This window comes from Actinoplanes xinjiangensis (assembly GCF_003148685.1).
GTDB classification, from domain to species: domain Bacteria; phylum Actinomycetota; class Actinomycetes; order Mycobacteriales; family Micromonosporaceae; genus Actinoplanes; species Actinoplanes xinjiangensis.
This window is the reverse complement of sequence record NZ_QGGR01000017.1, coordinates 56874-113379: the sequence shown is the minus strand read 5'-3', so window position 1 is coordinate 113379 and position 56506 is coordinate 56874. Positions and strand designations below refer to the sequence as shown.

The following is a 56506-nucleotide window of genomic DNA, read 5'->3' as shown; positions in this document are numbered from 1 at the left end:
GACCGGCCGGTCAATTGCACCGTCACGCCCATGGTGGGGGACCTTCGGCTGCATCTTGACATGTACTTCGCGGCGGGCGTCGTGTCGCCGCCCGAGGCGGAGGCTGCCGCGTGGCTGGCCGGGCGGCTGGGCACGCTCGTCGCGTATCAGTCGGTGCCGTCGTGGCCGAGTGCCTACTGGCTGGCGGGGCCGGACGGGCAGCGGACCCGGGCCCGGCTCGACAGCGACGAGTATGACGAGCATGAGCGGGTGATCTGCCGGGTCGATGCCGTGGAGGCTCCGGTGCCGCTGCTTCCGGCGGTTCGGGTGGCGGCGATTCCCGAGGTGATCCGCGAATATCGGATGCCTACCCCGCTCAGCGGCGCACTGGACGCGGTGATGCGGCCGGAGCCGAAGACGGGGAGCGCGGCCTGGTATGCCGCCAACCGGCTCGGCGCGTGGGAGGGCATGGTCTCCCGGCTCACCGCCGGCTGGCATCCGGACGGCTGGTATCCGGCTGGCCACTACCGGGGGGATCTGGAGATCAGGGACGCGCTGGTCAGTGCCGCCGACGTGCTGCCCGAGGTGTTCCGAGCCCAGTTCACGGCGGCCCTGGACACCATCGACCGCAGGTTCCTCGATGCGACCGTCGATGACGGGGGTGAGGCGCTTGCGGCCGCCACCGGGACGGTGCCGGATCGGTGGTGGTGGCGGCGGATCACCCATCCCCTTCCCTGGCATGGCATGCCTGATGGACGTTGAAGGGCCGAAGCGCAGAGCGGCGGCGGCCGTCAGCCGGCGGGGCGGCGACCGGCGATCTTGAGGTCGGCCTCGATGGCGGCGGTGGCGGCGAGCAACGGCGGCAGGATGCGCTCACGGATGTCGTCGACGGTGGCGCGGGCGGCGTGGATGGAGACGTTGACGGCACCGGTGACGGCGCCGGAACGGTTCCGGATGGGTGCCGCGATCGCGCGGAGGCCCTCTTCGAGTTCCTGGTCGACGATCGAGTGTCCCTGCCGGCGGACCCGGGCGAGTTCGGCGCGCAGTTCGGCCGGGGTGCGGATGGTCCGGTCGGTGAGGGGTTCGAGTCGGGCGCGGTCCAGGTAGGCGTCGAGGTCCGGTTCGGGGAGGTCGGCGAGGATGACCCGGCCCATCGAGGTGGCGTACGCCGGGAATCTGGTTCCGACGTTGATCGCGACCCGCATGATCCTACTTGTCGGGACACGGGCGACATACACGATGTCGTCACCGTCGAGCACGGCGATCGACGATGATTCGCGGACCTCGGCGACGAGACGTTCCAGGTGGGGTTCGGCGACGTCGGGCAGCGAGATGCTGGAGAGGTACGAGTACCCGAGTTCGAGGACCCGCGGGGCCAGCGAGAACAGCCGGCCGTCGGTGCGGACGTACCCGAGGTCGGTGAGGGTGAGCAGGAACCGGCGGGCGGCGGCGCGGGTGAGACCGCAGACGCGGGCGACGTCACTGAGGGTGAGTTCGGAGTGTTGTGCGTCGAACGCGCGGATCACCGCGAGACCCCGCTCCAGCGACTGCACGTAGTACGGTTCGCGCGGCATCAGATGATCGAACCCCGTCGTTGACGTGACACGGGGCACATCATAGCGTTCTTCATGAGAACTCACGTTCGTCATGCGCACAGATTTCGAAGGAGTAAATATGCGGCGTCTTCTCGCGGGGGTCGCGGCGTTCGCGCTCGCCGGTTCCCTGGTGGCCTGCGGTTCCGACTCGGGCAGCGGGTCGACCGAGAAGGACGGCGTCGACCAGGTCAAGGTCGGCGTCATCCCGATCGTCGACGTGGCCCCCATCTACCTGGGGCAGCAGAAGGGCTTCTTCAAGAACCGGAACATCGAGCTCACCCTCGAGGCCGGTCAGGGCGGCGCCGCGATCGTGCCGGGTGTGGTCAACAACCAGACCCAGTTCGGCTTCAGCAACCTGACCTCCCTGTTGATCGCCCAGACCAAGGGTCTGCCGATCAAGACGGTCGCCGCCGGCGCCTCGTCGACCGGCGAGGCGGGCAAGGACTTCGGCGCCGTGGTCGTGAAGGCGGACAGCCCGATCAGGACCGCCAAGGACCTGGCCGGCAAGAAGGTCTCGGTGAACACGCTGAAGAACATCGGCGACACCGTCACCCGCGAGTCGGTCCGCAAGGCCGGCGGTGACGCGACGACGCTGAACTTCGTCGAGATGGCGTTCCCCACCATGCCGGCCGCCCTGGAGAAGGGTGAGGTCGACGCGGCCTGGGTGGTCGAGCCGCAGTTGTCCACGATCAAGGCGGCCGGTGGCCGGGAGATCGCCTCGACCTTCGTCGACGCCGCTCCGAACCTGACCGTGGCCGCGTACTTCACCTCGGAGAAGCTGATCGCCGCGGACGCCGACCTGGTCAAGCGCTTCACCGAGGCGATCAACGAGTCGATGACGTACGCCGACTCGCACCCGGACGAGGTCCGCGCGATCCTGGCCAGCTACACGAAGATCGACGAGAAGCTGCGCGCGTCGCTGGTGCTGCCGAAGTGGCCGACCCAGATCAACGAGGCGTCGGTGCAGACCCTCGCCGGCCTGGGCGAGAAGGACGGCATCTTCACCGGCACCCCGGACCTGGCGAAGCTGCTGCCGTGACGACGGCAGGCCGTGCCAACCCGGTCCGGTCCGGCAACCCCGCTCTGCTCGGGGTCGCCGGACTGGCCGGGTTGCTCCTCGTCATCGAACTGGCGCCCCGGATCGGGCTGGTCGACGAGCGGTTCCTGCCGCCGGCCAGCACGATCGCCGGCGCCCTTGCCGACGAAGCGTCCGACGCCGCGTTCTGGACGGCACTGTCCGACACCATCGTCGCGTGGGCGATCGGCCTGGCCATCGCGGTCGCCGCCGGTGTGCTGGCCGGCCTGGTGATCGGGTCGGTGCCGGTCCTGCGGGCGCTGACCGCGTCGACGGTCGAGTTCCTGCGGCCGATCCCGTCGGTGGCGCTCATCCCGCTCGCCGTGCTGATGTACGGCACCGACCTGGCCTCCACCCTGCTGCTGGTCTGTTACGCCTCGTTCTGGCAGGTGCTGGTCCAGGTCCTGTACGGGGTGGCGGACGTCGACCCGGTCGCCTTCGAGACCGCGAAGAGTTTCCGGTTCTCGGCGTGGGCCCGGATCCGGCACGTGCTGTGGCCGACCGCGCTGCCGTACGTGTTCACCGGTGTCCGCCTGGCCGCCTCGGTGGCGCTGGTCCTGGCGATCACGGCCGAGCTGGTGATCGGCTCACCCGGCCTGGGCAAGGAGATCGCCGTCGCGCAGGCGTCGGACGCGGTGCCCACGATGTACGCCCTGGTGGTCGTCACCGGCATCCTCGGTGTCGTGATCAACCTGCTGGCTCGTACCGGCGAGCGCCGCCTGCTCGCCTGGCACCAGTCGGTGCGCGGAGAGGTGGCCCTCTGATGGTCGGCATTCTCAAGAGGACCGGGCTGGCGGTCGCGTTGCCGCTGGTCCTGTTCGTGGGCTGGTATGTGCTCAGTGCCGGCAGCACGAACTTCTACGCCCCGCCGCTGAGCAGGATCCTGACCGCGTTCGGGGACACCTGGCAGGCCGACCGGCTCCAGGCCGACGTGGCGCCGAGCCTGTTGCGCCTGTTCGCCGGATATCTGCTGGCCGCGCTGATCGGCATCGGCCTGGGTGTGGCGATCGGCCTGAACCGCCGGCTGCGGGCCACGGTGGAGCCGGTGCTGGAGTTCTTCCGGGCCATTCCGCCGCCGGTGCTGGTGCCGGTGATCATGCTGTTCGCCGGGATCGGGAACGGTATGAAGGTCACCGTCATCGTCTTCGGGTGCATCTGGCCGATCCTGCTCAACACGGTGGAGGGTGTCCGCGCGGTGGACAGCGTGGTCCTCGACACCGCACGCTCGTACGGGGTGAACGGCCCGGCCCGGCTCACCCGCGTGGTGCTGCCGTCGGCCGCCCCGCAGATCGCGGCCGGACTGCGCCAGGCGCTGTCCATCGCGATCATCCTGATGGTGATCAGCGAGATGTTCGCGGCGAGCAACGGTCTCGGCTTCACCATCGTCCAGTTCCAGCGCAGCTTCGCGATCCCCGAGATGTGGAGCGGGATCATCCTGCTCGGCCTGCTCGGTTTCGTGCTGTCGCTGTTGTTCCGGCTCGCCGAACGGCGGGCGTTGCGGTGGTACGAGGGCCTGCGCGCGGCGCAGCGTGCCGGCTAGGGGGCGACGATGCTCGAAGTGAAGGGCCTGCGGAAGGTCTACCGGTCCGGGAGCCGCGAGGTCGAGGCGCTCCGCGATCTGACGTTCACCGTGGAGAACGGCGAGCTGGTGTGCCTGGTCGGCCCGTCCGGCTGCGGCAAGACGACGCTGCTGCGCTGCGTCTCCGGCCTGCTCGATCCGACGGCCGGGGACGTGCGCGTCAACGGTCAGGCGGTCGACGGGCCGCCGAAGGGCATGGCGGTGGTCTTCCAGGAGTACGGGCGGAGCCTGTTCCCCTGGATGACGGTGCGCGACAACGTGGAGTTGCCGCTCAAGCAGAAGAAGGTGGACAAGAAACGACGTGCCGAGCTGGTGGCGGAGTCGCTGGACGCCGTCGGCCTGTCCGGTTCCGAGTCGGCGTACCCCTGGCAGCTCTCCGGCGGCATGCAGCAGCGGGTCGCGATCGCGCGGGCGGTGGCGTACGAGCCGCAGACCCTGCTCATGGACGAGCCGTTCGCGGCGGTCGACGCACAGACCCGCGCCGACCTGGAGGACCTGGTCCGCCAGCTGTGGAAGCGGCTCGGCGTGACCATCCTGTTCGTCACCCACGATATCGACGAGTCGGTGTACCTGGGACAGCGGGTGGTGATGCTGTCGTCCTCGCCGACCGTGGTGCAGGACGAGCTGATCATCGATCTGCCGGCCGAGCGGGACCAGCTGACGACCCGGGCCGCCCCGCGGTTCATCGAGCTGCGCACCCGCGTCTACGAGCAGATCCAGGCGGCGAAGAAGAACACCGGAAAATAGGGACGACAGAGAGGAGCCCGGTCATCCGTACGAGATGACCGGGCTCTTTCTCTTGACTCAGCGAACGCCGATCGCGTCGCGGACCTCGGCCCGCGCATCGTCGGCGATCTTGGCCGAGAAGGCCGTCGCGGCGGCCGGATCCGGCTGCGGAACCGGGTCGCACCGCTTGTCGGAGCGGTTGCCGCGGACCCGGTCCGGCAGTTCACCGGTGGCCAGGTAGGCGGCGATGGTGTCGTCGGTGCAGGCGATCCCGCTCAGCGAGCCCGAGTGGGTGGTGCCGCCGACGCCCTCGATGAGGACCGAGCGCGGGAAGCGCTTACGGACCTCGATGGCCCCCGAGTACGGCGTGGCCGCGTCGTTGGTCTCGGAGATCAGCAGGATCGGCGGAACCTTCTTGCCGTTGATCGGGACCGGCTTGCCGGCCTTGGCGCCCCAGTTGATGCAGGGCGCGTTGTACCAGGCGTTGTTCCAGGTGATGAACGGGTGCCTGGCGTGGACCGACCAGTTGTCCCGCCGCCACTGGGACCAGTTCTGCGGCCACTGCACGTCGGTGCACTGGACGCCCAGGTAGACGGCGTAACCGTTGTCGGAGCCGGGTGCGCCGGGCTCGGCGTACAGGTTGAGCAGCGGCGCCGGGTCCTTCTCGTTGACCCACGCGGCGAACGCCTCGGCCACCTCCTGCCACCCGAAGACGTAGTAGCCGGCGGAGACGAAGACGTCGTTCCACTCGTCCGGGCCGATCTTGCCGGCGGCCGGGTTCCTGATCAGCGAGTACAGCGTGGAGTAGTACTTCTGCTTCACCGCCTTGGCCGTCTTGCCCAGGTGGTAGGTCGCGTCGTTCTTCGCGATCCAGCCGAAGTAGACGTCCATGTTCTTGTCGAACTGGATGTCCTGGTCGAGGTTGGCGGCATACCAGACCCGCTCGGGGTTGACCACGCCGTCGAAGACGAACCGGCGGACCCGCTCCGGGTGCAGCGTCGCGTAGACCTGGCCCAGGTAGGTGCCGTACGAGAAGCCGTAGTAGTTGATCTTCGACACGCCGAGGGCCTTGCGCAGGCTCTCCATGTCGGCGACCGTGTCGGTGGTCTTCAGGTGGTCGAGCAGGGCTCCGCCGGCCGCGTCGCACGCCTTCGCGTACCCCTTGGCCTTGGCCCGCCAGGTGTTCTCCAGCTGGCGGGTGACCGGGACGTAGAACGGCCGGTTGTAGCCGGCGTAGTTCGGGTCGCAGGTCAGCGACGGGACGCTCGACCCGACGCCGCGCGGGTCGAAGCCGATCCAGTCGTAGAACTCGCCGGCGCCGTTCGGCACGTACTCGCCGAGGACCGGCAGGCCGAGACCCGAGCCGCCGGGGCCGCCCGGGTTGGTGAGCATGACGCCCTGGTAGGCGGCGTCACTGGACTTGTGCTTGATCCGCGAGACCGCGATCTTGATCTTGGTGCCGTTCGGCTTGCGGTAGTCCAGCGGGACCACGAGGAACCCGCACTGCGCGCCACGGGCCTGGAGACTGGGGCGCGTACACGTACCCCAGTCGATGGCTGGTGGCGTGTAACCGGGAGCCGTGGCCGCCGCTGCGACCGGAACGGTACCGGCGCCGATCAGGAGACCGACGGAGGCGGCGATGGTGGCCGCCAGGATTTTTCGCATCCGTTGCCTTCCGTTGTCGAGCCGCCCGCCCGGCCGATCCGGCCCGGGGCGGTTCCCGCAGCCTAACCATCCAGGCATGGGCATGCCTCCACATAGAGACCTGGGCATGAGTTCATGTCACGGTAGGTATCGATTGATATGAAAGCGCAAGGGCTTTCCGGTGCGATGCTTCGGCTCGACCGTTCCCCTCAGTACACGGAGGACCACCCCGTGCGAGCATTCTCCTTCGTTGGCGTGGCCGGGCTGATCGCCGCGGGCCTCGCCGTCGCCACCCCGGCACAGGCCGCCGCGGCGCCGGACATCCCGGTGGCCAACGTCAAGGCCCACCTCACCCAGCTCCAGAGCATCGCCACCGCCAACGGCGGCAACCGCGCCCACGGCCGGCCCGGCTACCTGGCCTCGGTCACCTACGTGAAGAACCTGCTCGACGCGGCCGGGTTCGCCACCACCCAGCAGTCGTTCACCTACAACGGGGTCACCGGCTACAACCTCATCGCCGACTGGCCGGGCGGCGACACGTCCGACACCCTGATGATCGGCGGGCACCTGGACAGCGTCACCGCGGGCCCCGGCATCAACGACAACGGGTCCGGCTCGGCGGGCATCCTCGAGGTGGCCCTCCAGGTCTCCCGGTCCGGCTTCCAGCCCGACCGGCACCTGCGTTTCGGCTGGTGGGGCGCGGAGGAGCTGGGGCTGCGAGGATCGACGGCGTACGTCAACTCGCTGACCTCGGCCCAGAAGGCGGCCATCACGGGGTACCTGAACTTCGACATGATCGGCTCGCCGAACCCCGGGTACTTCCTCTACGACGGTGACAACTCCGACGGCACCGGCAGCGGTCCCGGCCCGGCCGGCTCGGCACAGATCGAGTCCACCCTGGCCGCGTACTTCACCTCGATCGGCGTGCCGACCCGGGGCACCGACTTCGACGGCCGCAGCGACTACGGCCCGTTCATCGCCAACGGCATCCCGGCGGGCGGCATCTTCACCGGCGCCGAGGGCACCAAGACGTCCGCGCAGGTCAGCCTCTGGGGCGGCACCACCGGCCGCTTCGACCCCTGTTACCACGCGTCGTGCGACACCACGGCGAACATCAACGACACCGCGCTGGACCGCAACAGCGACGCCATCGCGTACGCGGTGTGGACGCTCGCCGACGGCGGCACCACCACGCCGCCCGGCACCACGGTCTGGTCCGACGGCCTGGAGACCGCCACCGGCTGGACCCAGGGCACGACCGACGCCGCCACGGCCGGCCGGCTGGAGCGCGGCAACCCGGCGGCGACCACCAGCTCCGGCGTCGCCACCCAGCTCGACGCCGCGGCCGGTGGCAGCTTCGCCCTGATCACCGGCGCCACCGCGGGGGCCAGTGCGGGTGCCAACGACCTCGACGGTGGGATCACCACGATCACCTCCCCGGCGATCACCCTGCCGACCGGCACGCTGACCCTCAACCTGTCCTGGTACCTGGCGTACCTGAACAACGCCACCAGCGCCGACTACCTGCGGATCCGGGTGGTGTCCGGGACGACCACGACGACCCTGCTCACCCAGACCGCGGCGGCGGCCAACAAGGCGGCGACCTGGACGACTGCCACGGCCAACCTCTCGGCGTACGCCGGGCAGACGATCCGCATCCAGGTCGAGGCGGCCGACGCCGGCACCGCTTCGCTGGTCGAGGCGGCCGTGGACAACCTGGTGATCACCGCCTCCTGACCCGGTCCGGTCACGCGGTCTCCGCCCTTCCGGTCACCGCCGCCCTTTTCGGGTCGCGGTGACCGGATCCTGTCTGATCACCGCCGTCTCGGCCGCTCCGGTTGTGGCGGCCTGAGTCGCTGATTCCGCTCGCCGGGCCGTCCGGCGGGCGGAATCCTCAGTTCCGGGTGCTCCCGGCCGATCAGGGACCTCAGTCCCTGCCCCGGCTCGAGAAGGAGCACCGCCCATGACGCAGCCCGCCGGATGGTATGCCGATCCGAGCGGCCTGCCGGCGCAACGCTGGTGGGACGGCCGGCAGTGGACCGATCACGTCCAGCCCGGAGGCACACCGACCCCGCCGCCGAACGGATACTTCCCGCCGGTTCCGCCGAGCGGGCCGGCCGCACCCGGCGCACACACGGTCGCCCCGGAAGACCCCGAGCAGACACCGCTGTACGCGACCCAGCCGGCCGGATTCCAGCACGGCGGCCTGCCGACCGTGTCCGAGTCCCGGAGCGCCGCTCCCCCGCCGCATCCGGAGGTGCCGACCGCGCCGTACACGATGCCGCCGGTCGACGCGGTCGGCGAGCGGCGCCGCTCCGTCCGGGCGAGGGTCGCCACGCCCGAGCCGTCCCCGGCCGGGTGGCGGCGGATCGCCGGACCGGTCGCGCTCGCGGTGATCGCCGTGATCGTGCTGGCCTTGGTCGCCTTCATCCTGCTGGCCTGAGCACCCCACCTTGCCGGCCGAAGAACCTGAACACTGCCGCCCCGCCGGCCGAACAGCCTGAACCCTGTCGGTCGGCCGCCTGACAACGGCCGACAACCTCATCACTCCCAGCCGGCGGCCGGACAGCCTGATCGCTCCCGGTCGGCGGCTGGGAGGAGTCCGAGAGCGTTTCGAGAGCGCCGTCATCGATGCTGAGTGCACGCCGGGCGGGGTTCACGCCCCAAGCTGCAGCCCCGTCCGGCCCGAAAGGCATCCGGCTGGTTCCCACCGCTGTCCCAGCGGCGCTGAGACAGCGGTGAGGACCAGCCAACGTCGATCTTGACCGAACGCGCCCCTCACCGCCGACCCAGCGGCGCTGAGGCGGCAGGCAGCCGGTGCTGAGACGGCGGCGGTGGCGGCGGGCCGTCAGTCGCCGGACAGGTCGCGGTGGATGGCCCATACCGCTATCGGGATCGCCGCGGTCGTCCAGGCCAGCAGCACCAGCAGTGCCTTGACGTTGCCGCCGGAGGCGAGTGAGAACGCGGCGAAGGGCAGTCCGTTCGCCATCCGGTTGATCAGCACCTCGGCGAACAGCAGCCAGGCGAAGACGCCTCCCAGCAGCCACATCGGGTGCGGGACCACGATCGTGCACAGCGTGCCGAACACCGCCATCACCGGCGCCACCAGCACCGTCGAGCGGTAGTGGGCGGCGCTTTCGTCGAGTAGTACCGCGACTCCGCTGACCGCGGCCACCATCGTCCCGAGCACCGCCGCCGACAGGCACTGGGCGATCAGGACGCGCCAGCGGTGCGGGTGGTTGAGGAACACCAGGACGCCGGTGCGGTGCTGGTAGTGCTGCGCTGTCACGGTCACCGCGATGCCGAAGGCGCCGAGTCCGGCGAACAGCGACCAGAGTTCCTTGCTGAACCAGCCGAACAGGGCGGCCATGAAGGCGAACCCGACCAGCGACAGCCACGACGACCGGATACTCACGCTGCGGTACAGCTCGCTGCGAACCACGGCGATCATCGGGCCTCCGCCACGCTCATGAAGATGTCCTCCAGGTGCCGGGACTCGGCCACCAGTTCGTAGACCGGGACGTGGGCGGCGAGCGCGATGTCGCCGGTCTGCTCGGGGCTCAGCCCGGACACGAACAGCACCGGCCCGTCCGGCACGACCGTCGCGCCGTGCTGTTCGAAGGCCTCCGCCAGGCGTACCGGATCGCCGCCGCGCACCCGCAGCCGCGCCGTTCCGGCCAGTTCGGCCGGCGTTCCCGACGCCAGGATCCGGCCCTCGCCGATGATCACCACGTCGTCGACGAAGTGTTCCAGTTCGGCGAGCAGATGACTGGAGATCAGCACCGTGCCCCCGCCGGCCGTGTGCGCGAGCAGCAACTCCCGCAGCCAGGCCATGCCGGGCGGGTCCAGGCCGTTCGCCGGTTCGTCGAGCACCAGCACCGACGGTTCGCCGAGCAGCGCCGTCGCCACGGCCAGCCGCTGGCGCATGCCGAGCGAGTAGTCGCCGGTCCGTTTCGTCGCCGCGTCCTCCAGGCCCACGTACTCCAGTAGCCGGCCGACCCGGTCGCGCGGGAAACCGCCGAGCATCGCCTGGGTGACCAGGTGCGCGTACCCGGACTGGCCCGGATGGCTCAGGCCCTGCTCGATGACGGAGCCGACGTGCCGCACCGGATGGTCCAGGTCGCGGTAGCGGCTGCCGTTGATGAGTGCCGTGCCCTTCGTCGGCCGGGTCAGTCCGAGCAGGATCCGCAACGTGGTGCTCTTGCCGGAGCCGTTGAGCCCGAGCAGGCCGGTGACCCGCCCGGGCTCGGCGGTGAACGTCACGTCACGGACCGCGTCCACCTTCCCGTAGGTCTTCGTCAGCTCCCGGATCTCGATCATGCGGGGAATTCTCCCGGTGGCTGTCAAGCCCCCGGACGGTAACTGTTCGATCACTGTCGCCGGCTTCCGGTGTGGACACCCATCGAGGGATGGCCGGCGGTCCGAAGTGACCGATCACGGATAGACAGGTGCGCCCGGGGTACCAGACGGCTAGCGTGGCCCACCAACGCGGTTCGGTCAGTCCCAGCCCTTCGGCGGAAGGACCACATGTCCGGAAACGGCTCCCCCGCGCACCGCGCCGGGGGATCGGCGCAGCGCAACCGGCTGATCGCGGTCGGCGCCGGACTCCTGCTGGCGCTGATCCTGCTCTTCTCGCTGCTGGCCTTCTGCACGAACCCGGACGAGCCGGCCGCCGGACCGGCCGGCAGTGTGGGCCCGTCGGCCACGGGGTCGCCGGGCGCACCGAACGGGGGCGAGGCGGCACCGGCACCCAGCACGACGGTCCCGGTCGTGCCGCCCGGCGACGGAGCATCGGAGAGCGCCGACCCGGGAGCCGGTCCCACCGCCACCGACGACGTCGCCACCGAGAATCCCGGCGACGATCCGGAACAGACGTCGACACCGGAGGGTGGCGTGGACGCCGGTGGTGGCAGCCTCGTCTCCGGCCGGCGGCTCGCACTGCTGGTGACGGGTGGATTCCTGCTGGTCGCGGCGGGTGCCGCGGGAGCGTACGCCCTCCGTCGCCCCCTGCACCACCACTGACCGCGACATGCCTCGCGTCCGTGATCGCCGGGCCGCGGCGTACGCCGTCGTCCTTGCCCTGCTGGGCACCCTGACCGTCACTCTCGGTCTGCGCACCGAGGACGCCCTGCCGCTGCCGGCGGCGGATCCCCTGCCGCCGCTCTCGGCAGCGCCGGCGCCGCCGCCGGCGCGTCCACCCACCGTTCCCCCGACGCCGGCCGGGGCCCTGAAGCCGGCGATCCCGGTGCGGTTGCGGATTCCGGCGATCGGCGTGGACACCTCGATCATGGAGCTGGGCCTGCAACGGGACGGGTCGCTGGAGGTGCCGCCACTGCGCGGCGACGCGCCGGCCGGCTGGTATCGCCACTCACCGTCGCCGGGCGAGACCGGCGCGTCGGTGCTGGCGGGGCATGTGGACACGGCGCGGGACGGCCCGGCGGTCTTCTTCCGGTTGCGGGAGCTCAAGGCCGGGGACCCGATCGCGGTACGGCGTGACGACGGCTCCGTGGCGGTGTTCCGGGTGTCCCGGGTCGCGCTCTACTCCAAACGGGACTTTCCGACCGCCGAGGTGTACGCGCCGATCGACCGTCCGGGGCTCCGGCTGATCACTTGCGGGGGCGCTTTCGACCGGAGCGAGGGCAGCTATCGGAGCAATGTGGTGGTGTTCGCCGACGGCTCCCGATGAGGGCTCCGCACGGCTCCGAAACCGCTCCCGGGACCGGTTCCACCCCTCTTTTCGGTCAGTCGGGTTCCGGAACCCGCCAGGTTCATACCGATCTTCGCGGTATGCCCGATCAGCCTGCTTGACATGAAGCTTCAGCGATTGATTCTGTGACGGGCATCATTGCGATCTTGTTTCGGAAGGAATCCCTCCGCATGACGAGACCCCGCCCGATCCGCCGCGCCGCCACGGTGGCGCTGACCCTCGGGCTCGCCCTCTCCATCGCGCCGACGCTGCCGGCGTCCGCGCACACCGGCTGGACCGCGGGCGCCCAGAGCCTCGGCCCCAACGTCACGGTCTTCGACCCGAGCACGCCGGTCAGCCAGATCCAGGCCACCCTGGACGCGACCTACGCGAAGCAGGTCGACAACGAGATGGGTACGGCACGGTACGCGTACCTGTTCAAGCCGGGCACCTACGGCACCGCCGAGCAGCCGCTCCAGATCAAGGTCGGCTACTACACGGAGATCAGCGGCCTCGGGGCGAACCCCGGCGACGTGGTGATCAACGGCAAGGTGGAGGCGTACAACCGCTGCCTCGGATCCGACCCGGCCAACCCGAACTGCATCGCGCTGGTCAACTTCTGGCGCACCCTGTCCAACTTGACCGTCAACATCAACGGCGCCGGCCAGGACGGCTGCCGCCAGACGGCCAACTTCTGGGCCGTGTCGCAGGCCGTCTCGCTGCGCCGCACCCAGTTCAACGGCGGCACCCTGTCGCTGATGGACTACTGCACCGCCGGCCCGCAGTACGCCTCCGGCGGCTTCATCGCCGACTCCAAGCTGCCGGCCACCACCAACGGCTCGCAGCAGCAGTGGCTCACCCGCAACAGCGAGGTGCAGAGCTGGTCCAACGCCGTGTGGAACCAGGTCTTCGCCGGCGTGACCGGAGCGCCCGACGACGCGGCGTTCCCGGACCCGCCGTACACCACCCTCGCGACCACCCCGGTCAGCCGGGAGAAGCCGTTCCTGTTCGTCGACGCCAAGGGCAAGTACCAGGTCCGGGTGCCCGCGGCCAAGCGCAACAGCACCGGCTCCTCGTGGGACGACACGTCCGGCCGCACCCTGCCGCTCTCCGACTTCTACGTCGCCAAGCCCGGCGACTCGGTCGCGAAGATCAACCTGCAGCTGGCCCTCGGCAGGCACCTGCTGCTCACCCCGGGCGTCTACGACATCGCCCAGAGCATCCGCGTGTTCCGCCCGAACACCGTGGTGCTCGGCCTCGGCCACGCCACGCTCACCGCGGTCAACGGCTCGATCCCGCTGGACGTCGCCGACGTCCCCGGCGTGATCGTCGCCGGCGTCACCATCGACGCCGGCACCAAGGAGTCGCCCGTCCTGCTGCGCGTCGGCCGTCAGCACGGCTTCGGCTACAGCTCGGCGAGCAACCCGACCACGCTGAACGACGTGTACTTCCGCGTCGGCGGCCCGCACATCGGCAAGACGAACATCGCGCTCGAGGTGAACAGCGACGACGTGCTGATCGACCACACCTGGGTGTGGCGCGGCGACCACGGTGTCGAGGGCTTCACCAACGGCGTGAACGGCGACACCGACCGCTGGCGCACCAACACGGGTCGCTACGGCGCGGTCATCAACGGCGACGACGTCACCGCGACCGGCCTGTTCGTCGAGCACTTCCAGAAGTACAACACCGTCTGGAACGGCGAGCGCGGCACCACCGTGCTCTACCAGAACGAGCTGCCGTACGACCCGCCGACGCAGGCCGACTGGATGAACGGCAAGGTCCAGGGCTACGCCGGTTACAAGGTCGGCAACAAGGTGAAGAAGCACCAGCTGTACGGCGGTGGCGTCTACGTCTTCAACCAGAACAACCCGTCGATCCGTACGACCAACGGGTTCGAGGTGCCGCAGACGCCCGGTGTGAAGCTGCACCACATCATGACCGTCAACCTCTCCGCCGGTGTCGTCGACCACGTGGTCAACGGCGTCGGTGAGGCGGCGGACATGACGAAGGTCGGCCAGCCGGTCTTCGTGGTCGATTACCCCGCGGTTCCGTGATCCGGGCTGGTGGTCACCCGGACACGGGGCGGGTGACCACCAGCACCGGCCGGCCGGCCTTCTCGATCAGGGTCAACGGCACACTTCCCAGCAGCCGCTGCGTTATCACCGGGCGTACGCTCGAACCGACCACGATGAGGTCGGCACTCTGCTCCCCCGCGAACCGGATGATCTGCTCGGCGGGGCGGCCCGGCAGGACCGTGCGCGTCGCCTCGATGCCCGCCGCCGCCAGCCGCGCCGTGGCGGCCGCGACGGACCGCTCCGCCCGCTCGGTGTAGACACTGCGGGGCATCGGCGCCAGATGCTCGACCTCCAGCTCGTCCACCGCGACCACCGCCACCGACGCGCCGGTCTGCCGGACGAGATCGGCGACCGCATCGGTCACCCACGGCTGCTCCGTCTCAGGGTTTGCGGCAAGCACGATATGCATGCCACCCAAGGTAGGCGTAACGTCACAGATCCGCAGTGGACCTTTCGAGGGGGACTCATGGCGGACGTGACCGCGCCCCAGCCGGAGACGCAGCCTGACCAGCCAACACTCAATCGAGTGATCGGGCCGGGTCTTTTGCTGCTCTTCGTGATCGGCGACATTCTCGGCACCGGCGTGTACGCACTGACCGGCAAGGTGGCCAACGAGGTCGGCGGGGCCGTGTGGCTGCCGTTCCTGCTGGCGTTCGTGGTCGCGATGCTCACCGCGTTCAGCTATCTGGAACTGGTCACCAAATACCCGCGGGCGGCCGGGGCGGCGCTCTACACGCACAAGGCGTTCGGGGTGCACTTCCTCACGTTCATGGTGACGTTCGCGGTGATGTGCTCCGGGCTCACCTCGGCGTCCAGCGCGTCCAAGGCGTTCGCCGGCAACTTCGCCGAGACCTTCGACCTGACTCTGGGGGACGGCATCGCGCTCACCGCCGTGGCCCTCGGCTTCATCACCCTCGTCGCGTTGATCAACTTCCGCGGTGTCGGCGAGAGCGTCAAGGCCAACGTGGTGCTCACCTGCGTCGAGCTGACCGGCCTGCTGATCGTGATCGGCATCGGGGCGTGGGCGCTCGGCGGCGGAAACGGCGACCTGTCCCGGCTCACCGAGTTCAACACCCCACCCGGCGAGAGTGTCCTGCTGTCGGTCACCGCGGGAACGGCGCTCGCCTTCTTCGCCATGGTCGGCTTCGAGGACTCGGTCAACATGGCCGAGGAGACCCGCGACCCGGTCCGGATCTTCCCCAAGGTGATGCTGATCGGGCTCTGCGCCACCGGCGTGATCTACGTACTCGTGGCCGTCTCCGCGGTCGCGCTCGTCTCGCCCACCGACCTCGGATCCGGCGACACCCCGCTGCTCAAGGTCGTCTCGGCCGGGGCACCCGGGTTCCCGCTGGCGGTCTTCGCGTTCATCACGATGTTCGCGGTCGCCAACTCGGCGCTGATCAACATGATGATGGCGAGCCGCCTCCTCTACGGGATGGCCAACGAACGGGTCCTCCCCACCGTCCTCGGCAAGGTCCACCGCACCCGCCGCACCCCGTGGGTGGGCATCCTCTTCACCACCGTCGTCGCGTTCGGGCTGATCTGGTTCGCCGACCTGACCGCGCTCGGCGGGACCACAGCACTACTGCTGCTCTGCGTCTTCACCGTGGTCAACGTGGCCGTCCTCGTGCTGCGCCGGGACCCGGTGTCGCACAAGCACTTCCGGGCACCCACCGTCATCCCGGTCATCGGAGCGGTCGCCTGCGCCTTCCTGGCCAGCCCGCTGTCCGGGCGGGCCACGGCCGACTACCGGGTGGCCGGGGTACTGCTGGTCATCGGGGTGGTGCTGTGGGCGCTCACCTATCTGTCCAACCGGTTCATTCCGGGCGCGATCTCCCGTACCTGATCGGGTGACCGGTCGTTTGACGGGTTGTCCCACGCCTTTGGTGTAAAACCCCCGGACGTCGCAGGTGGTAGCTGTTCGACGTTGGTCGACACCCACGTCATGACAGCTCGGCGGGATGTGCAAAGCTGCCCGCTACCACAAGCACCCTCCTCTCCTGTCCGGAGGCCCGATATGGCATCATTCCTCTACTTTGTTGCCGGGCTCGTGATCGGCGCGATAGGTGGCTGGCTGGTCTGGGGACGCCGCACCGGCGCCACCGCGACCACCTCGCCCGCCCCGGCTGCCACGGCGGCCGTCGCCGAGAGCCCCACCTTCACCGCCGACGACAACGACGCCGCGGCGGCCTCCACCAGCTCCTCACCCTCGCCGTCTGCGTCGGACTCGCTGTCCCCGGCGCCCTCGGTCTCCACGCCCACCACGTCGTCCCCGGCCTCCTCGTCGGACTCTTCGCCGTCGTCGTCCTCTTCGTCGGACTCTTCGCCGTCGTCGTCTTCTTCGTCGGACTCTCCGCTGTCGTCGTCTTCCTCGTCGACCTCTTCGCTGCTGTCGTCGCCGTCTTCTTCCTCTTCGTCGGCCTCTGTGCTGTCGTCGCCGTCCTCTTCGTCGGACGAGTCGACCGGTGCGCGCTCGACCGCCACGGAGTCGATCGTCGCGGTGGAGAAGTCGGCTTCGGAGGACTCCGCGGAGAAGGCCGAGAGCGCGGAGCCCGAGACCCTCGTCCTCGCCGAGCCCGTCGCCGAATCGCCGGCGGTCAAGGCTGCCAGCGAGCCCGCCGCCGACTCCGCCGCCGACTCCGCCGCTGCCGAGCCGATCGCGGAGCCGATCGCGGAGCCGATCGACGAGAGCTCTGTGGACGCCGACGAGCCGACGGTGAAGCTCTCAAACGGGAAGGCCGCTCAGAACGGGTCCGCTCCGGTCGACAAGCTCGCTGCGGCCGGCACTTCCGAGCCCGCCGCGCACGCTGACCCGGTCGCTGGCCCTGTCGCCGAGCCCCTCGCGGCGCCGAAGACCGTTGCGGTTGATGAGCCCGCGCCGGCCGGCGAGCCGGTCACCGAGCCCGTCGCCGCCGCCGAGCCGGTTACCGCCGCGCACACGCCCGTCGCTGCCAAGCCCGTTACCGCTCCGGAGCCGGTTGCCGCGCCCGAGCCGGTCGCCGCACCCGAGCCGGTCGCCGCACCCGAGCCGGTCGCCGCACCCGAGCCGGTCGCCGCACCTGAGCCGGTTGCTGCGCCCGAGCCGGTCGCCGCCGCTGAGCCGGTTGCTGCCCCTGAGCCCGTCATCCCGGCGCAGGCGATCATCACCGCCGAGCCGGACCTCGTGGGCACCCCCGCCCCGGTGGCCCAGCCCGACGACCTCACGAAGATCCCCGGCATCGGGCCGAAGGTGGCGATGGCACTGGCCGCAGCCGGTATCACCACCTACGCGAAGCTCGCCGATTCCGACGTGACCAGCCTCAAGCAGGCGATCAACGCGGCCGGTATGCGCGGTTCCGCGAGCCTCGCCACCTGGCCGGAGCGTGCCCGCCAAATGGTCGGCGCGAGTAGCTGAACCCGGGGGCGCCCATCAAGCGCCCACGCACGGACAGGGCGTGGCCCGGTGCACCGAGAGGCACCGGGGCACGCCCTTCGTCGTATCACCACACGACCGCCAACCCCTCGACAGCCCAGGACCCACCCGGCCACCAGCCGACGAACCCACCACGCGCCGCAATCCACAGCCGTCACCCTCGAGCATCCTCTGTAGCCGATGTCTGGCGGCCCGCCGTTCCCGCCGCGCCTCGCGACCACCACATCCGCCGCGCCCGCCGCGCCCCGCGACCACCAGACCCGCGACCACCGTTGCCGCCACACCCCGCGACCGCCACACCCGTGACCACCGTTGCCGCCGCACCACCGCGACCACTCCACCCCACGACCGCCACACCCGCCGTGCCCCCGCGGCCACCACACCCGCGACCACCGTTGCCGCCGCACCACCGCGACCACCGTTCGCGCCACGACCGCCGTTTTCCACGACTCCGCGACCACCGTTCCCCCAACGACCACCGTTCCCACCGCGCCCAGCGACCAACGCGCTCCGCAACTGCCGCACCCCGCGACCGACGTGCTCCGCAACCGCCCCGCAACCCCCGCGCCGCGACCAAGCGCCGCAACACCCGCGCCCCGCGACCAACGCGCCCCGCAACACCCGCGCCCCGCAACACCCGCGCCCCGCAACCCTCGCGCCGCGACCAACGCGCCGCAACACGCGCGCCCCGCGACCAACGCGCCCCGCGACCGTTGTTCCCGCCGCTCCCCCTGTTTCGTCGGCCCGCCTCGCCCGGCCCCGGTGATCGATGCGCTGCCGGTCGCCGACGGCAGCGCCAGCAACGTTGGTCGGCGCACACGATCGCTCAACGTGGGCTCCCGATACGTCCTGGCACGGATCGGCGCACACAATCGTCGGATCGTGTGCGCCCAACCGGGTCATGGCGATGGCAGCAGTACACACAGACGTTATGTGTGCTCTCGTCGTCGCTTGCAGAAGACTGGCCCTGGGCGATGCAGCCGACAGTCGGCGCTCGGCGGCTCTAGTCCCGACCGGTGCAGCCGATACCGGAGTCCGGGCCGGGCCCTTCAAGCGGACGATACCGCCCAAATCGCCGCCACTCGCGCCGCGACCTCAGCGTGGTTTCGGTGCGGGATCCGCTGGCTGAGTGGCACAGATCCCGACGCCGAAAGGTCTCTTGAGACAGCGTTGAGCACGAGCTGAGAGACCGGGTCGGCGCCTTCTCCCCGGCGCGCTCCGACAGCACGGCAGGTCGGCACACTCCGACAGCCCGGCAGGTCGGCACACTCCGACAGGACGGCGGGTCGGCGTGCTGCGACAGGACGGCGAGCAGGCCCGCGGGGCGTCACCGTGAGTGGCCGGCCGAGCGTCGGAGGGCTGGGGCTGCGGCTGAGGGGTTGCAGCGGGGTTGTTGCTCAGGTCACTGGGAAAAGTTGCAGGCCGGGAGCGGGCTGGACGATGTATCCGGCTGCCCGCGAGAGATCGCAACCGGGGAGCAACGAAGGAGCCACGATGAAGGTCAGCGCTGTTACGCCTTTCAGCTATGACAGTTCGGCCGCCTACGGACGGTTGCAGGTTGCCCGCACCAAGCTGGCCACGGACCAGATGCCGTGTGCCGCGACGTCGGCCGTGATCACGGCTGACCGGGCCGCGATCGTCAATGCGGAGGCCGAGGTGGCCCGGATCGAGGCGGCCCGCGCGGCGGAGGCGGCCAACTTCCAGCGCAGTGGCCGCTTCCTGGACGTCTTCGCCTGAGCACGCGACACTGCGCCCCGCCGGCGCACGAAGATCACCACGGCCCCGGCGCGGGTGCAGCCGGGACAGCCAGGGTTCGGGCAGCACGAACGACATGGCGGCTCGTCCTCCACGGGACTGCACCGACCCGGTGATCTGATGCGGTCAGTGGGGCGGTGCGGGCGGTGCGGGACCGCTTCCGCCCGGCGGTCGCGCTTCGGTCGCGACGACCGGCCTGGCTTGCGGGGTAGTTCGGGGCGCGATGATTGCGGTGGTGGATGGGCGTGGACCGTACCATCGCACGGGTTTGATCTGAGTCGGTCAGAAAAGCCGACCTGAAGTGACGCAAGGTTTTCCGGTGACGCACATCCGTCACATTGACGTCCACCCACGTCAGGGCACCGGATCCGGTGAATTCCGGAAAATTTTCGTGACTCCGGGGCGGGCCTGGAGAACCATGAAAACAGAGCCTGTTCCCGGCCTGGTACGAGCAACATCACCGCAGGTGGATCGACACCTGAACACGTTATTCAACGATCATGAAAGGGGCACTGAAAAGCGAGATCAAAAACGCTGCGCGGCGGAGAGAGCGCAGTTCGTAATCTTCTCGGGGTTTCGTGTCCGGCCTCGGCATCGCACCATGGATGACGGGTGATGCAATCGATGAACGGGCGACGGCTTGCGGTAGTCATCAGCGTCGAACAGCACGACGATCCGGTGTTGCGCCGATTCTCGGTGCCGTCGGCCGATGTGCCGGCGTTCGCGGAGGTGCTCGGCGATCCGGCGCTCGGCGGGTTCGAGGCGGCGCATCTGCGGGATCCCGGGGCGGGCGAGGCCTACGGGCGGGTCAAGTCCCTGTTCGAGGGGCGTGATCAGGAGGACTGTGTCCTCATCTACTTCCGGGGCGTGATGTTGACCGGGCCCGGCGGAGGGCTGTATCTGGCCGCCGCCGACACCGTGATGGGCCGGCCCGCGGACACCGCCGTCGACGTGGCGCAGATCGCCGCACTGATGCAGCGCAGCCGGGCCGGGCAGGCCGTGGTGCTGCTCGACGGGCGCACCGGTGGGCCCGTCGACGCCGGCCACCACTTCCGGGCCGCCCGCTCCGCCGAATGGCAGAGCCGCGTCGTCGTCGCCGCCACCCCCCGCCCCGAACCGCCGACCTTCGCCAGCCTCATCGCCGAAGGTGTCACCAGCGGAGCCGCCGACCGCGACCGCGACGGCTGGATCGGCGTCAGCGAACTCTACGACCACCTGCGCGAACGCGATCCGAGCGTGCGGCAGTGGGTGTTCGGGTCCGGGCGGCAACCCTGGCTGGCCCGGGTCCGCCGTCCCGGTAGCGACCAGATGGCCCAGATCGCGCAACTCGCCGTCGCGGCGGGCGGCGACGACCTGTCCCGCGCCGTCGAAGCCCGCGAAGCCCTGCGCCGCCTCGCCACCGGTGAGGGCCGGGTCGCCGCCGCCGCGACCGCCGCGCTGCGCCGCACCTCCGTCCGCATCGCCGAACCGTCCCTCGACTTCGGCCGCGTCGCCCCCGGAACCCGCCAGCTCACCGCCGAGATCGCCGTCCAGGGACCACCGCTGGCCGCCGCGTCCGTCGTGTCGAGCACCGCCGAAGGCCTCCACGCCCGCCTCGAGGGCAACGTGCTGCGGGTGGCCTGGTTCCCGACGGTGGGACGCCTCGACGGTGCGGTCACCCTGGACGGCCCGGCGGGCGCGGCCCGGCTCACGGTCACCGGCGAGGTCACCGAGGACTTCGACGTCGCCACCGGCGGATGGGTGCCGGCCGGCGGAAACGGCGCCGCCGGTGGGCCGCCTCCCGGCTCCCCCGCTGGCGCCCTGCCGCCCGGGTCGCCCGCGGCTGCCCTGCCGCCCGGGGGTGTGGTGTCCGGGCCACCGGCCGGTGGGACCGTCGGGTGGGGCGCGAACTGGGTGGTACCCGGGGCGGACGTGGCCTGGCCCGGCGAATCGGGTTGGTCCGGCGAGAATCCGGACGGCGCCTGGCCCGGCGAGACGTCGGCGTGGCCCGGAGAGGCGGGCGGCGCGGCGGCAGCGCCATGGCCGGGAGAGACGGCCGGCAGCGGATGGCAGGACGCCTCACGGCAGTCCTCCTCGACTTCGCCGGTCCCGGCAGGCGAGTCCGCTGCGCCTTCAAACCCCTCATCCGGTACGCCCGGAGCACCGCCCACATCAGGCACGCCCGGAGGGGTCCCCTCCTACGGTTCGGCGGAAGGGGTCACGCCGTCGTCCGGGGCTCCCCGGCGCGGTCCGGTGAGTGGGCCGCCTTCGCCGGGCACCGGCCGGGGTGTGTCGCCGTGGGCTCCCATCAGCGGACCACCCGCGTCGGGAAGCTGGGTGCAGCGGTCGGCGAGTGGTCACCCGGAAACCGGAACATCCGGCCACCCGCAGACCGCAACACCCCGTCTCCCGGGGAACGAGGCACCGCGCGATACGGGGACCGGGGCGCCGTCGGATCCGGAACGGTCGGGCGGCTCTCCGGTGGATGAGGCGCTCGGGTCGAGCGGAGGCACGGCGGCTGCTCGTTCTGGAGGGCTCACACCCGGGTCCGCCCCGGAGTCGGCGAAGGCCTTCGGCGACGATTCCGCTTCGGATCCGGCCGCGGGACGGGGCGGGTCCCCGGACGATGCTGGTTCCGCCGCGTTCGCCGGGGCCGGTGACCCTGTCGGTGGCCCGGAGTCCGCTGCCGCGGATGCGCTGCTCGTAGCGCCGAAGGCAACGGTTCGTGGTTCTTTCCCTGCCGTGTCCCCGGAGGTTCCCACCGTGCCGCGGGAACAGCATCCGGTGAGTGCCGCGGAGGCGGGTTCCGCGCAGATCGGTTCGGCGCAGATCAGCTCGGCGCAGATCAGCTCGGCGCGGGTCGGTTCCGCGCAGTTCGGTTCGGCGCAGGCGGAACCCGCGCCGCGAGGTTCGGAAGCCGTCGACGCCGCGGAGTCTCGGACCGGATCGCTCGAATCCGCACTCTCCGCCGCCTCTGAGGCCGACCGGGAATCGCCGATCATTCGGCCGGAGGCGTCCAAGCCCACCACCGGGTGGCCGGAACCGTCGTCCGATTCAAGCTCAAGCCGTGCGGGCGCCTCCCTTGCTTCGGATGTCGGCACAGGTTCGCCGGACCGTGCCGTCGTGCCGCCGGCCTCTGCCGACGTGGCACCGCCCTCGCCGGACGCCGCGCCGAATGACTTCAGCACCGCGGATACCGACTTCGGCGCGGGCGTGAGCACCGCGCGAGCCTCGGGCCTGCCTTCCCACGCCGAAGAGGACGGGCATACGGGCAGCGGCTCGAGGGACCGGGACAGCGCCTCGACTCATGACGTGGCGGGCCAGGACACCGCTGCCGTCGACGGTCCGGCTGAGCGCGACACCACCGACGAATCGGCGGACCGGGACAGGGCAACAGCTGACGAACCGCCGAACCCGGACATCACCGCAACCGGCGAACCGGTGAACCGGCACGCCGACACGGACGTCGTCGATGGTGGCTCGGCTGTGCCGGCCGGCATCGCGGACGCCACGGACGGTGGCCGAGTGGACTCCGTCGGGAGCGCGGGCGTCGGACCGGTGGCGTCGGACCGTCATGCGACGGAAGCCGCCAGCGGGTCCGATGGTCCGGTCGGTGGTGCGGCGGGCGTGAGGGCCGGTTCGGAGCGGGCAGCCGATGAGCCGGCGAGCCCGGTGGGGGAAGCGCCGAGTGAGCCGGCAACGGCCTCCGGTGGATGGGGCGCCGCAGCAGGTCCGGCTACCGGGGCGATGGCGTGGCCTGGCGGGAACTCCGGCATGTGGGGGCGTTCCGATCCGGATGGGGTCTGGCCGGCAGCCGGGCGGAAGCCCGGACAGTCTTCCGCCGCCGACGAACACGACAAGGAGCCCGCGTCTTCGCCGGCACCCGAAGATCAGGCGGATGCCGCGACCGGGAATCGTCCCGGAGGTGTGGGCGGGGCTGGTTCCGAGAAGCCGGCATCCGCGGCTGCCGGCGCGTCCGATGGTGCGGGGGCCGTTCCTGGGACGGCCGACGAAGGTGGCCACGCGGCGACGAGCAGTGGAGCGCGGGCCGGGTTCGGGAGTGGGCCGTCCGGTCAGTCGCCGCCCGGAACCACGAACCCGGCACCGGCACCGGGACCGGGAAACGGCATCGCTGTTCCAGCACCACGGCAGCCCGCCGACGAGACCGCGCCATGGCTGAAGGAGTCGGCACACACAGCATCGGGGCAGGCGGAATCCCCGCATTCCGGGTCGGCACAGGCCGGGTCGGCACAGCCCGGACCGACACAAGCCCGGTCGACACAGGCCGGACCTGCACAGACTGGACCGACACAGGCCGGACCAGCCCAGGCCGGGCCACCGGGAGTCGCGGAGGCGGGTGCCGGGCAGGCGGCGGGCCGGGGATGGTCGGGGGCCGGACAGCAGCCGGGCGCCTCGGCGAGTCCTTGGGAGACCTCACCGGCGAGTGTGGAGGACCCAAGCGGCGGGCAGTCCGGGCCGGATGTGCCCACTGGAGCCTGGCCGGGTGGGCAGGAAGCGGCCCCGATCTCGGGTGTGCCGTGGCCGGTGACGCCGCCGGCCGCCACCGCACCGACTCAGAACGTGCCGTGGCCGCGCACTCCCGGAACCGCCGAAACCAGATCCAGCGGTCCGGAGTCGCACTGGCCGGGGCAGGGCGCGCCCGGCGGCCATGACGCGGATGCGACCGTTGCTCAAGGACCCACTCAGCAGGGACCGGGCACGAGCGGACCGGCAACGCCCGCAACCGGCGGTACCTCGCCCGGCAACGGCTGGCCGACGTCTCCGGCGTCGCCGTGGCCCGGGACGGACGCGTGGACGGCGGCATCTCCGGCGGCAGCCGCCTTCGGTGCGGACACGACACAGCCGGGGCAGCCGGTGAGCGGCCAGCCCAGCGCCGGTTACACCGCAGGACAGCCCGGAACGGCCTACCCCGCAGGACAACCTGGAACGGCCTACCCCGCAGGACAACCTGGAACGGGCCATCCCGCCGGACAACCCGGAGCGGGCTACCCCGCCGGAGAGGCGGGAACGGCATACCCCGGCGGCGGCCAGGCACGGGCCGGAGGCGGTCGGCCGACGACGGGTGCGGCCGGGTATTCCGCGGGCGGGCAGTCACCGAGGGCCGGGTATCCCGCGGGCTACCAGGGTGGGTATCCGGGCGGGCCGGGCGCTCCCGCCGGGGGCGGCTTCGACTCCGGCGCGGGCGGGACGGGATATCCGCCGGGGGCGGGCGGTCCCCCGTACCCGGAGGAGAAGAAACCGCGCCGCAAGGTGGCGCTGATCGTCGCCGGTGTCGTGGTGCTCGCGCTGCTCGGTGGTGGGACGTATGCGGGGGTGCGGTTCGCGATGGCCGGGAATGAGCCGGAGGCGGCGCCGCAGCGGACGGTGGCGCCGGGGCAGACGGAGGCGCAGCCGGGCGGTGAGGCGAGTGTGCCGGCGACGGATCCGGCGGGGACCGAGGTGGCGGCGCCGCCGAGTCTGGCGAAGCCGGTGGTGGTGGACCGGATCGGTCTGGGCCAGGAGCCGGAGGGTGTGACGGTCTCGCCGGACAACAGGACGATCTACGTGGCGGACCAGAACTCGAAGGACGTGCACGTCGTCGATGTGGCGTCGAAGCAGGTCAGTGTGGTGAAGGTGCCTAACACGCCGCGGTTCCTGGCGCTGTCGGCGGACGGCTCGCGGTTGTACGTGACGTTGTTCGAGAACAACTTCACCGGCAACGGGCTGGCGGTGATCGACACGGCGAAGCGGTCGCTGGTGAAGACGATCCGGACGGGGCCGCGGCCGTTCGAGCCGGCGGTGGCGCCGGACGGGCGGGTGTGGGTGCCGATTCACAACGGGGCGCGGGTGGAGATCTACGATCCGCAGTCGCTGACGGAGGCGGCGCGGATCTCGGTGCCGCCGAATCCGCACTGGATCGTGTTCACCCCGGACGGGCGGACCGCGTTCACGGCGAACCACGAGTCGAGTCAGATCTCGGTGGTGAACGTGGCGGACGGGCTGGTGCGGAAGAACTTCAAGGTCGGCCGGTCGCCGCATGCGCTGGCGGTCACCCCGGACGGGACGCGGCTGGTGGCGACGAACTACGACCTGGACACGGTGGAGGTGTACGACACCGGCGACCAGCGGCTCATCCACAAGATCAACGTGGGTAAGGAGCCGCAGGCGGTGATGATCTCCGCGGACGGCAGGCACGCGTACGTCGTGAACGAGGGCTCGGACAACCTGTCGGTCATCGCGCTGGGTGACGGCAAGGTGGTGTCGACGGTGGCGGTCGGGGACAGCCCACGGGTGAACGCGATCTCCCCCGACGGCCGGCGGCTGTATGTGACGGACGGCCGCGGTAAGACGGTTACCGTACTGAGAACGACTGAGGAGTGATGATTCCCTGGTAGCGTCGCGCCATGTCGACGGATTCACGTTTAGAGTCGCTCATGGCGCGGGAGCGCGCCACCTTCGCCGACCGTCATCCGGGTTCGCGGGCCGCGTACCAGAGGTCTGACCATCTCTTCGGTCGTGTCCCGATGACGTGGATGAACAAGACCGCCGGGGATTTCCCGGTCTACCTGGCCACGGCCCGGGGTAACCGGATCGTCGACGTGGACGGGAACGAGTTCGTCGACTTCGCCCTGGGGGACACCGGTGCGATGGCCGGCCACTCCCCCGCCCCGGTCGTCGCCGCGGTCACCGAACGTGTGCAGCGTGGCCTCGCCACGATGATGCCGACCGAGGACGCGGCGGTCGCCGGCGCCGAGCTGGCCCGCCGGTTCGGTCTGCCGGCGTGGAGTTTCGCGTTGACCGCCACGGACGCGAACCGCTGGGCGATCCGCCTGCTGCGCGCGGTCACCGGCCGCCCGAAGATCCTGGTGAACAGTTACTGCTACCACGGTTCGGTCGACGAGTCGCTGATCGTGGTCGGCCCGGACGGGCGGGGCGCGAGCCGGGAGGGCAACGTCGGCGCGCCGGTGGACGTCACGCTGACCAGCCGGGTCGCCGAGTTCAACGATCTGGAGGGCCTGGAGCGGGAGCTGGCGCACGGCGACGTGGCGGCGGTGCTGATGGAGCCGGCGCTGACGAACATCGGGATCGTGCTGCCCGACGACGGCTACCTGGCCGGGGTGCGGGAGCTGACCCGGCGCCACGGGACATACCTGATCAACGATGAGACGCACACGTTCTCGGCGGGGCCGGGCGGGGCGACCGCGTTCTGGGGGCTGGAACCGGACGTGCTGACGATCGGGAAGGCCATCGGCGGCGGGGTGCCGGTCGGGGCGTACGGCCTCAGTGCCGAACTCGCCGACGCGCTGAGCGGCCGCGGCGACCTGGACCTGGTCGACATGGGCGGCGTCGGCGGGACGCTCGCCGGAAATCCGGTGTCGATGGCCGCGACCCGCGCCACCCTCCAGGAGGTCCTCACCGACGCCGCGTTCGCCACGATGATCGAGACGGCGTCGGCGTTCGCCGACGGACTGATCAGAATCATCGAGGGGTACGGCCTACCGTGGTCCGTCTCCCGCCTCGGCGCCCGCGTCGAGTACCGGTTCGCCAGCCCCGCCCCGCGTAACGGCACCGAGTCGGCCGCGACCGCGAACGCCGAGCTGGAGGACTTCCTGCACCTGTACCTGGCGAACCGCGGTGTGCTGCTGACCCCGTTCCACAACATGGCGCTGATGTGCCCGGAGACGTCACTCGCCGACGTGGCCCGGCACCACGAGATCTTCGACGCCGCGCTGAAGGAGTTGACCTGATCGCCGGTGCGTGAGACCTATCCGCCGGAATGGGCCCGGCGGGCTTCGATCAGGTCGGGCAGGTGCTCGTGGCACCAGTCGCGGCCGGCGGCGATCAGGGTGAGCAGGCTCCGGCCGAGCGGGGTCAGCTCATACTCCACATGGGGCGGGTTCGCCGGGAACTCCGTCCGGACGACCATGCCGTCACGTTCCATCGCGCGCAGTGTCTCGGCCAGCACCTTCTTCGTGACCGACCGCAACGGGACGAGCAGTTCCCCGAACCGGCGCGGCCCCGCCTCCAGGCAGATCACCACCATCGCGGTCCACTTGTCACCGACCTGCATCGGGATGAGCCGCGACGGGCACTCCGGCGCGAACATCTCCGGGTCCAGGGTCTCCACCCGCCCACGGTAGCGCCGGTACCGTTGCGGTAACCAGACCCCCGTCGATTAGCGTCCGCCGCATGACCAGCATCGTGATCTTCGGAGCCGGTGGCCGGGCCGGGCGGGCCGTGTCCGCCGAGGCCGGCCGCCGCGGCATCCAGGTGACCTCCGTCGTCCGTGACCCGGCCCGGCACCGGCTGCCCGGACGGGTCGTGCGGGGTGACGTCCTCGACGCCGCATCGGTGGCCGCTCTCGTCGCCGGCCACGACGCCGCGGTGAACGCGGTGTCCCCCGCCTCCGACCCGGAATCCCTCGAGAGACTCGGCACCCTGGACGGTAAGGTCTACGTCACCGCCACCGACAACCTCCTCGACGGCCTCTCCGCGTCCGGGGTGCCGCGCCTGATCGTGATCGGACTGTTCGCCAACCTGGTCGACGCCGACGGTGATCCCCTCTACGACGATCCGGCGGTGCTGCCGGCCGAGTTCCGGCACTTCGCGGTGGCCCACACCGCCGGCCTGGACCGCCTGCGTGCCGCCGACACCCCGGTCGACTGGCTGGTCCTGACACCGCCGGCGCAGCTCGTCGCGGAGGCTCCGCGCCGTGGCACCTACCGCACCGGCGGCGAGACCGGCGGCGGCGTCACCCTGTCCTACGCCGACCTGGCGGTCGCGGTCGTCGACGAGATCGAGACCCCGGCCCACCACCGCACCCGGATCTCGGTCTTCGATTAGACCGGCCCGGACCGCTCAGAGGGCGTCCGGCCGGTTCAGGGCCGGATGCTTCTCGTCCGCCGTCGCGAACCAGGCCGGGCCGTCCGGTTCGAGTGCCGTCCCGATCCGCAGCCGCGACCACTCGTCCAGCTCCGGCAGGGCGTCCGCGGCGAACCAGGCCACCTCCAGGGACTCGTCGTCGGTGGCCCCGGCCTCGCCGCCGACGGCCCGGCACCGGAACCACACGTTCAGGTATTCGCACCGGTCCCCGTTCGGATAGACGACCGGATGCGACGCCACCCCGGCGAGCCGCACGATCTCCGCACGCACCCCGGTCTCCTCGAAGACCTCCCGCACGGCGGCGTCCGCGGGCTGCTCGCCGGGGTCCACCACCCCGGCCGGCACCGACCAGCGCCCGTTGTCGGAACGCCGGGCCAGCAGCAACCGCCCTTCGTCGTCGACGACCACGGCACTGGCGCCGGGCAGCATCAGCAGGTCGTGCCCGATCGAGGCGCGCAGGCGCTTGATGTATTCAGAGACAGCCACGCCCGAAACCCTAGAGACCGTGGTCCAGCGCCGCGAGGACGTCCGGATACCACGGCCTCGAGTCACCCCACGGATCACGCATCGGTCCATGATGCCGTCCCGGGCTGGTCGCCGGTGCCGGGCGGGACGGATCGGCGTGGGTGGTGTGGCAGGGTGAGGGCATGGATTCGGTTCGGAAACGCTTTCGGGAGTTGCACGCCGCGGGGACGTTCGTGATGCCGAACGCGTGGGACGTCGGCTCGGCGCGGGTCCTGCGGCAGGCCGGTTTCCCGGCGGTGGCCACCACGTCGTCCGGTCTCGCGGCCGGTCTCGGCAAGCTGGATCAGCAGGTGACCCGCGACGAGTTGGTCGCGCACGTGACCGCGGTCGCCGCGGCGATCGACGTGCCGGTCAGCGTCGACTCGGAGTGGCTGTTCGCCGACACCGCCGACGGCATCGCCGAGACCGTCGATCTGCTGGCGGCGGCGGGCGCGGCGGGCCTGTCCATCGAGGACTACCACCCGGTCACCGGGTGCGTGCAGCCCCTGGCCGTCAGCGCCGAACGGGTGGGTGCGGCGGCCGAGGCGGCGCGGCGGCACGATCTGGTGCTGACCGCGAGGGCCGAGAATCTGCTGTACGGGCACACCGACCTCGACGACACGATCGCCCGCCTGATCGCCTACCGCGACGCCGGCGCGGACGTGCTGTTCGCGCCGGGCCTGACCGGCTCGGACGACATCGCGCGGGTGGTCGCGGCGGTGCGCGCCCCGGTCAACGTCCTGGCTCTGGGCGGCACCCCGAGCGTCCCCGACCTGGCCGCCCTGGGGGTGCGCCGGGTGTCCACCGGCGGCTCGCTGGCGTGGGCGGCCTACGGCGCGCTGCGTGACGCCGCCCGTGAACTCCTGGAGTCGGGCACCACCGGTTACCGTGCCCGGGGCCTGACCTCCGCCGAGGTGGAGGCCACCTTCGGCAGCTGACCCGGCAGTCAGGGGGCCTGGTGGTCAGGGGGCCTGGTGGTAGGCGACGGTGCCGGCGGTCAGGAAGGGGACGTCGGGGGTGAAGCCGAGGCCGGGACCGGACGGGACGTCGACCCAGCCGCCGGTGCAGACGACGGGTGCGGTGGTGATGTCGCGGGCGTAGTACTTGGCGGAGCCGGACACGTCCGACGGCAGCGTGAAGCCGGGCAGGGCGCTGAGGGCCACGTTGGCGGCGCGGCCGATGCCGAACTCGTGCATGCCCCCGCACCACACCGGGATGCCGTGGGCCAGGGCCAGGTCGTGGGCGCGGACCGCCGGGGTGAGGCCGCCCATCCGGGAGACCTTGATGTTGACGATCCGGCCGGCCCGCAGGCGCAGGGCGGTGACCAGGTCGTCCACTTCCTCCACTGATTCGTCGAGGCAGAGCGGGGTGGCGAGGGCGGCCTGCAGGGCGGCGTGGTCGACGAGGGCGCGCGGCGCGTACGGCTGCTCGATCATCAACAGGCCCAGATGGTCGAGTTGCCGGAAGACGGCGACCTCGTCGACCGGGTAGGCGCCGTTGGCGTCGACGTGCACCGGCACGTCGGGGAAGGCGGTGCGGACCGCCCGGACGGGGGTGACGTCCCAGCCCGGCGCGATCTTCAGTTTGACCCGCCGGTAGCCTTCGCCGACCCGGAGGGCGACCTGTTCGAGCAGGTCGTCGACGGTGGGTTCGATGCCGAGGGACACACCGGCCTGCACGCGGGCCCGGTCGCCGCCGAGGGCTTTGGCCAGCGGCACGCCGGAGGCCTCGGACCAGAGGGCCCAGGCGGCCATGTCGAATCCGGCGCGGGCGAAGTGGTTGCCGCGGACCCTGGCCATGGCGGCGGCGAGTTCGGACGGGTGCTCCCAGCCGGTGGCGAGGGTGAGGGGCGCGAGGAACGAGCGGGCGACGGCCCAGCAGCTGTCGACGGTCTCGGCCGAGTAGTACGGGCCGGAGGGTGAGGCGATCTCGCCCCAGCCGACGGCCCCGTCGGAGCTGGTCAGGGTGACGATGATGTGTTCGAGTTCGCGTTTGGCGTGCGAGCTGGTCCGGAACTGGTGGACGAGCGGGAGCCGGACGCGGCGCAGCTCCACCCGGTCAATTCTGATCATCATTCTCCGCATACAGTCCCAGTTCGGCGGCCAGTTCGTCGCGCACGTGCAGACGGCGGCCGGCGCCTTTCGAGCTGGCGATGGTCAGGGTGGCGAGCAGGTGCAGGGCGAGCACCACCGAGGTGGGCGAGCTCGCGTAGGAGGCGCTCTCGGTGCCGATCACGATGCTCGTGGTGGCGACCGCGGTGAGCGGGGCGTCGTCGGCGTCGGTGATGAGGACCAGGTCACCGCCGTGGCGCTCGTAGGCGGTGGCGACGTCGACGGTCTCCCGACGGTACCGGGACATCGACACGGCGACGAGCAGGTCGCCCTGGCGGATGTCGCCGAGCACGTCGAGGGCCCGCAGCGAGCCGTCGCCGACCAGGTGCACGCCGGACAGGCCGGCGCTCAGGTCGGTGGCCAGCATCGACGCGTAGGCGAGCGATTTGCCGTACCCGAGGAGGTAGCGGCGCCGGGCCGAGACGATGAGGGCGGCGGCGCGTTCGATGGCGTCCTGTTCGGCGGCCCAGGCCAGGGCCTTCTCGAACTCCTCGCGCTGCTGTTCGAGGACCCGCTGTTTGAGGACCTGCGCGGACCGGCGCTGGACGTTGCGGTCGAACCGTTCCGACGGGGTGGAGCGATGGGTCGTCATGATCCGTCATTCTCGAACGTGTAGGCGACCCGGTCCGCCTCCCGGGTCACGCCGGTCCAGCGGGCCCCGGCGGCGAAGTGCCGTTCCAGTCCGGCGCGGAGGGCGGCCCGGTCGGTGGCCGGCGACCGCACCGCGCCAGCCGGGACGCCGGGTTTACGGGCGTGCCACAGATCCCAGCTGACCAGGACACGGTCGGTGCCGCCGCCGTAGTAGTCGGGCAGGAACCGGATACCGGTGGCGCCCAGGACGTTGAGGTTGAAGTGGGCGTTGCGCAACGCGTACGGATCGAAGGTCCACCGCATGGTCCGCGCCCCGGTGCCGCGTGCCGTCTGTGCCTGGGCCTGCTTCAGCCGGCGCCCGACGCCGAGGCCCTGCGCCTCGGCCGCGACCACCGCGGCCTGGGAGTAGTGGTAGAGCTCGCCGGCGTCGACCGCGGAGAACCCGTAACAGAAGCCGATCATCGTGCCGGCCGGGTCGAGGGCCCCGAGGACCGAGCCGGAGTTCTCCCGGAGCGCGGCAAGCAGGCGCGGGCTCACCCCGTACTCCGGCTGGTCGTAGCCGAAGACGGAACGGTAGAGGCGGGCGGCCGCGGTCAGCTCGGACAGCCCGTCCAGCTCCCGCACGACAACGTCCATGACGGCCTCCGGTTCAAAGATACGTTTCGTATGACTGCAATCCTGGCAACATCATCGCTCGTTGACAACGGGGTGCGCACAACTTAGCTTTCGCATATGTCGTCAGCCACGATCGAAGCGCTGCATCGCTACACTCTGTGCGAGTCACCGACCGGGGACGCCCGCTCGCTGGCCGCCCTGGCCCGGATCCTCGAGGCCGACGCCGGGCGGGCCGGCTTCCGGACCGCCCGCGAGACGCATCCGACCGGCGACCACCTGATCTGGACGCTGCCCGCGCGCGGCGTGACCGGCGATCCGATCCTGCTGCTCAGCCACTACGACACGGTGTGGCCGGTGGGCACGCTCGCGGCGATGCCGTGGTCGGCCGAGGGCGACGTGATCCGTGGGCCGGGCGTCTACGACACCAAGGCCGGCCTCGCCGCCCTCCTCACGGCGGCGAGGGAGATCGACGGCCGGGATCATCCGGAGGTACGGGTGATCGTCGTCGCCGACGAGGAGATCGGCTCGCCGACCGCCGGTGACCTGGTCCGCGCCGAGGCGGCCGGGGCGCGGGCGGTGCTCGGGCTGGAACCGCCGCACCCGGGCGGCGACCTGAAGACCAGCAGGCGGGGCAGCACCCGGGCCCGCATCGAGGTGACCGGGGTGGAGGCGCACGCGGCCCTCGACCCGGACGCGGGCGCCAACGCCATCGACGAACTGGTCGACCAGTTGATCCGGGTGCGGGCGGTGGTGGCGTCCCGGCCGGTCCTGCTGAACACCGGGACCGTCGCGGGTGGCGGGCGCACCAACGTGGTCGCCGGCCGGGCGCACGCCGACCTGGGGCTGCGTTTCGTCGACCCGGCCGACGAGGAGGCGGTGCTCGACGCGCTGCGGCGGCTGCACCCGGTCCGCGCACAGGCGTCCGTGGCCACGCGGCTGCTGTCGCACCGGCCCACCTGGCGCCCCGGTCCGGCCGGCGCCGATCTGCTGGACCGGATCCGGGTGATCGCCGTCGGTCTCGGCCAGGCCGTCGACGGGCACCCCGCCGACGGCGCCGCCGACACCAACACGACCGGCGCGCTGGGCCACCCGACGATCGACGGGCTGGCTCCCCGCGGGGGCGGCGCGCACGCCCGTACCGAATGGGTCTCCGCCGCCGGCATCGCCGAGCGGACCACCCTGCTCGCCGCCCTTCTGACCGGCCTGTTCACCCCGTGACCGCGGCCCCCTTCCCGGTGGGACGGTCGTCGAGGTCGGCGTCGGGCGGCATCAGTTCGCGGTCCGCCTCGGCGCGCGGGCGGGCCGCCGGATGGCGCGGCAGGTGCTCCGCGGCGGTCTCGGGCGACTGATCGGTCGGGTCTTTCGTCGGCTCTTTCGTCATACGGACAGAATTCCCTCCAACGTGTCGTTTAGACTCGCGGATCTCCGGGTATCGGGACTGCTCGCAGTCTCCGGGAGGGGGCATCGATGCTGAACGATGAAGACAGGCGCACGATCGCGGAACTCGAACGCCGGATCCATCTGACCGACCCCGACTTCGCCGCGCGGATGACCGGCGGGCCGGCCGCGGAGGTCCCCTTTCCGATGGTCGCGGTGCTGTGCGCCGCCCTTTTCATCCTGGTTCCCCCAGCGATGCTGCTGTTCGGCTGGCCGGGACTGATCGTCGTGGTCGACCTGTTCCTCCTCGGCATCGCCGGGGTCCTGGTCCACCGCCACCTGCGCCGCTGACCACCGGCTGCGCCACCGACGGCTGCGCTGTCGCGGGCTCTGCCGTTCAGACGGTGACGTCCAGCAGGTCGCCGCTGGTCAGCACGCCGCGCAGGGCGTACAGGTGGACGCCCCTGGTCTGCAGGAGCGCGACCAGGGCGTTCGGACCGGCGGCGGCCGCGGTGACGGCCTCGGCGCTCATGCCGAGCAGCCGGCCGACCCCGGCGAGTTTGGTCTCGTCACGCAGGCCGGCGTTGCGGCCACGCGGTGCACCGGGCAGCGGTGGTGGTGGCGCCTCCGGTTCCGGGTGGATCTTCCCGGCTATCCGCCCCGCGATCGCGTCGGCGCCGCCGGCCGCGATCGTCTCCGGTGTCAGTCCGATCTTGATCGCGGTGATCAGTTCGTCGTGGGGCACTCCGCGCGCGGTCGCGATGTCGTTGAGGCTCCGGCCGGCGTCGAGCTGGGTCCGCAGTTCGCCGGCGGTCAGCCCCAGCGTCTCGGCGACCCGGACCATCGGATTCTCCCGGCGCAGCGCGGGCGGCATCCAGTAGTAGGAGTACGAGCCGGTGGAGGCGGTGACACCGCTGATGGTGGACATGGCGGGAGTCATCGGCGGCGGCCCCGCGATCCTGTGACTTCCGGCGGCCCTTCCCGCAATCAGTGGGGAACCGGCCGGTTCAGCCCGCGGTCACGATGGTCGCGGTGATGACGCCCTCGGCGTCGGGTACGCCCTCGACGGTCACCGGCACGCCGGACGTGATGCTCTCCAGGCTGGCGGTCTGGCTGACCTTCACGGTGGTGTCGTCGCCGGTCCGTACCGTGATCGTCTCGCCGTCCGGGGTCTGCACGTAGAGCGTGGTGCCGTCGACCATCTTGACCGTGCCGATCGTTCCGCCGGCGGTGGCCGGCTGCGCGCCCCCGCCGGGAACGGGGGAGGCGTCGCCGCCCGGTCCGCGGGAGGCGACGGCGAGGCCGCCGAAGCCGCCGGGCGCGCCAGCCCCGCTCGGGACACCGGCGGGGTCGTCGCCGGCGCCCCAGCGTTCGTGCGCCTGCACCCCGCCGAGGAAGCCGCCGGCCAGCAGTACGGCGCCGAGCAGGGCCAGGGTGGTGCGGTTCCACCAGCGGCGCGGGGCGGCCGCGGCCAGGGCCTCGTCCAGCTCCGGGTGGGTGCCGGACGGGCGGGCCAGCACCTCGGTGTCGTGTTTCGTGGGACTCACGCGGCGTTCCTCATCAGTAGGCGCTCATTCGTAACGAAGGGCATCGATCGGGCGCAGGCGGGCGGCACGGGCGGCGGGCAGGCCGCCGAAGAAGAGGCCGATCAGGACGCAGACGCCCAGGGCCAGCACGACCGAACCGGGCACGATCACCGGCTGCACGCCGACGATCGGGAAGCGGCTGCCGATGACGGCCACGGCCACGGCCACCCCCAGCCCGCCACCGATGACGCTGAGCAGGGTGGCCTCGATGAGGAACTGGGAGAGGATGGCCCGGCGGGGCGCTCCCAGAGCCTTGCGGATGCCGATCTCCCGGGTCCGTTCGGTGACCGTCACCAGCATGATGTTGGTGATGCCGATGCCACCGACGAGCAGGCTGATCGCGGCGACCGCCCCGAGCAGGGTGGTGAACGTACCGGCGGTCTCGGTCCGCGCCTCCAGCAGTTGGGAGGCACTCTGCACCCGGTACGCATCGGCGTCCAGCCGGCGGTCGAGGATCGTGGTGATCTGGGACTGCGCGGTGCCGACCGCCGACGGGTCGCCGGCCTCCACCAGGATCGAGCTGAGCGGGCCGTAACCGGCGAGTACCTGGCGGACCGCGCCGATCGGGGCGATCGCCGTGTCGTCGGCATCCTGGGAACCGGCCGAACTCTTCTCTCGGAGCACCCCGACGACGGTGAACAGCGCACCGCCCGCGGTGACCTGCCGGCCGACCGGGTCGACACCGGGGAACAGTTCCGCGGCGACGGTCTGCCCGATCACCACGACGCGGCGGGCCTGCGCCTCGTCGTCGGCGGTGAAGGCCGCACCGGCCGCGACCGGGGAGTTGGAGGCGGCGAACCAGCTCGGCGTGGTGCCGACGAACGAGCCGATCTCGTGCTCGGCGCCCTCGTAGGTCAGGGTGGCCGAGGTGCTGACCACGGGCGACACCGAGCGGACGGCGGGGGCGACCGTGCGGTCGTCGAGGGCGTCGGCCACCCGCATGGTGAGGCCGGCGCCGGCCCGGCTTGTACTCAGCACGGTCAGCGTGTCGGTGCCGAGGGACTCGATCCGGGAGGCGACCGACCGCGCCGAGCCGTTGCCGACCGCGACCAGCAGGATGACGGCGGCGACCCCGATCAGGATGCCGAGCATGGTGAGGATCGAACGCAGTTTGTTGGCGCCGATCCCCCGCAGAGCAAATCCCAGAATATCGCTAAAATTCACCCTAGACTCCCGCTGCTGCGTGCCGGCCGGACGGCTCCTGCCGGATGTCGCCGGCGACCCGGCCGTCGAAGAGGGTGATCAGCCGGTCGGCGCGGGCTCCCACCTCGTTCTCGTGCGTGATCAGCACGATGGTGCGCCCGGCCGCGTTCAGCTCGTCGAACACGGCGAGCAGATCCTCGGTGGCGTGACTGTCCAGGTTGCCGGTCGGCTCGTCGGCCAGCAGCAACGCCGGCTCGGTCACCAGCGCGCGGGCCACCGCGACCCGCTGCTGCTGGCCGCCGGACAGCCGGCTCGGCTCGTGCTCGGCCCGGTCGGCGAGACCCACCAGATCCAGCGAGAACATCGCCCGGCGGCGCCGTTCGGCGGCCCTCATACCGGAGTACGCCAGCGGCAGCTCCACGTTGGCGACGGCACTGGTCCGCGGGATCAGGTTGAACGCCTGGAAGACGAACCCGATCAGCCGGTTCCGGGCCAGGGCCAGCTGCGCGTCACTGAGCGAACCGACGTCGACGCCGTCCAGCAGATACGTACCCGTGGTCGGCACGTCCAGACAGCCCAGGATGTTCATCAGGGTCGACTTGCCGGAGCCGGACGAGCCCATCACCGCCACGTATTCGCCCCGCTCCACGGCCAGGCTCACCCCGTCGAGGGCGCGGATCTCGGTGTCGCCCTCGCCGTAGACCTTGGTGAGCTCCCGTACGTCGAGAACCGGCCGGCCCATGATCAGCGCCCGCCGTTCCCGCCGCCGGACGGCACGCGGCCACCACGCACGTCGCCGGTGGTCGTGGTCGCCGTGCTGCCGGCCGGCAGTACGACGCGCTCCCCGGCGGCCAGGCCCGACGTGATCTGCGCGGCGTCGTCACCCTCCAGCCCGACCTGCACCTGGCGGATCTCCTGCCGGCCGGCGGCGTCCACGACGGTCACGGTGTGCCGGTTGCCGATCGTGGTGACGGCCGCCGAGTTGACCATGACGGCGTTCTCCACGCTGCCGGTGACCACCGAGACGGTCACGGTCTGGCCCGGTTTGGCGCCGTCCGGCGGGTTCGGCAGGCTGACCGTCACGCCGTACGTGACGACGTTGTTCTCGCTGGTCGCGGTCGGGTCGACGGCCACCACCGTGCCGGTCGTCTCGGCGTTCTGCAACGCGTTCCAGACGATGGTGGCGCTCTGACCCTCCTTGAGCTCGGTGGCGTCCGCCTCCGAGAAGGCCGCGGTGATCTGCAGCCTGGCGAGATCGGCGAGGTCCACGAAACCGGCGGTGGACTCGCCGTCGGTCGACGACGAGCCGCCGAGAGTCCCGTTGACGGCGACCACGGTGCCGGCCATCGGGGCGGTCAGCCGGGTGCCGGCGAGCGCCGCCTGCGCCTCGTCGACCGCCAGTTCCGCCTCGGTCACCGCGTTGGCCGCGTTGTCGGTGTCGGTGCCCGCGTCCTCGGCCCGGTCCAGCGCGTCCCGTGCCGCCTCCAGGTCGGCCTGCGCCAGCTTCAGGTCGCGCTGGGCGTCGGCGGGGTCGATCCGGGCCAGCAGGGCGCCGGCGCCGACCTTCTGTCCCACCTTCACCGGGATCGCGGTGACCGTGCCCGGCGTGGTGAACGTGGCGGTGGCGGTGGCAGCGCTGGCCACGGACCCGTCGGCGGTCACCGTCCGGGTGACGGTGCCCTGGTTGGCGACGACGGTCCGGACGCCGGACGCGCTCGCCCGGGTCGTCTCCGAGGTGTCCCGCAGCAGGGTCCAGCCCCAGAAGCCGGCAGCGACGATCAGGAGAGCCAGCAGGGCGTTCACGGCCGTACTGGGACGACGCAGCACATTCACACCGTCATCATGCCTTCCGGCCGGTTCGTGGCGTGCTGTCTTCCGGCAATCCCCCGCTACCAGGAACGCACCACCTGGTCGCCCTGCTCCAGTCCGCCGGTTATCTCGGTGTACCGGTCCCCGCGGAGCCCGACGGTCACCACGCGTTCCTCCGGCCGGTCGGCGGCACGGACCAGCACGGTGCCCGATCCGCCGGACACGTCGTGCACCGCCGTCGACGGCACCCGCAGCACGTCCGCCACCTCGCCGGTACGCACCATCACCTGCGCGCTCTGCCCCACCAGCAGGTCGGCCGGCGAGTCGGCGAAGGCCAGCAGCACCCCGAAGCGGACCAGCGTGCCGTCCGACGTGCCGACCGGGTCGACCTGCACCACTTCGGCCCCGTACACGTCGTCGGAGTCGGCCAGGCTGATCGTCGCGGTCTGCCCGGCCGTCAGGGCGCCCGCGTCCGCCTCCGGGAAGGCGGCGCGCACCTGCATGGCGTACGTGTCGGCCAGGCTGATGAACGTCGACCCGCTCCGGACCCGGTCGCCGACCTCGCCCTCGACGGCCACGACGGTCCCCGCGATCGGGGCGGTGATGGTCGTCGCGTCCAGGGCCTTCTGCGCCGCCTCGACCGCGCGTGCGGCCCGGTTGACCTGCTGTTGCGCGGTGAGCACCTGGTCGCTGCCGGTGTCCGGGTAGCCGCGGGTCGGGCACGGGGTCGCCGCCCTGCCCTCGACGGCCGGCGCCTGCGCACCCCCTACCTGCACCGTCGGCACCTCCGCGGGTTCGGCGGTCCGGCCGGGGCGGGCGCAGGTGGTGGCGCTCGCGGTGGCGCGGACCGCGACGGTCCGGGCGGCGGCGAGCCGGTTCTCGGCCTCGGCGAGACCGGTCCTGGCGTCGTTGAGGTCGTCGATGGCCTCGGTGTCGTCCAGTACGGCGAGCTTCTGGCCCTTGACGACCCGGTTGCCGGGCCGGACCTGCACCGCCTCGACGGTTCCGGCCACGGTGAACGTCAGGCTGCGGGTGGTGGCCGGTTCGATCGTGCCGGTGGTGGCCACGTCCAGGGTGACCGCGCCCCGGTCGACGGCGGCGACGACGATCGCGGCCGGCCTGTCGTCGCCGTCCCGGGCGAGAGCCCCGATCACACCACCGGCCACCGCCCCACCGACGACGATCACGGCACCGATCCACCGAATACGCCGTTTACTGGCGTTCTGCCCCGTTGTATCGCTCACGAACGTGATTGTGGCTGTTCCTACCGGGATCGCGGTTCGGTTTGCCGAGACCGGGCGCGACGGGAGTGCCCGGCTGGGGCGGGCGGGGTGGTTCGTACCGCCGGGGTCAGGAGGCCCGGATGAGCTGCCGGGAGATCGTCTCCATCGTGTCGCTGACTTCCCGGGCGCGTTCATGCAGGTCGTGCAGTACGTCGGTGGTGGCGGGATCGTGGTGGGCCCGGTCCTCGAGGTCGGCGCAGAGCGCCGCGAAACGGTTCGCGCCGAGCGTCGCCGACGAGGCCTTCAGGCTGTGCGCGAGACGGGCGAGGTTGCGGGTGTCGCCGCGGGCGGCGGCCTCGTCCATGCGATCCAGCAGGCCCGGCAGACGATCGGCGAAGTTGTGCAGGACCTCGGCGAGCCGGCGGCGGTCCGCGGGTTCGGCGTCCGGGCCGGCGATCACCTCGACGCAGGCACGGATCATCGCGGGCTCGCCGTCGTCCGGTCCGGGCAGCGGACCGGCACCGGCCAGGCGGACATCGGCGTACGCGGCAGCGGTCGCCAGGACCACGTCGAGGTCGCCCGGGTCCACCGGCCGCGCCAGCATCCCGTCCACACCGGCGGTCGCGAACTCCTCCCGCTCCTCGGAGTCCGAGCAGATCGCGATGATCCGCGGCACCCCGTGCACCGGCGGGTCGGCGCGGATCAGGCGCGTCGCCGTCGGCCCGTCCAGGACCAGCAGGCCGGAACCGAGCAGGACCAGGTCGTACCGGTCGCGCTGGACCGCCTCCACAGCGGCCTCCCCGTCGGCGAGCGTCAGCACCCGGTGCCCGCGGCGTTCCAGCAGTCGCCGGATCAGCCGCTGGTCCACCGGGTCGTCCTCGGCCACCAGCACCAGCAGTCGCTGCTTGCGCCCGTCGACCGGTACACGGCCGAACCCGTCCGGCTGTGGCGTCTCGTCCAGCAGCACCGTGACGGTCACCGTCGTACCGTGGCCCGGCCGGTCCTCCGCGGTGACGCCGCCGCCCATCGACACGGCCAGACCCCGGGCCAGCAGCACACCCGGGTCGGGCCGGTGCTCCGCCGGGACACCGAGCCCGGTGTCCCGGATCGAGAAGTGCACCTCCAGGCCCTCCGGGCGGGACAGCGCCGACACACTCACGGTCACCGCCCCGTGCTCGGTCGCGGCCACCGCCCGGCGCAGCAGAGCGGTCAGGATCCGGCGCACCCGGACGTCGTCGCCGCGTACCCGTTCGGGGCAGCCGGCCGCCAGATGCGCGGCCAGGTGCAGCCCCTTCGCCTCGGCGGCCGCCGCCACCGGGTCCATCGCCCGGCGCACACAACCGCGCAACGAGAACGGGCGGCGGTCCAGCGCCAGGTCACCGGTCTCGATCCGGGCCAGGTCCAGCAGGTCGTCGACGACGGCGAGCAGCGCGGCGGCGCTGTCGTGGACGGTGGTGGCGAGTTCGCGCTGCCGGTCGCCGAGGTCCGCCTCCAGGAGCAGCCCGGTCATCCCGGTCACCGCGGTCAACGGCGCACGGACCTCGTGGTTCATCGCGTCCAGGAACGCCGAGCCGGCCGCGGTCGCCGCGTTCGCCTCGTCGCGGGCCCGCGCCAGGTCGGTCATCGCCACGTTGAACGTGGCCGCCATGTCGGCGAGTTCCCGCGGGCCGCGGACGTCGGCGGGGTGCGCGAGGTCGCCTTCCCGGGCCCGGCGGGCGGCGGCCGTCATCTGGTCCGCGGCGTGGACGAAGCGGCGTTCCACCCGGCGGCCGGCGATCAGCACCAGCCCCGCCACCGGCACCGCCAGCCAGACGATCATCCAGCGGCTGGTACGGGCCACCGCGCCGGTGTCGCCGATCCGCCGGTCCAGCAGGATCTGCTCGTGGCTCAGCATGCCGTCGGTGGCGGCCCGCAGAACACTGACGTCGGCGGCCGGGTCGATCCGCTGGAGGAAAGCGCGGTGAACCGGATCGGAGCCGGCCAGCCGGCCCATCTCGGCCACCCGGAACCGCAGGATGTCCGTGGGAGCGGGCGGGGCGGCGGCAGACCGGTTCACCAGCGCGGCCGCGGCCGCCTCCGGGTCGGTGGGCGCCACCGCCGTGGGCATCCCACCATCGGCGGCCGGCGCCGCCGGATCCGCCGGGGGCGCCGCGAGGCCCTCCACGGCGGCCCGCAGCGCGATGATCCGCTTCACGATCTCGCCGGAGCGCTGGAGTTCGGCGTGGGCCTCCAGGCTCTCGCTGTTGCGCACGAACCCGGTGACGGCCAGGGCGGCGACCGCGGCGAGGGTGAGCAGCACCCCGGCCCGCAGCAGCCGCCGCACGCTCCAGATCCGGTCCCCGACGTCCGGCACGGCACCTACTGTATGGAGAGATCATCGGCGCCGGGTACGCTTTGCTGGGGGTGAGGGTGACTTCGGTTCTCGTGGTCGACGACGATCCGACCCTGCTGCGCATCATCGAGACGGTCCTCACCTCGGCCGGCCTGGAGGTGTCGTCGCGCAACACCGGCCGGGCCGCCCTCCGTGCCGCCCACGCCCACCCGCCGGACTGCGCGGTGCTGGACGCCGCCCTCGACACCGCCGGCCGCGACATGACGGCGGCCGCCCTCTGCCACGCCCTGCGCACCGCCGAGGACACCGCCGACATCCCGATCCTGCTGCTCACCGAGCGGGGCCGCTGGCTGGAGGTGGCCACCGCGTTCGACGCCGGCGCCGACGACTACCTGCCCAAGCCGTTCACGGCCCAGGACCTCGTCCGGCGCGTCGAGGTCCTGGCCCGCTGAGGGTCACACCGACTTCTGGTACGCCCGGAACGTACGGGTGGACAGGAACACCATCGCGGCGGCGGCCAGCGCCAGCCATCCGCAGCGGACGGCGACGACGCCCCAGTCCGGATCGGCGGTCATCGCCGCCCGCGCCGCGTCGAGTGCCCAGTTGACCGGGTTGGCGTCGGCGATCGCCCGCATCCACGACGGCATCAGCGACTCGGCCATGAACGCCGACGACAGGAACGTCAACGGCAACAGCAACAGCGTGTTGACGCCGATGATGGTCTCCCGCTGCCGGACCAGCATCCCGATCGTGTTCGACAGCGCGCTGAACACCGTGCCCAGCAGCAGCGCCGCGACCAGCAGCACGACGAGGCCGGCCACCCCGCCCGGATAGTCCGCCCCGGCGAGCAGCCCCAGCAGCATGATCGCCAGCACCTGCACGGCCGTGCTGATCGCCTGTTCGGCGACCAGCGCGTTCATGATCGCGGACCGGAACACCGGTGTGGTGAGCAGCCGGTTGAGGGTGCCGCGCTCGATCTCCTCGAGGAGGCCCATGCCGGCCCACATGTTCGACGACACCGCGGTCATCACCACGACGCCGGGCACGATGTAGTCGAGGTAGTCGCCCGCTCCGAAGCCCGGCAGCTCCACCACCCGGCGGAACAGGTTGCCGAACAGGAACAGCCAGATCGCCGGCTGCACCAGCATGATCACCACGAATGCCGGCTGCTTGGCCAGCACCTTCAGCCGCCGCCCGGTCATCCACCAGGTGTGCGCCGCGAGGGTCCTGAGCACCGGGACGCCGGGGTTGCCGGCGGCGGGACGGCCGGCGGCCGGATCACTCCGTACGGAGGTGCTCATGCCGCGAACCTCCGTCCCGCGTGCCGCAGGTACACGTCGTCCAGCGACGGCCGCGCGACGGTCACGGCCGCGACGCCGATGCCGGCCGATTCGAGGGCGGCCAGGGCCGCCGGAACAGCCGCGGCGCCGTCGTCGGCCCGCGCGCTCAGCCGCCGCCCGTCGAGGGCGACCTCACGCAAGCCGGGGACCAGCGCGATCACCTGCCGCGCCGTCGGCTCATCCGGTGGTTGCCGCAATTCCAGATGTACGGCGTCCCCGCGCAGTTCCTCCTTGAGGTGCGCGGGCGTCCCGTGGGCGACGATCCGCCCGCCGTCCACGATGGCGAGGCGCGCCGCCAGCCGGTCGGCCTCGTCCAGGTAGTGGGTGGTGAGCAGGATGGCCATCGACTCGTCGGCGGCCAGGCGGCCGATCTCCGCCCACATCGCGGCCCGCCCCTCGGGGTCCAGCCCGGTGGTCGGCTCGTCGAGGAAGAGCACGCCGGGCCGGTGCACGAGAGCCAGCGCCACGTCCAGGCGCCGCTGCATGCCGCCGGACCAGCCGCGCACGACCCGGTCGGCGGCACCGGTCAGGTCGAAGCGGTCCAGCAGTTCGCCGACCCGGCGGCGGAGCGCGGTTCCGCGTACCCCGAAGATCCGCCCTTGAAGTGTCAGATTGTCCCGGCCGCTCGCCATCGGGTCGAGCGCGGACCGCTGGGCGACCACGCCGATCTCGCGCCGCACCCGCTCGGGGTGCCGCAGCACGTCGTGGCCGGCGACCACGGCGGTGCCGGAGTCGGGCCGGGCCAGCGTGGTGAGGATCTTGACGGTGGTGGACTTGCCGGCGCCGTTCGGCCCGAGCAGGCCGAACACCTCGCCGGCCCGGACGTCGAGGCTGAGCCCGTCGAGGGCCTTCACGCCGCCGGGATAGGACTTGTGCAGTTGGTCAGCCGTCACGGCATGACTCATGGTGATCACTCCTGATCTCCACGGGCCGTGTCCGGATATCCTGGTGCTGCTACACGCCTCGGATGCCCGGACCGTTCCCGCGGTCGGTGGTGAGGTGGCGGCCCCGTCCGGTGTTCCCGCACCGGTCGGGGCCCTCTTCATCGGGGTGGTTCGCCCCGCGCCATCAGCTCGCTGATGTCGGGCATGACGCCGGTCTCGTGGGCCCGCCGCCAGGCGGCGATCCCGGGGACCGACCCGTCGCGCAACTCCTGGTGGAACCCGGCCAGCCAGGCCTCCTCGGCGTCCCGCAGTGCCAGCGCATACTCCGCCTCGATGAGGAAGAGCCGTGGCACCTCGTGCCGCGCGGCGGCCAGTGCGGCCCGCGCCGCCGCGTTCTCCGCGGTGAGGATCGCGAGCCGCTGCCCGATCAACTCGGTCATCTCGTCCGGCGGGAGCACCCCGGCGACCGACAGCGCCGACCGCAACCGGGGGTACTCCTGTTCCGGCTGCCCGATCAGCTCACGCAGCCAGTCGGTCATCTCCTGCCGCCCGGCGCCGGTCAGCCGATACACCGTGCGCTCGGGCCGACGGCCTTCCCGGACCGTCTCCGCCGCCGCGATGAATCCGTGCTTCTCCAGGTTCTGCACGACCGTGTAGAGCGAGCCCCACTGGATCTTGATGTCCTGATCCTTGCCGAAGGCCCGCAGTTGAGCGGCGATCTCATACGGGTGCATGGGCTGGATGGACAGCGTCGCCATGATGTGCAACCCGAGCAGGTTGCCCACCTTGCGCCGTTTCGCCATCCCACCGCTCCGTCTCCACTCGCCGCCGATTACCCGCCCACGAGTATTACGCATACGAGCAAGCAACCTCAACCCCGCGGCCCATCCGGGCCGACTCTCAGCGCCGCCGCTGGACTTGGCTGGCTCTCAGCGCCGCGGCTGGACTTGGCCGGCTCTCAGCGCCGCGGCTGGACTTGGCCGGCTCTCAGCGCCGCGGCTGGACTTGGCCGGCTCTCAGCGCCGCGGCTGGACTTGGCTGGCTCTCAGCGCCGCGGCTGGACTTGGCTGGCTCTCACCGCTGTCTCAGCGGCGCTGAGACAGCGGTGGAGACCAGCCGGTTGGGCGGGGTCCGGCCGGTTGGCCGGGGTCCGGTCGACGGGGTCTGCTGTCTAGGGTGCATGCATGTCGATCACTGACCGGGAGCTGGCCATCGCCGCCGCCGAGGCCGGCGCCGCCGTCGTGCGCTCCCACTACGGGTCATCACTCGCACGGCTCCCGAAGGAGGGCGACGACTTCGCGACCGTCGCCGACCTCGAGGCGGAGAAGGCGATCCTGGCGATCCTGCGGGACGCGCGGCCCGGCGACGTGGTCCTCGGTGAGGAGAGCGGCCGCACCGGCGACGGCGACAGCGACCGGATGTGGCTCGTCGACCCGCTCTGCGGCACCCTGAACTACGCCGTCCACACCATGCTGACCTCGGTGAACGTGGCCCTGCGCGTCGGTGACCGGGTGACCGTGGCGGCGTCCGCCGACCCGTTCAACGAGGAGGTCTTCTGGACCGGCGGCGACGGCGCCCACGTCCGGCAGGGCGGGGACGACCGGCCGCTGGTCCCGTCGGCCGGCTCACGCCTGGTCGATCTCAACCTGGATCCGCCGTTTCCCAACCGGCCGGACTTCCTCGCCGCGGCTCTGCTCGCCGACGACGGTTTCATCACCCGGTTCCGCCCGCGGGTCGTCTCCACCACCCTGGCCGTGGCGTGGGTGGCGGCCGGGCGCCGGGCAGCCTACGTCACCGACGGCCACCTGCGCGACAGCGTCCACTTCGCCGCCGGGATCGCACTGTGCGAGGCGGCCGGCTGCGTGGTCACCGGTCTCGACGGTCAGCCCCTGCACACCGGCCGCGGGGGTCTGGTCGCCGCCGCGGACGCGGAGACCCACGCCGCCCTGCTGCGCCTGATCGCCGGGCGGCGGGTCAGCCGGTGAGCAGCGGCGGGCCAGTCGGTGAGCAGCGGCGGCTCAGTCGGTGAGCAGCAGAACGTGCAGGTGACGGGGGCCGTGGACACCCTCGACCCGGTTGAGTTCGATGTCGCTGGTGGCGGACGGCCCGCTGATCCAGGTCAGCGGCCGGGTCCCGTCGAGGTGGGCGATCGCGTCCGGCACCGAGGCGACCACCTGCGACGGCCGCAGCACGATGATGTGCACGTCCGGTAGCAGCGTGATGATGCGCCGCCCCTGATCGGGCGACGCGTCCAGCACGATGGTGCCGGTCTCGGCGACGGCGACGGCCGCGGCGGTGAGGACGGCGTCGGCGGCGGCGATGCGGTCCGGTGTCAGGCCGTCGTCGGCGAAGGCCCCCTCCGGGCGCCACGGGGCGGGCAGACCAGGGGGTACGAGCACCGCCCCGCCCTCCCCCACCAGTCCGGCCACGGTGGCGGCCACCTCGGCGGACGTCACCCGGTACACCTGGGCCTTGTAGTCGACGAGCCGGTCGACGAGCACGTCGAGGTCGGCCTTGTTCGTGCCGGCGGGCCGGTAGTCACGCGGCACGTCCGGCACCACGGGCGCGTCGCGCAGCGCGGCCCGTACCCGGTCGAGGATGAGGTCACGGGAGCTCATCGCTGTGCCCACCAATCGCGGAACGTCTGTTTCGGGAATTCCGGCAGGTCGCGCCCGGCGGTCCAGGCGGACAGCGGCGGGGGCAGCCCTCGACCACGGCGGCCGGCGATGCGGGCCGTCTTGGCGGCGCGCTGCGCGGACGCGTACAGCCGCGGTCGGTCCATGATCCGGGCGGCGGTCACCATGGCGGCCTTCTCGGCGGCCGGGTGGGGCGCCTGGTTGCGCAGGTGCACCAGCATCGACGGGATGTCGATCTTCACGGGGCAGGCGTCGAAGCAGGCACCGCAGAGCGACGACGCGAACGGCAGGCTGGCGTTGTCGGCGATGCCGGTGAGCTGCGGCGACAGCACCGCACCGATCGGGCCGGGATAGACCGAGCCGTACGAGTGCCCGCCCGTCCGCTCGTAGACCGGGCACACGTTGAGGCAGGCCGAGCAGCGGATGCAGTGCAGGGCCGACCGTCCGGCAGGGTCGGCGAGGACCGCGCTGCGGCCGTTGTCGAGCAGCACGAGGTGGAAACTCTGCGGCCCGTCGCCGGGCGTGATCCCGGTCCACATGGTGGTGTACGGGTTCATCCGCTCCCCGGTCGACGCCCGCGGCAGCAGTTGCAGGAACACCTCCAGATCCCGCCAGGTCGGCAGCACCTTCTCGATGCCCATCACGGTGATCAGGGTGTCCGGCAGGGTGAGGCACATCCGCCCGTTGCCCTCGGACTCGACGACCCCGAGGGTGCCGGTGTCGGCGATCGCGAAGTTGGCGCCGCTGACCGCGACCGTCGTGGACAGGAACGTCTCCCGCAGGTAGCGGCGGGCGGCCGCGGCCAGCACCGGCGGGTCGTCGGTCAGTGCCGGGTCGACGCCGGGCATGGCCTTGAGGAAGATCTCGCGGATCTCCGAGCGGTTGCGGTGGATGGCCGGCACCAGGATGTGGCTGGGCCGGTCGTCGCCGAGCTGCACGATCAGTTCGGCGAGGTCGGTCTCGACCGGGGCGATCCCGGCCGCCTCGAGGGCCTCGTTGAGCCCGATCTCCTGGGTGGCCATCGATTTGACCTTGATGACCCGTTCCGAACCGGTCGCCTTCACCAGGCCGGTGACGATGGCGTTGGCCTCGTTGGCGTCGGCGGCCCAGTGCACGACGCCGCCCGCCGCGGTGACCTTCTCCTCCAGTTGCACGAGCAGGTCGGGGAGCCGCGACATCACGTCGGCCTTGATCGCCGAGCCGGCGTCGCGGAGGTGCTGCCAGTCGGGCAGCTCCGCGATCACCCGCCCGGACTTGCCGCGGATCGTCGTGGTGGCGTGCCGCAGGTTGCGCCGTAGCTGCGGGTTCTGTAGCGCCTCGCGGGCCGCCCGCGGGAAGGTCTGATCGCCGCGCAGGTGCCCGACTCCGCGCGGTGCGGTGGCGGGCATCCCCAGAAAGGTGGTCATGACGACTCCGTGGAGGCCAGGATCTCGGCGAGGTGGACGGTCCGCACGCCGGAGCGCAGCCGGGACAGGCCGCCGCCGATGTGCATCAGGCAGGAGCTGTCACCCGCGGTGCACAGGTCGGCGCCGGTGGAGACGATGTTGGTCATCTTGTCGGCCAGCATCGCCATGGACGTCTCCGCGTTCTTGATCGCGAAGGTGCCCCCGAAGCCGCAGCACTGCTCGGCCTCGGGCAGCTCCACCAGGTCGATCCCGCGCACCCGCCGCAGCAGCCGCAGCGGTTTGTCGCCGACCCGCGTCATCCGCAAGCTGTGACATGTCGGGTGGTAGGTGACCCGGTGCGGGTAGTACGCCCCGACGTCCTCGATCTCGAGCACGTCGACGAGCAGTTCGGACAGCTCGTAGGTGCGGGCCGCCACCGAGGCGCTGCGTGAGGCGAGCCCGGCGTCGCCGTGTGCCGACGCGACCATGGTGTGCTGGTGCCGGATCGACCCGGCGCAGGAACCCGACGGCACCACGATCACGTCGTACGGGTCGAACACCGACGCGTACCGCCTGACCAGCGGTAACGCCTCCTTCTGGTACCCGGTGTTGATGTGCATCTGCCCGCAGCAGGTCTGTTCGAAGGGGAAGACCACCTCGTGGCCGAGCCGTTCGAGCAGCCGCACCGTGGCCTTGGCCGCCTCCGGGAAGAGGGTGTCGGCCAGGCAGGTGGCGAAGAACGCGATCCGCACGGTCACCTCCCTGCTCGTGCGGCCGCGGCGTCCCAGGCCGCGGGTGTTCCGCCCGGTTCGTAACGCACGATCTGCTGAGTCTCGCGCACCAGCGCCCGCATCGCATCCAGGCCGCCGTCGACCACACCGGCGGCACGGGCCTGGACGAGCAGGTTGCCGATGGCGGTGGCCTCGACCGGCCCGGCCATCACCGGCAGCCCGCAGGCGTCCGCGGTCAGCTGGCAGAGCAGCTCGTTGCGTACTCCCCCGCCGACCAGGTGCACCACGCCGGCCGGCCGGCCGGCCAGCTCCCCGGCCTGGCGCACCGCACGCCGGTGGGCGAGCGCCAGACTGTCCAGGATGCAGCGCACGATCGTCGCGTGGCTCGCGTCGGCGGGCAGCCCCGCCAGCTTGCGCAGCCGGCCCGCCATGTCACCGGGCGGCAGGAAGACCGGGTCGTCCAGGTCCACGACGTGGGCCAGGCCCGGTTCGGCGGCGGCCGCGGCCAGCAGGCCGGGCAGGCCGGGCGAGCCCCACTCGCGCAGGCACTCCTGCAACGGCCACAGGCCCATGACGTTGCGCAGGTAGCGGATCGTCGAGTCGACGCCGCCCTCGTTGGTGAAGTTCGCCGCCCGGGACGCCTCGCTCAGCACCGGCGCGTCCAGCTCCAGGCCGACCAGCGACCAGGTGCCGCAGGAGATGTACGCGAAGTCGTCACCGGCCGCCGGGACGGCCACCACCGCGCTGGCCGTGTCGTGCGACCCGACCGCGACCACCGGGGTCCCATCGAAGAGGCCGATCCGGTCACCCGGGTGCCGCACCGGCGGCAACAGCCCGGCCCGCAACCCCAACTCGGAGATCAACGGCCAGGACCATTCCCGGGTACGGACGTCGAGCAGCCCGGTCGTCGACGCGTTCGTGTACTCCGCGCCGATCTCCCCGGTCAGCCACCAGGCCAGCAGGTCCGGGATCAGCAGCAGCCGCTGCGCCGCCGCGTACTGGACCGTCGGCTCGGCCGCGAGCAGCTGATACACCGTGTTGAACGGCAGCCTCTGCAGCCCGCAGACGTCGTAGAGGTCCCGGACCCGGTCGGCGATCCCGTCGGTGCGGGCGTCCCGGTAGTGCACCGGGTTGCCGAGCAGCGCGCCGTCCGCGTCGATCAGCCCGTAGTCGACGGCCCACGAGTCGATGCCGATGCTGCGGACCGGCCCGGCCTTCGCCAGCCCGTCGAGCACTCCCCGGTACAGCGACAGGATGTCCCAGTGCAGGGTGCCGCCGACCCGCACCGGTTCGTTCGGGAACCGGTGCACCACGTCCAGGTCCAGGCTGCCGTTGCCGAACCGGCCGACCACGACGCGCCCACTGGACGCGCCGAGATCGACGGCCGCGAAGGCCTCGCTCATCGCAGGAACGCCGCGGCGACACCCGCGTCCACGGGAACGTGCAGGCCGGTGGTGTGGGTCAGGTCGCCACCGGTGATCGCGAAGACCGCGTTGGCGATGTGCTCGGGCAGGACCTCCCGCTTGAGCAGGGTGCGCTGCGCGTAGAACTCGCCCAGCTTCTCCTCCGGTACCCCGTAGACGGCCGCCCGGTCGGCGCCCCAGCCCCCGGCGAAGATGCCGGAACCGCGTACCACGCCGTCGGGGTTGATGCCGTTGACCCGGATGCCGTGCGGGCCCAACTCGGCGGCCAGCAGGCGGACCTGATGGGCCTGGTCGGCCTTGGCGGCGCCGTAGGCGACGTTGTTCGGTCCCGCGAAGATCGAGTTCTTGCTGGAGATGTAGATGATGTCGCCGCCCATGCCCTGCGCGATCAGCACCCGCGCGGTCTCCCGCGACACCAGGAACGAGCCCTTGGCCATCACGTCGTGCTGCAGGTCCCAGTCACGCGCCGTGGTGTCGAGCAGCGACTTCGACAGCGACAGGCCGGCGTTGTTGACCACCAGATCAACCCCACCGAAAGCCAGGACAGCCTCCTGTACGGCAGCGCCCACCGCGTCCTCGTCGGTCACGTCGAGGCTCACCGCGACGGCGACGTCGGCGCCACCGATCTCCGCGGCGACCGTCGCGGCCGCCCCGGTGTCCCGATCGCTGACCACGACACACGCGCCCTCGGCGGCCAGCCGCAGCGCGATCGCCCGGCCGATGCCCGAACCGGCGCCGGTGACCAGGGCGACCCGGGTGGCCAGCGGCTTCGGCTTCGGCATGCGCTGGAGCTTGGCCTCCTCGAGAGCCCAGTACTCGATGCGGAACTTCTCCGACTCGTCGATCGGCGCATACCGGGAGATCGCCTCGGCACCGCGCATCACGTTGATCGCGTTGACGTAGAACTCGCCGGCCACCCGCGCGGTCTGCTTGTTGGCGCCGAAGGAGAACATGCCCACGCCCGGGACCAGCACGATCGCCGGGTCGGCGCCACGGATCGCCGGACTGTCCGCGGTCGCGTGCCGCTCGTAGTAGCCGCGGTAGTCCTCGCGATACGCCTCGTGCAGCTCCCGGAGCCGGGCGGTCACCTCGTCCAGGGGTGCGTCCGGAGCCGTGTCCAGGACCAGCGGCTTCACCTTGGTACGCAGGAAATGGTCCGGGCAGGAGGTGCCCAGGGCGCCCAGCTCCGCCAGGCGCTCACTGCCCACGAACTCCAGCACCACGTCACTGTCGGTGAAGTGGCCGACCTGGGGACGGTCGGTGGAGACGAGACCGCGGATCACCGGGAAGAGTGCGGCGGCGCGCCGGCGCCGTGCCTCCGTGTCCAGCGCGCCGATCCTGTCCGGCCCGAACGGCTCGGTGCGGCCGTGCTCGTCGATGTAGGCCGCGGCGGTGTTGATGATCTCGGTGGAGTTGGCCTCGCACTCCTCACTCGTCGCGCCCCACGCGGTGATCCCGTGCCCACCCAGGATGACGCCGATCGCCTGCGGGTTCGCCCGGTGCGCGGCGGCGATGTCCAGGCCCAGCTGGAAGCCCGGGCGGCGCCAGTCCACCCAGAGCACCCGGTCGCCGAAGATCTCCTTGGTCAGCGCCGGACCGTCGGCGGCCGTCGCGATCGCGATACCGGCGTCCGGGTGCAGGTGGTCGACGTGCGGCGCGTCCACCAGACCGTGCATCGCGGTGTCGATGCTCGGGGCGGCCCCACCGCGCCCGTGCAGGCAGTAGTCGAAGGCGGCGACCATCTCGTCCTCGCGCTCCACGCCCGGGTAGACGCCGGTCAGCGCGCGCAGCCGGTCCAGGCGGAGCACGGCCAGGCCCTTCTCGGTGAGCGTGCCCAGGTCACCGCCGGAGCCCTTCACCCACACCAGGTCGACCGCGTCCCCGGTCACCGGGTCGATGTCGGCGCCCTTGGCGGAGGTGTTGCCGCCGGCGTAGTTGGTGGTCCGCGGATCCGCGCCGAGGCGGTTCGAGCGGGAGATGAGCTCGGAGACTACGGGGTTGGTCATGGGGATCCGCTCTTCGTCGTCGTGGTTCAGCTTCAGATCGTGAAACGTTTCAGAGTTACCGGTAGATTACGTGCGGCCGCTCACCCCGGTCAAGGCCAACCCGGCTGGTTCTCACCGCTGCCTCAAGCCCCCCAAGACGACGCTGACAACCAGCCACACTCCCCCGGCTAGCCCCCAACGCTGCCTCACGGCCCTCGAGACGACGCTGGGAACCAGCCGGGCATGAGCGGAACGTCAAGGTCAACTCCGGCTGGCTCTCACCGCTGCCTCAAGGCCGCCGAGACGACGGTGGGAGCCAGCCGCGAACGAACAACACGCCAAGGTCAACTTCGGCTGGCCGCCACCGCTGCCTCACGGCCCTTGAGACGACGGTGAGAGCCAGCCGGAGACGTACCGCGGGCCTGAGGTCGACTTCGGCTGGTTCCCACCGCTGTCTCGGGGTCGTTGAGACAGCGGTGGGAACCAGCCGAAGTCGGGCCGCATCTCCGCTGTCGGCTCTCGCCGCTGTTTCGAGTGGGGTGGGAGCCGGCTGGAAATGATCTTGTGGGCGGTGTCTACGCGGTGGGTCGGTCAGCGCGTTCAATAGGGCGTGACGTTCGAGGAATACGCCTACGCCCGCGGGCCGTCGCTGGTTCGGCTCGCGCGGCTGCTGACCGGTGATCGCCACCGGGCCGAGGACCTGGTGCAGGATGTGCTGGCCCGCGCCTACGCCCGGTGGAACCGCATCGCCCGCGCCGAACAGCCCGACCTCTACGTCCGGCGGATGCTGCTCAACGCACATCACTCGTGGTGGCGACGGCGCAGCAGCCACGAGGTGACGGTGCCGGTGATCGCCGACTCGGCCGGTACCGCAGACGAAGCCGCCGCAGTCGCCGAACGCGACGCGATGTGGCGACTCGTCCAGGAACTGCCGGCCCGCCAGCGGACGGTGATCGTGCTGCGCTACTACGAAGACCTCGACGACACGGCCATCGCGAACGTCATGGGCTGCTCGACGGGCACCGTGCGTACCCACGCGGCCCGGGCCTTGACGGCACTCCGCGCCGCCCCTGTCCTGTCGCCGCCTTCCGGGCCGTCTTCCGGGCCTCCTTCGGCGCCGGCTTCCCGGCCCTCCTCGCCGGCGTCTTCCAGGGCTCCGTCGCCGTCTTCCAGGATTCCTTCGGCGCCTTCCTCCGTTTTGCCGGCCTCTACTTCTACGTCCGCCTCGACGACGGGAGCGCTCTGATGTCGCACGATCTCGACGAGCGGATCGTGGCCACCCTTCAGGCCCACGCTGGAGGGGATCTCGACACCGAAGCCCTGGTCGGGCGGGCCCGGGCGAACGGTGGCCGGCTCAAACGGCGGCGGCGGGCCGTCGCGGTGCTCGGCACGGCGGCGGTGTCCGCGGTCGTGGCCGTCACCACGTTGTTCGGGCCCAGCCTGCCCGCACCCGGCCCGGCGACGGTGGCCCTTCCGGCCGCGCCCGACCGGCCGGGCGCCACGGCCCGTCCCGAACTCGTCGGCACCGATGCCACGACCCTGCACTTCAGCGCCGCCGATCTGACGGCCGGCGCCCGGTATGTCACCTGGGCGGCGGGCGGCGGCACCGAGAGCGTGGAGGTCCGCGGTGACACGATGACCGCGCTGTTCGTCCTGGCCAGGACCGAGGAGGACCTGGCGGGCGAACAGCGGACGCTCGGCGCGAGCGGAGATCCGGTGACGACGTACGACGTGCGGGTCGGCGACCGGCCCGGCACCGTCTGGGTGGACGACCTGCCCGGTGGCGCGGGCCTCTGGACGGTCCGCTGGCAGCCGGCCGACGGGTTGTGGGCGAAGCTGGAGTCGTTCGCGCACGACCCGGAGCAGGCGGTCGCCGCCACGGCGAAGGTGCGGTTGGACTCTGCCCAGCGGTGTGCGACGCCGTTCCGGCTGACCGACGTGCCGGGCGGCATGCGCATCCTGCATTGCAGCGTCACCCTCGGCGGCCGCGGGTTCGAGGAGGGTGCGCTGCGGGTCGGCGACGACGAACACTGGTTCTCCCTCCGGGTGGAGCGGTCCCACCCCGACAACCCGTTGGCCGACACCTCGCACGGTGACCTGACCGCGGGGCCGTACCAGGTGGAACGCCGCAGCGACGGGGTGCTGACCACGGTCGTGGGCTCGTGCTCGGTGGGCCTGATCCGGGAGGGCTGGGGCGACTGGGGTGACGGCGTGACCGAGGCGGAGGCCATACGGCTGCTGGCCGGTTACCGCCAAGCCGACAACCTGGACGATGCCGGCAGCTGGTAGCGGCACGACCGCAAGTGTTAGCGGCACAGCCCCGGCTGCTAGCAGCACAGCCGCGGCTGGTGGCGCCGCCACCAGCCACCCGGCGCCACCAGCCACCCGGCGCCGCAAGGTGGGAAACACGGATGCCCTGCTCGGTCGCCGGCCCTACGATCCGGCGGTGCGAACCGCGACACCGGTGATCCGGGAGAAGACCGACGACGACACGGCCGCCTGCCTCGACCTGCTGACCCGGGTGCATGCCCGCGACGGCTACCCGCTGCATCTGGCGCCCGGGGACCTGCCCGCTTTCTTCCGGTCCGACCACGAGCGGGCGGCCTGGGTGGCCGAGCGGGACGGCGAGATCGTCGGCCACGTCGCCCTGCACTGCCCGCCGGAGGATCCCACCCTGACGGTGGCCGCCGAGGCGACCGGCCTGCCGGTTGGCGGCCTGGCCCTGCTGGCCCGCCTGTTCGTGGCCCCCGAGCTGCGGCGTACCGGTCTCGGCCGGGCTCTGGTGCGGCATGCGACCGCCCGGGCCCCGGTGTGGGGCAGGCGGGCGGTCCTCGATGTGGGCCGGTCGTTGCCGGCGGCGGTCGCCCTCTACGAGTCCGAGGGCTGGTTGCGGGCCGGCGATCTGGACCTGCACCTCGACGACTTCGACCCGCCGATCCTGCTGGAGCTCCGGGTCTACGTGAGTCCCCAGCCGTAGGCGTGCCGTTGAACGGCGGTCATGCCGACCGGCCGGGCGATCCCGGCCCGGCGCGACGAGGCGGTCCGCACAGCCGCGGCGAGAAGCGGCACGAATGCGACGGCGACCGTAGCCGCCGAGAGCGTCGTCTACGGAAAAGACCGCCGTCCCGATCGCGTCGAGGTTGTCTCCGGGTTCGCCCGGCAGCGCGGCGATATCGTCGCGGCACCCTATCGGGAGGCGGGCATGCTCTCCCCGCCGTGCCAGGAGCGCCACAGCGCCGCATACGGCCCGTCGGCGGCGACCAGTTCGTCGTGGGTGCCGAGTTCGATGATGCGGCCGTCGTCCATGACGGCGACGCGGTCGGCGTCGTGGGCGGTCTGGAGGCGGTGGGCGATGGCGATGACGGTACGCGAGTGCAGCACCGCCGCCAGCGACCGTTCGGCGGCCCGCGCCGCGGTCGGGTCGAGCAGGGCGGTGGCCTCGTCGAGGATGACCGTGTGCGGGTCGGCGAGGACCACCCGGGCCAGGGCGAGCTGCTGGGCCTGCGCACCGTCGAGTGGGTGTTCGCCGAGGTCACGGTCGAGGTCGTCGGCCCAGTCGGCGCCCACGGTGCGCAGCGCCGACCGGAGTTCGGTGTCGGGGGCGGTGACCATCAGGTTCTCCCGCAGCGTCTCCCGGAACACGTGGTGTTCCTGGGTGACCAGGACGACGTGCCGGCGCAGCTGGTCGGGTGGCAGTTCGGCGATGGGGACGCCGCCGACGGTGACGCTGCCGGCGGTGGGCCGTTCGACGCCGGCGATGAGCCGTCCGAGGGTGGACTTGCCGGCGCCGGAGAGCCCGACGATGGCGAGCCGTTCGCCGGGGCGGACGGTGAGTTCGACGTCGTGGAGCACGTCACGGCCTTCGTCGTACGCGTACCGGACCGCCCGTACCTCGATCCGCTCGTTCTCCGGCTCGCGGTCGGTGACCAGGACCGGGGCCGGGACGGCGCCGAGGCCCTCGACCCTGGCGAAGGACGCGCCGCCGGCCTGCAGCTGGTCGAGGAAGATCAGGATGGTGTCCAGGGGGCTGACGAGTTGCCGGAGGTAGAGGACGGCCGCGGCGACGGTGCCGACGGTGACCCGGCCGTCGATGTGCAGCAGGCCGCCGAGGACGAGGGCGAGGACGGCGGGCACCGCGTACGACGTCTCGGCCAGCGGGAAGAACACGCTGCGCAGCCGGAGGGTTCTGAGCCGGGTGCGCCGGGTCTCGGCGAGGGCCGCGTCGCCGGCGGTGATGCGCCGCTGGTGCAGCCCGAACGCCTCGACGGTGCGGGCGCCGTCGGTGGTGGCGGCGAGTTCGTCGGCGAGCTGGGAGGTGGCGGCGCCCTCGGTGAGGTAGGCGTTGCGGGCCCGGCGAAGGTACCAGCGGGTGACGAACCAGATGCCGGAGAAGCCGATGACGCCGACGACGCCGAGCAGCGGGTCGAGGACGACCACGG

The 56506-nt window shown here is 71.7% G+C and carries 53 protein-coding genes and 1 pseudogene (1 of these 54 running past the window's edge); 24 read left to right on the top strand and 30 right to left on the bottom strand.

Going from position 1 to position 56506, the window contains the following annotated elements; all coding sequences use genetic code 11:
- Positions 1-30 precede the first annotated feature (30 nt).
- Positions 31-741: a hypothetical protein gene (locus tag BC793_RS31955; protein WP_146246517.1), complete on the top strand. Its 711-nt coding sequence runs from the start codon at positions 31-33 to the stop codon at positions 739-741.
- Positions 742-770: 29 nt separating this feature from the next.
- Here BC793_RS31955 and BC793_RS31950 read toward each other — a convergent pair whose 3' ends face one another.
- Positions 771-1553 (bottom strand): IclR family transcriptional regulator domain-containing protein, encoded by a 783-nt coding sequence (locus BC793_RS31950; RefSeq protein WP_109599310.1) that lies wholly within the window; start codon positions 1551-1553, stop codon positions 771-773.
- Between the two features lie 100 nt (positions 1554-1653).
- Between BC793_RS31950 and BC793_RS31945 the strand changes: the two genes are divergently transcribed.
- From BC793_RS31945 to BC793_RS31930, 4 genes are read left to right on the top strand one after another with little or no spacing between them, the layout of a single operon-like run.
- Complete coding sequence (locus tag BC793_RS31945) at positions 1654-2613, top strand: ABC transporter substrate-binding protein (protein ID WP_109599307.1); 960 nt, start codon at positions 1654-1656, stop codon at positions 2611-2613.
- The gene (locus BC793_RS31940) at positions 2610-3413 is read left to right on the top strand and encodes an ABC transporter permease (RefSeq protein ID WP_109599306.1); all 804 of its coding nucleotides are present in this window, start codon (positions 2610-2612) and stop codon (positions 3411-3413) included. The genes BC793_RS31945 and BC793_RS31940 overlap by 4 nt, the downstream gene beginning before the upstream one ends.
- Positions 3413-4189: an ABC transporter permease gene (locus BC793_RS31935; protein WP_109599304.1), complete on the top strand. Its 777-nt coding sequence runs from the start codon at positions 3413-3415 to the stop codon at positions 4187-4189. Before BC793_RS31940 ends, BC793_RS31935 begins: the two co-directional genes overlap by 1 nt.
- A gap of 9 nt (positions 4190-4198) precedes the next feature.
- Positions 4199-4975 carry an ABC transporter ATP-binding protein gene (locus tag BC793_RS31930; protein WP_109599302.1) on the top strand — a complete coding sequence of 259 codons (777 nt, stop codon included), beginning with the start codon at positions 4199-4201 and terminating at the stop codon, positions 4973-4975.
- Between the two features lie 57 nt (positions 4976-5032).
- On the opposite strand, the gene BC793_RS31925 is transcribed toward BC793_RS31930, so the two are convergent.
- Positions 5033-6619 (bottom strand): alpha/beta hydrolase, encoded by a 1587-nt coding sequence (locus BC793_RS31925; RefSeq protein WP_109599300.1) that lies wholly within the window; start codon positions 6617-6619, stop codon positions 5033-5035.
- 210 nt (positions 6620-6829) lie between these two features.
- Here BC793_RS31925 and BC793_RS31920 point away from each other — a divergent pair, with 210 nt between their 5' ends.
- The gene (locus BC793_RS31920; protein WP_373871267.1) at positions 6830-8335 is read left to right on the top strand and encodes a M28 family metallopeptidase; all 1506 of its coding nucleotides are present in this window, start codon (positions 6830-6832) and stop codon (positions 8333-8335) included.
- A 226-nt stretch (positions 8336-8561) separates the two neighbouring features.
- Positions 8562-9041, top strand: coding sequence for a DUF2510 domain-containing protein (locus tag BC793_RS31915; RefSeq protein WP_109599296.1), 480 nt, complete (start codon positions 8562-8564; stop codon positions 9039-9041).
- Between the two features lie 405 nt (positions 9042-9446).
- On the opposite strand, the gene BC793_RS31910 is transcribed toward BC793_RS31915, so the two are convergent.
- Together BC793_RS31910 and BC793_RS31905 are read right to left on the bottom strand one after the other, a co-directional pair.
- The gene (locus tag BC793_RS31910; protein ID WP_109599294.1) at positions 9447-10049 is read right to left on the bottom strand and encodes a hypothetical protein; all 603 of its coding nucleotides are present in this window, start codon (positions 10047-10049) and stop codon (positions 9447-9449) included.
- A complete protein-coding gene (locus tag BC793_RS31905) occupies positions 10046-10918 on the bottom strand; it encodes an ABC transporter ATP-binding protein (protein ID WP_109599292.1) in 873 nt (290 codons plus the stop codon). The genes BC793_RS31910 and BC793_RS31905 overlap by 4 nt, the downstream gene beginning before the upstream one ends.
- Before the next feature lie 207 nt (positions 10919-11125).
- On the opposite strand from BC793_RS31905, the gene BC793_RS31900 reads away from it, so the two are divergent.
- The 3 genes from BC793_RS31900 to BC793_RS31890 all read left to right on the top strand — a co-directional run bounded on the left by BC793_RS31900 (position 11126) and on the right by BC793_RS31890 (position 14341).
- Entirely contained in the window at positions 11126-11620 is a 495-nt protein-coding gene (locus BC793_RS31900; protein WP_109599290.1) for a RodZ family helix-turn-helix domain-containing protein, read from the top strand.
- A gap of 7 nt (positions 11621-11627) precedes the next feature.
- A complete protein-coding gene (locus BC793_RS31895) occupies positions 11628-12284 on the top strand; it encodes a class F sortase (protein WP_109599288.1) in 657 nt (218 codons plus the stop codon).
- A gap of 191 nt (positions 12285-12475) precedes the next feature.
- Positions 12476-14341 (top strand): glycosyl hydrolase family 28-related protein, encoded by a 1866-nt coding sequence (locus BC793_RS31890; RefSeq protein WP_109599286.1) that lies wholly within the window; start codon positions 12476-12478, stop codon positions 14339-14341.
- A gap of 13 nt (positions 14342-14354) precedes the next feature.
- On the opposite strand, the gene BC793_RS31885 is transcribed toward BC793_RS31890, so the two are convergent.
- Complete coding sequence (locus tag BC793_RS31885) at positions 14355-14771, bottom strand: universal stress protein (RefSeq protein WP_109599284.1); 417 nt, start codon at positions 14769-14771, stop codon at positions 14355-14357.
- Between the two features lie 117 nt (positions 14772-14888).
- On the opposite strand from BC793_RS31885, the gene BC793_RS31880 reads away from it, so the two are divergent.
- Complete coding sequence (locus BC793_RS31880; protein ID WP_249037398.1) at positions 14889-16208, top strand: APC family permease; 1320 nt, start codon at positions 14889-14891, stop codon at positions 16206-16208.
- Between the two features lie 185 nt (positions 16209-16393).
- On the opposite strand, the gene BC793_RS49820 is transcribed toward BC793_RS31880, so the two are convergent.
- Entirely contained in the window at positions 16394-16963 is a 570-nt protein-coding gene (locus BC793_RS49820) for a hypothetical protein (RefSeq protein ID WP_158319420.1), read from the bottom strand.
- A gap of 94 nt (positions 16964-17057) precedes the next feature.
- Here BC793_RS49820 and BC793_RS31870 point away from each other — a divergent pair, with 94 nt between their 5' ends.
- Together BC793_RS31870 and BC793_RS31865 are read left to right on the top strand one after the other, a co-directional pair.
- Positions 17058-17756, top strand: coding sequence for a helix-hairpin-helix domain-containing protein (locus BC793_RS31870; RefSeq protein ID WP_146246516.1), 699 nt, complete (start codon positions 17058-17060; stop codon positions 17754-17756).
- Positions 17757-19268: 1512 nt separating this feature from the next.
- Positions 19269-19511, top strand: coding sequence for a hypothetical protein (locus BC793_RS31865; protein WP_109599278.1), 243 nt, complete (start codon positions 19269-19271; stop codon positions 19509-19511).
- A 543-nt stretch (positions 19512-20054) separates the two neighbouring features.
- On the opposite strand, the gene BC793_RS31860 is transcribed toward BC793_RS31865, so the two are convergent.
- Complete coding sequence (locus BC793_RS31860; RefSeq protein ID WP_109599276.1) at positions 20055-21116, bottom strand: hypothetical protein; 1062 nt, start codon at positions 21114-21116, stop codon at positions 20055-20057.
- Between the two features lie 564 nt (positions 21117-21680).
- The gene (locus BC793_RS52870; RefSeq protein ID WP_373871269.1) at positions 21681-22397 is read right to left on the bottom strand and encodes a pentapeptide repeat-containing protein; all 717 of its coding nucleotides are present in this window, start codon (positions 22395-22397) and stop codon (positions 21681-21683) included.
- A gap of 2382 nt (positions 22398-24779) precedes the next feature.
- On the opposite strand from BC793_RS52870, the gene BC793_RS31845 reads away from it, so the two are divergent.
- Positions 24780-25889: a YncE family protein gene (locus BC793_RS31845; RefSeq protein ID WP_109599272.1), complete on the top strand. Its 1110-nt coding sequence runs from the start codon at positions 24780-24782 to the stop codon at positions 25887-25889.
- Positions 25890-25912: 23 nt separating this feature from the next.
- Positions 25913-27256, top strand: coding sequence for a transaminase (locus tag BC793_RS31840; RefSeq protein WP_109599270.1), 1344 nt, complete (start codon positions 25913-25915; stop codon positions 27254-27256).
- A 17-nt stretch (positions 27257-27273) separates the two neighbouring features.
- Here the strand turns inward: BC793_RS31840 and BC793_RS31835 are convergent, their stop codons facing one another.
- Positions 27274-27636 carry a winged helix-turn-helix transcriptional regulator gene (locus tag BC793_RS31835; RefSeq protein WP_239170407.1) on the bottom strand — a complete coding sequence of 121 codons (363 nt, stop codon included), beginning with the start codon at positions 27634-27636 and terminating at the stop codon, positions 27274-27276.
- 62 nt (positions 27637-27698) lie between these two features.
- Here BC793_RS31835 and BC793_RS31830 point away from each other — a divergent pair, with 62 nt between their 5' ends.
- On the top strand, positions 27699-28352 hold the full coding sequence (locus tag BC793_RS31830; RefSeq protein ID WP_203896421.1) for an NAD(P)-dependent oxidoreductase: 654 nt from the start codon (positions 27699-27701) through the stop codon (positions 28350-28352).
- Positions 28353-28367: 15 nt separating this feature from the next.
- Here the strand turns inward: BC793_RS31830 and BC793_RS31825 are convergent, their stop codons facing one another.
- Complete coding sequence (locus BC793_RS31825; protein ID WP_109599268.1) at positions 28368-28877, bottom strand: NUDIX hydrolase; 510 nt, start codon at positions 28875-28877, stop codon at positions 28368-28370.
- Between the two features lie 161 nt (positions 28878-29038).
- On the opposite strand from BC793_RS31825, the gene BC793_RS31820 reads away from it, so the two are divergent.
- Positions 29039-29833, top strand: a complete 795-nt coding sequence (locus BC793_RS31820; RefSeq protein ID WP_109599412.1) for an isocitrate lyase/PEP mutase family protein — start codon at positions 29039-29041, stop codon at positions 29831-29833.
- Between the two features lie 24 nt (positions 29834-29857).
- On the opposite strand, the gene menC is transcribed toward BC793_RS31820, so the two are convergent.
- Genes menC through BC793_RS31805 form a run of 3 tightly spaced genes read right to left on the bottom strand, consistent with a single transcriptional unit; the run spans position 29858 to position 32233 of the window.
- Positions 29858-30949, bottom strand: coding sequence for an o-succinylbenzoate synthase (gene menC / locus BC793_RS31815; protein WP_239170406.1), 1092 nt, complete (start codon positions 30947-30949; stop codon positions 29858-29860).
- 4 nt (positions 30950-30953) lie between these two features.
- A complete protein-coding gene (locus tag BC793_RS31810) occupies positions 30954-31598 on the bottom strand; it encodes a MurR/RpiR family transcriptional regulator (protein WP_109599265.1) in 645 nt (214 codons plus the stop codon).
- Complete coding sequence (locus BC793_RS31805; RefSeq protein WP_109599263.1) at positions 31595-32233, bottom strand: GNAT family N-acetyltransferase; 639 nt, start codon at positions 32231-32233, stop codon at positions 31595-31597. Before BC793_RS31805 ends, BC793_RS31810 begins: the two co-directional genes overlap by 4 nt.
- Positions 32234-32329: 96 nt before the next feature.
- Between BC793_RS31805 and BC793_RS31800 the strand changes: the two genes are divergently transcribed.
- Positions 32330-33430 (top strand): M20/M25/M40 family metallo-hydrolase, encoded by a 1101-nt coding sequence (locus BC793_RS31800; RefSeq protein WP_109599261.1) that lies wholly within the window; start codon positions 32330-32332, stop codon positions 33428-33430.
- Here the strand turns inward: BC793_RS31800 and BC793_RS49815 are convergent.
- The gene (locus BC793_RS49815; protein ID WP_158319419.1) at positions 33420-33593 is read right to left on the bottom strand and encodes a hypothetical protein; all 174 of its coding nucleotides are present in this window, start codon (positions 33591-33593) and stop codon (positions 33420-33422) included. The genes BC793_RS31800 and BC793_RS49815 overlap by 11 nt on opposite strands.
- A gap of 86 nt (positions 33594-33679) precedes the next feature.
- On the opposite strand from BC793_RS49815, the gene BC793_RS31795 reads away from it, so the two are divergent.
- Positions 33680-33940 (top strand): DUF3040 domain-containing protein, encoded by a 261-nt coding sequence (locus BC793_RS31795; protein WP_109599259.1) that lies wholly within the window; start codon positions 33680-33682, stop codon positions 33938-33940.
- Positions 33941-33986: 46 nt separating this feature from the next.
- Here the strand turns inward: BC793_RS31795 and BC793_RS31790 are convergent, their stop codons facing one another.
- From BC793_RS31790 to BC793_RS31760, 7 genes are all read right to left on the bottom strand, one after another.
- Positions 33987-34517, bottom strand: coding sequence for a hypothetical protein (locus BC793_RS31790; protein WP_109599257.1), 531 nt, complete (start codon positions 34515-34517; stop codon positions 33987-33989).
- A gap of 79 nt (positions 34518-34596) precedes the next feature.
- Positions 34597-35136, bottom strand: coding sequence for a hypothetical protein (locus BC793_RS31785; protein WP_109599255.1), 540 nt, complete (start codon positions 35134-35136; stop codon positions 34597-34599).
- Positions 35137-35160: 24 nt separating this feature from the next.
- The gene (locus tag BC793_RS31780; RefSeq protein WP_109599254.1) at positions 35161-36339 is read right to left on the bottom strand and encodes an ABC transporter permease; all 1179 of its coding nucleotides are present in this window, start codon (positions 36337-36339) and stop codon (positions 35161-35163) included.
- Position 36340: 1 nt separating this feature from the next.
- Entirely contained in the window at positions 36341-37060 is a 720-nt protein-coding gene (locus tag BC793_RS31775; protein ID WP_109599252.1) for an ABC transporter ATP-binding protein, read from the bottom strand.
- A 2-nt stretch (positions 37061-37062) separates the two neighbouring features.
- Positions 37063-38151 (bottom strand): efflux RND transporter periplasmic adaptor subunit, encoded by a 1089-nt coding sequence (locus tag BC793_RS31770; RefSeq protein WP_239170405.1) that lies wholly within the window; start codon positions 38149-38151, stop codon positions 37063-37065.
- A 56-nt stretch (positions 38152-38207) separates the two neighbouring features.
- On the bottom strand, positions 38208-39371 hold the full coding sequence (locus BC793_RS31765) for an efflux RND transporter periplasmic adaptor subunit (protein WP_109599248.1): 1164 nt from the start codon (positions 39369-39371) through the stop codon (positions 38208-38210).
- Positions 39372-39477: 106 nt separating this feature from the next.
- A complete protein-coding gene (locus BC793_RS31760; RefSeq protein WP_239170404.1) occupies positions 39478-41703 on the bottom strand; it encodes a hybrid sensor histidine kinase/response regulator in 2226 nt (741 codons plus the stop codon).
- Between the two features lie 56 nt (positions 41704-41759).
- Between BC793_RS31760 and BC793_RS31755 the strand changes: the two genes are divergently transcribed.
- Positions 41760-42134 (top strand): response regulator transcription factor, encoded by a 375-nt coding sequence (locus tag BC793_RS31755; RefSeq protein ID WP_109599247.1) that lies wholly within the window; start codon positions 41760-41762, stop codon positions 42132-42134.
- Between the two features lie 3 nt (positions 42135-42137).
- On the opposite strand, the gene BC793_RS31750 is transcribed toward BC793_RS31755, so the two are convergent.
- From BC793_RS31750 to BC793_RS31740, 3 genes are all read right to left on the bottom strand, one after another.
- Entirely contained in the window at positions 42138-42983 is an 846-nt protein-coding gene (locus BC793_RS31750; protein ID WP_109599245.1) for an ABC transporter permease, read from the bottom strand.
- The gene (locus BC793_RS31745) at positions 42980-43915 is read right to left on the bottom strand and encodes an ABC transporter ATP-binding protein (protein ID WP_249037397.1); all 936 of its coding nucleotides are present in this window, start codon (positions 43913-43915) and stop codon (positions 42980-42982) included. The genes BC793_RS31750 and BC793_RS31745 overlap by 4 nt, the downstream gene beginning before the upstream one ends.
- Positions 43916-44064: 149 nt before the next feature.
- The gene (locus BC793_RS31740) at positions 44065-44709 is read right to left on the bottom strand and encodes a PadR family transcriptional regulator (RefSeq protein WP_109599243.1); all 645 of its coding nucleotides are present in this window, start codon (positions 44707-44709) and stop codon (positions 44065-44067) included.
- 381 nt (positions 44710-45090) lie between these two features.
- Between BC793_RS31740 and BC793_RS31735 the strand changes: the two genes are divergently transcribed.
- A complete protein-coding gene (locus BC793_RS31735; protein WP_109599241.1) occupies positions 45091-45891 on the top strand; it encodes an inositol monophosphatase family protein in 801 nt (266 codons plus the stop codon).
- 33 nt (positions 45892-45924) lie between these two features.
- Here the strand turns inward: BC793_RS31735 and BC793_RS31730 are convergent, their stop codons facing one another.
- Genes BC793_RS31730 through BC793_RS31710 form a run of 5 tightly spaced genes read right to left on the bottom strand, consistent with a single transcriptional unit; the run spans position 45925 to position 52088 of the window.
- Positions 45925-46524: a LutC/YkgG family protein gene (locus tag BC793_RS31730; RefSeq protein ID WP_109599239.1), complete on the bottom strand. Its 600-nt coding sequence runs from the start codon at positions 46522-46524 to the stop codon at positions 45925-45927.
- The gene (locus BC793_RS31725; RefSeq protein WP_109599237.1) at positions 46521-47948 is read right to left on the bottom strand and encodes a lactate utilization protein B; all 1428 of its coding nucleotides are present in this window, start codon (positions 47946-47948) and stop codon (positions 46521-46523) included. Before BC793_RS31725 ends, BC793_RS31730 begins: the two co-directional genes overlap by 4 nt.
- On the bottom strand, positions 47945-48679 hold the full coding sequence (locus BC793_RS31720; RefSeq protein ID WP_109599406.1) for a (Fe-S)-binding protein: 735 nt from the start codon (positions 48677-48679) through the stop codon (positions 47945-47947). The genes BC793_RS31725 and BC793_RS31720 overlap by 4 nt, the downstream gene beginning before the upstream one ends.
- Before the next feature lie 2 nt (positions 48680-48681).
- Positions 48682-50061, bottom strand: a complete 1380-nt coding sequence (locus tag BC793_RS31715; protein WP_109599235.1) for a rhamnulokinase — start codon at positions 50059-50061, stop codon at positions 48682-48684.
- Complete coding sequence (locus BC793_RS31710; protein WP_109599233.1) at positions 50058-52088, bottom strand: bifunctional aldolase/short-chain dehydrogenase; 2031 nt, start codon at positions 52086-52088, stop codon at positions 50058-50060. Before BC793_RS31710 ends, BC793_RS31715 begins: the two co-directional genes overlap by 4 nt.
- 589 nt (positions 52089-52677) lie before the next feature.
- On the opposite strand from BC793_RS31710, the pseudogene BC793_RS31705 reads away from it, so the two are divergent.
- The 3 genes and pseudogenes from BC793_RS31705 to BC793_RS31695 form a co-directional block, all read left to right on the top strand.
- Positions 52678-53130 (top strand): annotated as a pseudogene (locus BC793_RS31705) (SigE family RNA polymerase sigma factor); the annotation flags it as partial.
- 182 nt (positions 53131-53312) lie between these two features.
- Positions 53313-54356 (top strand): hypothetical protein, encoded by a 1044-nt coding sequence (locus tag BC793_RS31700; RefSeq protein WP_109599229.1) that lies wholly within the window; start codon positions 53313-53315, stop codon positions 54354-54356.
- A 157-nt stretch (positions 54357-54513) separates the two neighbouring features.
- Complete coding sequence (locus tag BC793_RS31695) at positions 54514-55044, top strand: GNAT family N-acetyltransferase (RefSeq protein WP_158319418.1); 531 nt, start codon at positions 54514-54516, stop codon at positions 55042-55044.
- Positions 55045-55253: 209 nt separating this feature from the next.
- On the opposite strand, the gene BC793_RS31690 is transcribed toward BC793_RS31695, so the two are convergent.
- Positions 55254-56506 carry the 3' portion of an ABC transporter ATP-binding protein gene (locus BC793_RS31690; protein ID WP_239170403.1) on the bottom strand. 478 nt of this gene lie beyond the right edge of the window, so only the last 1253 of its 1731 coding nucleotides appear in the window; the start codon falls outside the window, past its right edge; it ends in the stop codon at positions 55254-55256.

Coding starts and splice junctions, on each gene's coding strand:
- BC793_RS31830 (WP_203896421.1), top strand. CDS start 27,699: ATGACCAGCATCGTGATCTTCGGAGCCGGTGGCCGGGCCGGGCGGGCC.
- BC793_RS31915 (WP_109599296.1), top strand. CDS start 8,562: ATGACGCAGCCCGCCGGATGGTATGCCGATCCGAGCGGCCTGCCGGCG.
- BC793_RS31790 (WP_109599257.1), bottom strand. CDS start 34,517: ATGTCCACCATCAGCGGTGTCACCGCCTCCACCGGCTCGTACTCCTAC.
- BC793_RS31910 (WP_109599294.1), bottom strand. CDS start 10,049: ATGATCGCCGTGGTTCGCAGCGAGCTGTACCGCAGCGTGAGTATCCGG.
- BC793_RS31900 (WP_109599290.1), top strand. CDS start 11,126: ATGTCCGGAAACGGCTCCCCCGCGCACCGCGCCGGGGGATCGGCGCAG.
- BC793_RS31730 (WP_109599239.1), bottom strand. CDS start 46,524: ATGAGCTCCCGTGACCTCATCCTCGACCGGGTACGGGCCGCGCTGCGC.
- BC793_RS31895 (WP_109599288.1), top strand. CDS start 11,628: ATGCCTCGCGTCCGTGATCGCCGGGCCGCGGCGTACGCCGTCGTCCTT.
- BC793_RS31750 (WP_109599245.1), bottom strand. CDS start 42,983: ATGAGCACCTCCGTACGGAGTGATCCGGCCGCCGGCCGTCCCGCCGCC.
- BC793_RS31800 (WP_109599261.1), top strand. CDS start 32,330: ATGTCGTCAGCCACGATCGAAGCGCTGCATCGCTACACTCTGTGCGAG.
- BC793_RS31710 (WP_109599233.1), bottom strand. CDS start 52,088: ATGACCAACCCCGTAGTCTCCGAGCTCATCTCCCGCTCGAACCGCCTC.
- BC793_RS31700 (WP_109599229.1), top strand. CDS start 53,313: ATGTCGCACGATCTCGACGAGCGGATCGTGGCCACCCTTCAGGCCCAC.
- BC793_RS31715 (WP_109599235.1), bottom strand. CDS start 50,061: ATGAGCGAGGCCTTCGCGGCCGTCGATCTCGGCGCGTCCAGTGGGCGC.
- BC793_RS31725 (WP_109599237.1), bottom strand. CDS start 47,948: ATGACCACCTTTCTGGGGATGCCCGCCACCGCACCGCGCGGAGTCGGG.
- BC793_RS31840 (WP_109599270.1), top strand. CDS start 25,913: ATGTCGACGGATTCACGTTTAGAGTCGCTCATGGCGCGGGAGCGCGCC.
- BC793_RS31865 (WP_109599278.1), top strand. CDS start 19,269: ATGAAGGTCAGCGCTGTTACGCCTTTCAGCTATGACAGTTCGGCCGCC.
- BC793_RS31890 (WP_109599286.1), top strand. CDS start 12,476: ATGACGAGACCCCGCCCGATCCGCCGCGCCGCCACGGTGGCGCTGACC.
- BC793_RS31905 (WP_109599292.1), bottom strand. CDS start 10,918: ATGATCGAGATCCGGGAGCTGACGAAGACCTACGGGAAGGTGGACGCG.
- BC793_RS31805 (WP_109599263.1), bottom strand. CDS start 32,233: ATGGACGTTGTCGTGCGGGAGCTGGACGGGCTGTCCGAGCTGACCGCG.
- BC793_RS31795 (WP_109599259.1), top strand. CDS start 33,680: ATGCTGAACGATGAAGACAGGCGCACGATCGCGGAACTCGAACGCCGG.
- BC793_RS31925 (WP_109599300.1), bottom strand. CDS start 6,619: ATGCGAAAAATCCTGGCGGCCACCATCGCCGCCTCCGTCGGTCTCCTG.
- BC793_RS31935 (WP_109599304.1), top strand. CDS start 3,413: ATGGTCGGCATTCTCAAGAGGACCGGGCTGGCGGTCGCGTTGCCGCTG.
- BC793_RS31885 (WP_109599284.1), bottom strand. CDS start 14,771: ATGCATATCGTGCTTGCCGCAAACCCTGAGACGGAGCAGCCGTGGGTG.
- BC793_RS31810 (WP_109599265.1), bottom strand. CDS start 31,598: ATGACGACCCATCGCTCCACCCCGTCGGAACGGTTCGACCGCAACGTC.
- BC793_RS31955 (WP_146246517.1), top strand. CDS start 31: ATGGTGGGGGACCTTCGGCTGCATCTTGACATGTACTTCGCGGCGGGC.
- BC793_RS49815 (WP_158319419.1), bottom strand. CDS start 33,593: ATGACGAAAGAGCCGACGAAAGACCCGACCGATCAGTCGCCCGAGACC.
- BC793_RS31735 (WP_109599241.1), top strand. CDS start 45,091: ATGTCGATCACTGACCGGGAGCTGGCCATCGCCGCCGCCGAGGCCGGC.
- BC793_RS31945 (WP_109599307.1), top strand. CDS start 1,654: ATGCGGCGTCTTCTCGCGGGGGTCGCGGCGTTCGCGCTCGCCGGTTCC.
- BC793_RS31950 (WP_109599310.1), bottom strand. CDS start 1,553: ATGCCGCGCGAACCGTACTACGTGCAGTCGCTGGAGCGGGGTCTCGCG.
- BC793_RS31775 (WP_109599252.1), bottom strand. CDS start 37,060: ATGGGCCGGCCGGTTCTCGACGTACGGGAGCTCACCAAGGTCTACGGC.
- BC793_RS31930 (WP_109599302.1), top strand. CDS start 4,199: ATGCTCGAAGTGAAGGGCCTGCGGAAGGTCTACCGGTCCGGGAGCCGC.
- BC793_RS31740 (WP_109599243.1), bottom strand. CDS start 44,709: ATGGCGAAACGGCGCAAGGTGGGCAACCTGCTCGGGTTGCACATCATG.
- BC793_RS31820 (WP_109599412.1), top strand. CDS start 29,039: ATGGATTCGGTTCGGAAACGCTTTCGGGAGTTGCACGCCGCGGGGACG.